Origin of the sequence: Microbacterium lacus (assembly GCF_002812805.1) — a bacterium.
GTDB lineage: Bacteria > Actinomycetota > Actinomycetes > Actinomycetales > Microbacteriaceae > Microbacterium > Microbacterium lacus_A.
Genome location: NZ_NMUM01000005.1, coordinates 396076 through 452181, shown reverse-complemented (window position 1 = coordinate 452181; position 56106 = coordinate 396076). Strand labels below are relative to the sequence as shown.

General features: G+C 67.1%; 52 protein-coding genes, 3 tRNA genes, 1 other RNA gene and 1 pseudogene. 20 read left to right on the top strand and 37 right to left on the bottom strand.

Annotation, left to right across the window (positions count from 1 at the left end; translation table 11 throughout):
* The first annotated feature begins 80 nt into the window (after positions 1-80).
* Positions 81-788 (top strand): DUF4191 domain-containing protein, encoded by a 708-nt coding sequence (locus CGU34_RS02785; RefSeq protein WP_100813167.1) that lies wholly within the window; start codon positions 81-83, stop codon positions 786-788.
* A 13-nt stretch (positions 789-801) separates the two neighbouring features.
* On the opposite strand, the gene CGU34_RS02780 is transcribed toward CGU34_RS02785, so the two are convergent.
* Positions 802-1197, bottom strand: a complete 396-nt coding sequence (locus CGU34_RS02780; RefSeq protein ID WP_232711495.1) for an RDD family protein — start codon at positions 1195-1197, stop codon at positions 802-804.
* A gap of 134 nt (positions 1198-1331) precedes the next feature.
* Between CGU34_RS02780 and glnA (CGU34_RS02775) the strand changes: the two genes are divergently transcribed.
* Complete coding sequence (glnA, locus tag CGU34_RS02775) at positions 1332-2756, top strand: type I glutamate--ammonia ligase (protein WP_100813165.1); 1425 nt, start codon at positions 1332-1334, stop codon at positions 2754-2756.
* Positions 2757-2899: 143 nt separating this feature from the next.
* Here the strand turns inward: glnA (CGU34_RS02775) and CGU34_RS02770 are convergent, their stop codons facing one another.
* Genes CGU34_RS02770 through CGU34_RS02760 form a run of 3 tightly spaced genes read right to left on the bottom strand, consistent with a single transcriptional unit; the run spans position 2900 to position 7511 of the window.
* A complete protein-coding gene (locus tag CGU34_RS02770) occupies positions 2900-5899 on the bottom strand; it encodes a bifunctional [glutamine synthetase] adenylyltransferase/[glutamine synthetase]-adenylyl-L-tyrosine phosphorylase (protein WP_036295790.1) in 3000 nt (999 codons plus the stop codon).
* A gap of 17 nt (positions 5900-5916) precedes the next feature.
* Positions 5917-7254 carry a type I glutamate--ammonia ligase gene (glnA, locus tag CGU34_RS02765; protein ID WP_036295791.1) on the bottom strand — a complete coding sequence of 446 codons (1338 nt, stop codon included), beginning with the start codon at positions 7252-7254 and terminating at the stop codon, positions 5917-5919.
* A 32-nt stretch (positions 7255-7286) separates the two neighbouring features.
* Positions 7287-7511 (bottom strand): hypothetical protein, encoded by a 225-nt coding sequence (locus CGU34_RS02760; RefSeq protein ID WP_036295792.1) that lies wholly within the window; start codon positions 7509-7511, stop codon positions 7287-7289.
* Between the two features lie 113 nt (positions 7512-7624).
* Between CGU34_RS02760 and ppgK the strand changes: the two genes are divergently transcribed.
* Both ppgK and CGU34_RS02750 read left to right on the top strand, forming a co-directional pair.
* Positions 7625-8383 (top strand): polyphosphate--glucose phosphotransferase, encoded by a 759-nt coding sequence (ppgK, locus tag CGU34_RS02755; RefSeq protein ID WP_036295793.1) that lies wholly within the window; start codon positions 7625-7627, stop codon positions 8381-8383.
* A gap of 82 nt (positions 8384-8465) precedes the next feature.
* The gene (locus CGU34_RS02750) at positions 8466-8906 is read left to right on the top strand and encodes a DUF805 domain-containing protein (protein ID WP_036295794.1); all 441 of its coding nucleotides are present in this window, start codon (positions 8466-8468) and stop codon (positions 8904-8906) included.
* 235 nt (positions 8907-9141) lie between these two features.
* On the opposite strand, the gene rnpB is transcribed toward CGU34_RS02750, so the two are convergent.
* The 5 genes from rnpB to CGU34_RS02725 all read right to left on the bottom strand — a co-directional run bounded on the left by rnpB (position 9142) and on the right by CGU34_RS02725 (position 12636).
* Positions 9142-9507, bottom strand: an RNA gene (gene rnpB / locus CGU34_RS02745) — RNase P RNA component class A.
* A gap of 14 nt (positions 9508-9521) precedes the next feature.
* A complete protein-coding gene (locus CGU34_RS02740; protein ID WP_081766150.1) occupies positions 9522-10037 on the bottom strand; it encodes a reverse transcriptase-like protein in 516 nt (171 codons plus the stop codon).
* Between the two features lie 10 nt (positions 10038-10047).
* Entirely contained in the window at positions 10048-10779 is a 732-nt protein-coding gene (locus tag CGU34_RS02735) for a zinc ribbon domain-containing protein (protein ID WP_036295795.1), read from the bottom strand.
* A gap of 46 nt (positions 10780-10825) precedes the next feature.
* Positions 10826-11704 carry an ABC transporter permease gene (locus CGU34_RS02730; RefSeq protein WP_036295797.1) on the bottom strand — a complete coding sequence of 293 codons (879 nt, stop codon included), beginning with the start codon at positions 11702-11704 and terminating at the stop codon, positions 10826-10828.
* Positions 11704-12636 carry an ABC transporter ATP-binding protein gene (locus tag CGU34_RS02725; protein WP_036295799.1) on the bottom strand — a complete coding sequence of 311 codons (933 nt, stop codon included), beginning with the start codon at positions 12634-12636 and terminating at the stop codon, positions 11704-11706. Before CGU34_RS02725 ends, CGU34_RS02730 begins: the two co-directional genes overlap by 1 nt.
* 223 nt (positions 12637-12859) lie before the next feature.
* Here CGU34_RS02725 and CGU34_RS02720 point away from each other — a divergent pair, with 223 nt between their 5' ends.
* Positions 12860-13801 (top strand): hypothetical protein, encoded by a 942-nt coding sequence (locus tag CGU34_RS02720; RefSeq protein WP_100813164.1) that lies wholly within the window; start codon positions 12860-12862, stop codon positions 13799-13801.
* Positions 13802-13856: 55 nt separating this feature from the next.
* Here CGU34_RS02720 and CGU34_RS02715 read toward each other — a convergent pair.
* The 4 genes and pseudogenes from CGU34_RS02715 to CGU34_RS02700 all read right to left on the bottom strand — a co-directional run bounded on the left by CGU34_RS02715 (position 13857) and on the right by CGU34_RS02700 (position 17271).
* A pseudogene (locus CGU34_RS02715) lies at positions 13857-14782 on the bottom strand (aldo/keto reductase).
* Positions 14783-14867: 85 nt separating this feature from the next.
* The gene (locus CGU34_RS02710; RefSeq protein ID WP_100813163.1) at positions 14868-15626 is read right to left on the bottom strand and encodes an SDR family oxidoreductase; all 759 of its coding nucleotides are present in this window, start codon (positions 15624-15626) and stop codon (positions 14868-14870) included.
* A 23-nt stretch (positions 15627-15649) separates the two neighbouring features.
* Positions 15650-16321: a flavodoxin gene (locus tag CGU34_RS02705; RefSeq protein WP_036297179.1), complete on the bottom strand. Its 672-nt coding sequence runs from the start codon at positions 16319-16321 to the stop codon at positions 15650-15652.
* Between the two features lie 68 nt (positions 16322-16389).
* A complete protein-coding gene (locus CGU34_RS02700) occupies positions 16390-17271 on the bottom strand; it encodes an aldo/keto reductase (protein ID WP_036297158.1) in 882 nt (293 codons plus the stop codon).
* Between the two features lie 135 nt (positions 17272-17406).
* Here CGU34_RS02700 and CGU34_RS02695 point away from each other — a divergent pair, with 135 nt between their 5' ends.
* Entirely contained in the window at positions 17407-18279 is an 873-nt protein-coding gene (locus CGU34_RS02695) for a helix-turn-helix transcriptional regulator (protein ID WP_036297160.1), read from the top strand.
* A 143-nt stretch (positions 18280-18422) separates the two neighbouring features.
* On the opposite strand, the gene CGU34_RS02690 is transcribed toward CGU34_RS02695, so the two are convergent.
* A tRNA-Val gene (locus CGU34_RS02690) sits at positions 18423-18495 on the bottom strand.
* Positions 18496-18542: 47 nt separating this feature from the next.
* A complete protein-coding gene (locus CGU34_RS02685) occupies positions 18543-19001 on the bottom strand; it encodes a peroxiredoxin (protein ID WP_036297161.1) in 459 nt (152 codons plus the stop codon).
* Positions 19002-19175: 174 nt separating this feature from the next.
* On the opposite strand from CGU34_RS02685, the gene aceE reads away from it, so the two are divergent.
* The 6 genes from aceE (at position 19176) to CGU34_RS02655 (ending at position 26778) form a co-directional block, all read left to right on the top strand.
* Positions 19176-21902, top strand: coding sequence for a pyruvate dehydrogenase (acetyl-transferring), homodimeric type (gene aceE, locus CGU34_RS02680; protein WP_036297163.1), 2727 nt, complete (start codon positions 19176-19178; stop codon positions 21900-21902).
* A 5-nt stretch (positions 21903-21907) separates the two neighbouring features.
* Positions 21908-23176, top strand: coding sequence for a PucR family transcriptional regulator (locus CGU34_RS02675; RefSeq protein WP_373457222.1), 1269 nt, complete (start codon positions 21908-21910; stop codon positions 23174-23176).
* A gap of 44 nt (positions 23177-23220) precedes the next feature.
* Complete coding sequence (locus CGU34_RS02670) at positions 23221-24141, top strand: ACP S-malonyltransferase (protein ID WP_036297165.1); 921 nt, start codon at positions 23221-23223, stop codon at positions 24139-24141.
* Positions 24138-25145, top strand: a complete 1008-nt coding sequence (locus CGU34_RS02665) for a beta-ketoacyl-ACP synthase III (RefSeq protein WP_036297166.1) — start codon at positions 24138-24140, stop codon at positions 25143-25145. The genes CGU34_RS02670 and CGU34_RS02665 overlap by 4 nt, the downstream gene beginning before the upstream one ends.
* Positions 25146-25229: 84 nt before the next feature.
* On the top strand, positions 25230-25478 hold the full coding sequence (locus CGU34_RS02660; RefSeq protein ID WP_036297167.1) for an acyl carrier protein: 249 nt from the start codon (positions 25230-25232) through the stop codon (positions 25476-25478).
* Positions 25479-25539: 61 nt separating this feature from the next.
* Complete coding sequence (locus CGU34_RS02655) at positions 25540-26778, top strand: beta-ketoacyl-[acyl-carrier-protein] synthase family protein (RefSeq protein WP_036297169.1); 1239 nt, start codon at positions 25540-25542, stop codon at positions 26776-26778.
* Positions 26779-26964: 186 nt separating this feature from the next.
* On the opposite strand, the gene CGU34_RS02650 is transcribed toward CGU34_RS02655, so the two are convergent.
* Positions 26965-27468, bottom strand: a complete 504-nt coding sequence (locus CGU34_RS02650) for a DUF3145 domain-containing protein (RefSeq protein WP_100813162.1) — start codon at positions 27466-27468, stop codon at positions 26965-26967.
* 278 nt (positions 27469-27746) lie between these two features.
* Between CGU34_RS02650 and CGU34_RS02645 the strand changes: the two genes are divergently transcribed.
* Positions 27747-28427, top strand: coding sequence for a glycosyltransferase family 2 protein (locus CGU34_RS02645; protein ID WP_100813161.1), 681 nt, complete (start codon positions 27747-27749; stop codon positions 28425-28427).
* Here the strand turns inward: CGU34_RS02645 and CGU34_RS02640 are convergent.
* Positions 28352-29713: a nucleotide disphospho-sugar-binding domain-containing protein gene (locus tag CGU34_RS02640; protein ID WP_100813160.1), complete on the bottom strand. Its 1362-nt coding sequence runs from the start codon at positions 29711-29713 to the stop codon at positions 28352-28354. The genes CGU34_RS02645 and CGU34_RS02640 overlap by 76 nt on opposite strands.
* Complete coding sequence (locus CGU34_RS02635; protein ID WP_198517652.1) at positions 29710-31971, bottom strand: glycosyltransferase; 2262 nt, start codon at positions 31969-31971, stop codon at positions 29710-29712. Before CGU34_RS02635 ends, CGU34_RS02640 begins: the two co-directional genes overlap by 4 nt.
* A 26-nt stretch (positions 31972-31997) precedes the next feature.
* Here CGU34_RS02635 and CGU34_RS02630 point away from each other — a divergent pair, with 26 nt between their 5' ends.
* Positions 31998-33197, top strand: coding sequence for a polysaccharide pyruvyl transferase family protein (locus tag CGU34_RS02630; protein WP_100813159.1), 1200 nt, complete (start codon positions 31998-32000; stop codon positions 33195-33197).
* A 31-nt stretch (positions 33198-33228) separates the two neighbouring features.
* Here CGU34_RS02630 and CGU34_RS02625 read toward each other — a convergent pair whose 3' ends face one another.
* From CGU34_RS02625 to CGU34_RS02615, 3 genes are all read right to left on the bottom strand, one after another.
* Entirely contained in the window at positions 33229-33738 is a 510-nt protein-coding gene (locus tag CGU34_RS02625) for a GAF domain-containing protein (protein ID WP_100813158.1), read from the bottom strand.
* Between the two features lie 39 nt (positions 33739-33777).
* Positions 33778-33851, bottom strand: a tRNA-Ile gene (locus tag CGU34_RS02620).
* Between the two features lie 22 nt (positions 33852-33873).
* A complete protein-coding gene (locus CGU34_RS02615) occupies positions 33874-34902 on the bottom strand; it encodes a DMT family transporter (RefSeq protein WP_100813157.1) in 1029 nt (342 codons plus the stop codon).
* Between the two features lie 63 nt (positions 34903-34965).
* On the opposite strand from CGU34_RS02615, the gene def reads away from it, so the two are divergent.
* Positions 34966-35532 carry a peptide deformylase gene (def, locus tag CGU34_RS02610; RefSeq protein WP_100813156.1) on the top strand — a complete coding sequence of 189 codons (567 nt, stop codon included), beginning with the start codon at positions 34966-34968 and terminating at the stop codon, positions 35530-35532.
* 59 nt (positions 35533-35591) lie between these two features.
* Positions 35592-35915 (top strand): tryptophan synthase subunit alpha, encoded by a 324-nt coding sequence (locus CGU34_RS02605; protein WP_100813155.1) that lies wholly within the window; start codon positions 35592-35594, stop codon positions 35913-35915.
* Here CGU34_RS02605 and CGU34_RS02600 read toward each other — a convergent pair.
* The 7 genes from CGU34_RS02600 to dusB form a co-directional block, all read right to left on the bottom strand.
* The gene (locus CGU34_RS02600) at positions 35912-37537 is read right to left on the bottom strand and encodes a sensor histidine kinase (RefSeq protein ID WP_198517651.1); all 1626 of its coding nucleotides are present in this window, start codon (positions 37535-37537) and stop codon (positions 35912-35914) included. The two genes, CGU34_RS02605 and CGU34_RS02600, sit on opposite strands and share 4 nt — an antisense overlap.
* 71 nt (positions 37538-37608) lie before the next feature.
* Positions 37609-38352, bottom strand: a complete 744-nt coding sequence (locus tag CGU34_RS02595; protein ID WP_100813153.1) for a sulfite exporter TauE/SafE family protein — start codon at positions 38350-38352, stop codon at positions 37609-37611.
* A gap of 2 nt (positions 38353-38354) precedes the next feature.
* A tRNA-Asn gene (locus CGU34_RS02590) sits at positions 38355-38427 on the bottom strand.
* 72 nt (positions 38428-38499) lie between these two features.
* The gene (locus CGU34_RS02585; RefSeq protein ID WP_232711494.1) at positions 38500-39300 is read right to left on the bottom strand and encodes an ATP-binding cassette domain-containing protein; all 801 of its coding nucleotides are present in this window, start codon (positions 39298-39300) and stop codon (positions 38500-38502) included.
* A gap of 29 nt (positions 39301-39329) precedes the next feature.
* Positions 39330-41195: a DNA primase gene (gene dnaG, locus CGU34_RS02580; protein WP_100813152.1), complete on the bottom strand. Its 1866-nt coding sequence runs from the start codon at positions 41193-41195 to the stop codon at positions 39330-39332.
* Positions 41195-42502: a deoxyguanosinetriphosphate triphosphohydrolase gene (locus tag CGU34_RS02575; protein WP_232711508.1), complete on the bottom strand. Its 1308-nt coding sequence runs from the start codon at positions 42500-42502 to the stop codon at positions 41195-41197. Before CGU34_RS02575 ends, dnaG begins: the two co-directional genes overlap by 1 nt.
* A gap of 82 nt (positions 42503-42584) precedes the next feature.
* Positions 42585-43739 (bottom strand): tRNA dihydrouridine synthase DusB, encoded by a 1155-nt coding sequence (gene dusB, locus CGU34_RS02570; RefSeq protein ID WP_100813151.1) that lies wholly within the window; start codon positions 43737-43739, stop codon positions 42585-42587.
* Between the two features lie 62 nt (positions 43740-43801).
* On the opposite strand from dusB, the gene CGU34_RS02565 reads away from it, so the two are divergent.
* Complete coding sequence (locus CGU34_RS02565; RefSeq protein WP_100813218.1) at positions 43802-44305, top strand: glutathione peroxidase; 504 nt, start codon at positions 43802-43804, stop codon at positions 44303-44305.
* Positions 44306-44317: 12 nt separating this feature from the next.
* Here the strand turns inward: CGU34_RS02565 and CGU34_RS02560 are convergent, their stop codons facing one another.
* Genes CGU34_RS02560 through recO form a run of 3 tightly spaced genes read right to left on the bottom strand, consistent with a single transcriptional unit; the run spans position 44318 to position 46605 of the window.
* Positions 44318-45010 carry a DsbA family oxidoreductase gene (locus CGU34_RS02560; RefSeq protein WP_100813150.1) on the bottom strand — a complete coding sequence of 231 codons (693 nt, stop codon included), beginning with the start codon at positions 45008-45010 and terminating at the stop codon, positions 44318-44320.
* A 54-nt stretch (positions 45011-45064) separates the two neighbouring features.
* On the bottom strand, positions 45065-45880 hold the full coding sequence (locus tag CGU34_RS02555; protein ID WP_036299015.1) for an isoprenyl transferase: 816 nt from the start codon (positions 45878-45880) through the stop codon (positions 45065-45067).
* On the bottom strand, positions 45877-46605 hold the full coding sequence (recO, locus tag CGU34_RS02550; protein ID WP_036299013.1) for a DNA repair protein RecO: 729 nt from the start codon (positions 46603-46605) through the stop codon (positions 45877-45879). The genes CGU34_RS02555 and recO overlap by 4 nt, the downstream gene beginning before the upstream one ends.
* A 106-nt stretch (positions 46606-46711) precedes the next feature.
* Here recO and CGU34_RS02545 point away from each other — a divergent pair, with 106 nt between their 5' ends.
* Complete coding sequence (locus tag CGU34_RS02545) at positions 46712-47380, top strand: trimeric intracellular cation channel family protein (protein WP_036299036.1); 669 nt, start codon at positions 46712-46714, stop codon at positions 47378-47380.
* A gap of 312 nt (positions 47381-47692) precedes the next feature.
* On the opposite strand, the gene leuA is transcribed toward CGU34_RS02545, so the two are convergent.
* Positions 47693-49450, bottom strand: coding sequence for a 2-isopropylmalate synthase (leuA, locus tag CGU34_RS02540; RefSeq protein ID WP_100813149.1), 1758 nt, complete (start codon positions 49448-49450; stop codon positions 47693-47695).
* A gap of 178 nt (positions 49451-49628) precedes the next feature.
* Here leuA and CGU34_RS02535 point away from each other — a divergent pair, with 178 nt between their 5' ends.
* Positions 49629-50243, top strand: coding sequence for a hypothetical protein (locus tag CGU34_RS02535; protein WP_100813217.1), 615 nt, complete (start codon positions 49629-49631; stop codon positions 50241-50243).
* Between the two features lie 142 nt (positions 50244-50385).
* Entirely contained in the window at positions 50386-51801 is a 1416-nt protein-coding gene (locus CGU34_RS02530; RefSeq protein ID WP_157811194.1) for an HNH endonuclease signature motif containing protein, read from the top strand.
* A gap of 55 nt (positions 51802-51856) precedes the next feature.
* Here the strand turns inward: CGU34_RS02530 and era are convergent, their stop codons facing one another.
* The 5 genes from era to CGU34_RS02505 are packed head-to-tail and all read right to left on the bottom strand — an operon-like array spanning position 51857 to position 56014.
* A complete protein-coding gene (gene era / locus CGU34_RS02525) occupies positions 51857-52807 on the bottom strand; it encodes a GTPase Era (protein ID WP_100813147.1) in 951 nt (316 codons plus the stop codon).
* Entirely contained in the window at positions 52800-54158 is a 1359-nt protein-coding gene (locus tag CGU34_RS02520; protein WP_100813146.1) for a hemolysin family protein, read from the bottom strand. The genes era and CGU34_RS02520 overlap by 8 nt, the downstream gene beginning before the upstream one ends.
* Positions 54155-54628 (bottom strand): rRNA maturation RNase YbeY, encoded by a 474-nt coding sequence (gene ybeY, locus CGU34_RS02515; RefSeq protein WP_036299005.1) that lies wholly within the window; start codon positions 54626-54628, stop codon positions 54155-54157. Before ybeY ends, CGU34_RS02520 begins: the two co-directional genes overlap by 4 nt.
* Entirely contained in the window at positions 54625-55728 is a 1104-nt protein-coding gene (locus CGU34_RS02510; RefSeq protein ID WP_440344725.1) for a PhoH family protein, read from the bottom strand. Before CGU34_RS02510 ends, ybeY begins: the two co-directional genes overlap by 4 nt.
* Positions 55721-56014 carry an HIT domain-containing protein gene (locus tag CGU34_RS02505; RefSeq protein ID WP_232711506.1) on the bottom strand — a complete coding sequence of 98 codons (294 nt, stop codon included), beginning with the start codon at positions 56012-56014 and terminating at the stop codon, positions 55721-55723. The genes CGU34_RS02510 and CGU34_RS02505 overlap by 8 nt, the downstream gene beginning before the upstream one ends.
* Positions 56015-56106 lie beyond the last annotated feature (92 nt).

Sequence of the window (56106 nt, the reverse complement as noted above, 5' to 3'; positions counted from 1 at the left end):
ACACTGTGGAGGACGGACGGCGGGGAAGATAGCCAATCACCGCGCGGAACACCGGGCTCTCGGGAAGTAGGCTGGAACGTATGGCAGCACGCAGCGCGGCACCCGAGAAGCGTCCCGGGTTCTTCTCCCAGATCAAGAGTCTCTACACCTTCACACGTCGGTCGTTCGGCTTCCTCCCGTGGTTGCTCACGGGGATCTTCATCGTCACGACAGGGCTCGGCATCGTGGTCGCGTTCCTGATCCAGCCGCAGTGGTGGAACATCCTGCTCTGGGGCATCACCGGCTTCCTCGCGGGTATCCTCGTATCGCTCATGACGATGACGCGCCTGTCGACCCGCGCGATGTACGACCAGATCGACGGGATGCCCGGCGCCGTGGGCCACGTCATCACCACGTTCCTCGGACGCAGCTGGACGGCTTCCGAGACTCCCGTGGGCGTCAACCCGAAGACTCAGGATGCGGTCTATCGCGCGATCGGTCGCGGCGGTGTCGTCGTGATCGGCGAGGGTTCACAGGGTCGCCTACAGCGCCTCGTGAATGAGGAGCGCTCGAAGGTCAACCGCGTCGCGAACGGTGTTCCCGTGCACGTCATCTACATCGGTCATGGCAAGGGTGAGGTTCCGATCAAGGACCTGGCCAAGACGGTCAAGTCGTTCCCCCGCAAGCTCGACAAGGCGACGATGGTCGCCGTCATGAAGCGCGTGGACTCGGTCTCGCAGTCGCTCGCATCGCTCCCGATCCCGAAGGGCATCGACCCGACGAAGGTGCGCGCGCCGCGTCCCCGCTGATCCCGTCGCTCGCCTAGCGGCGTACGAGGATCGTTCCGACCGCCTTGTCGTGCAGGCCACGCTGATCCGCGTCCCAGATCACGGCGGGGATGACGACGATCAGCAGCACGGTCCGGATGATCGGGCGCCAGAGCCCCACCCATCCGCCGCCGACCATTTCGAGCCGCAGGCCGAAGATTCGGTGACCGGGACTCGCCTGCAGCGTGGGCAGGAAGACGATCTGGATCGCTCCGAAGATCGCCAAGATCGCCAGCGCGTCGAACGCGAAGAAACCTGAAATCAGATACGCGGCGCCGTAGTCGATCACGAGGGCCCCGATACGGCGTCCGACGCGGGCGACGGAACCCGCGCCATCCCGCGGCAAACCGAGGCGTTGACCGGGACAGGCGTCGGGTGCATTCGATGTCACCGGACCAGCGTATCCAGCCGCGCGTAACATGCCGGAAACAATAGCGTCACTGTCGGGCAATGCCCCGACGATACCTTTCAGGGAGGCCCGCATCGCGGGCGGCAGTTCCCGAATGCCCTACCTCTGGAGCCAGAATGTTCAAAGACTCATCCGAGGTGTTGAAGTTCATCAAGGACGAGGACGTCAAGTTCCTCGACATCCGGTTCACGGATCTTCCTGGTGTTCAGCAGCACTTCAACATCCCCGCTTCCACGGTCGACGAGGAATTCTTCACCGTCGGCCAGCTGTTCGACGGCTCCTCCATCCGAGGCTTCGCGAACATCCACGAGTCGGACATGCAGCTGATTCCGGATGTGTCGACGGCGTACCTCGACCAGTTCCGCGAGGCGAAGACGCTCATCATGATCTTCGACATCTACAACCCGCGCACCGGCGAGATCTACCACAAGGACCCGCGTCAGGTCGCCAAGAAGGCTGAGAAGTACCTCGCCTCGACCGGCATCGCCGACACCGCGTTCTTCGCCCCCGAGGCCGAGTTCTACATCTTCGACGACGTGCGCTACGAAGTGAAGCAGAACTCCAGCTTCTACAGCGTCGACTCCGAGGAAGGCGCCTGGAACACCGGTCGCGCCGAAGAGGGCGGCAACCTCGCCAACAAGACCCCGTACAAGGGTGGCTACTTCCCGGTCAGCCCCGTCGACAAGACGGCCGACCTGCGCGATGACATCACGCTGAAGCTGATCGAGGCCGGTTTCATCCTCGAGCGCTCGCACCACGAGGTCGGTACGGGCGGTCAGCAGGAGATCAACTACCGCTTCGACACCATGGTGCACTCGGCGGACGACATCCTGAAGTTCAAGTACATCGTCAAGAACACCTCGGAGCAGTGGGGCAAGGTCGCGACCTTCATGCCCAAGCCGCTCTTCGGTGACAACGGCTCCGGCATGCACACGCACCAGTCGCTGTGGCTCGACGGCAAGCCCCTGTTCTACGACGAGAACGGCTACGGCGGCCTGTCCGACATCGCCCGTTGGTACATCGGTGGTCTGCTGGCGCACGCGCCCGCCGTACTCGCCTTCACCAACCCGACGATCAACTCGTACAAGCGTCTGGTCAAGGGCTACGAGGCCCCGGTCAACCTGGTCTACTCGGCCGGTAACCGCTCCGCCGCCATCCGTATCCCCATCACGGGATCGAACCCCAAGGCCAAGCGCATCGAGTTCCGCGCGCCGGATGCCTCGGGCAACCCGTATCTCGCCTTCGCGGCGCAGATGATGGCCGGCCTCGACGGCATCAAGAACCGCATCGAGCCGCACGAGCCCGTCGACAAGGACCTGTACGAGCTTCCCCCCGAGGAGGCGAAGAACATCCCGCAGGTTCCGAACTCGCTGCTCGACTCCCTCGAGGCGCTGCGCGCCGACCAGGACTTCCTGCTCGCGGGTGGCGTGTTCACGCCCGAGCTGATCGAGACCTGGATCGAGTACAAGATCGAGAACGAGATCAAGCCGATCGCGGCACGCCCGCACCCGTTCGAGTACGAGCTGTACTTCGGCGTGTGATCGGTACCTGACGCGAAGAGGGCCCCGGGATCATCCCGGGGCCCTCTTTGCATGGTCAAGGCGATGTTCCGCTGTCGCAGACCTATGCTCGCGCGGCCCGCACATGTCGATCTGCGACAGCGGAGTACACCCAGCGCAGCTGGTCAGCCGTAGAAGAGCTTCTCGAATACCCGGCGGGCACGACGCGCCGTCCCGAAGTAGTCCTCTTCGACCTGCGTCGCCGCGCGCGGGCCGTAGTCGAGGATGCGTCCGATGCCATCGAGCTGGCGCCGATCCGTCGGCAGCACGTCGCTCGTCTGCCCCGACAGCAGCGTGTTCGCCGAGCGCAGGCGCGTCGACAGGTGCCACGACTCCGCCAGACGGGCGGCGGATGTCTGCGGGATCAATCCCGCCGCTACCGCCGCGTCCAGCGCACCCAGCGTCGATGTTGTGCGCAGCTCGGGGTGCTCGTGCGCGTAACAGAGTTGGGTGAGCTGGACGAGCCACTCGACGTCGCTGAGCGTGCCGGGGCCGAGCTTGAGGTGCCGCGTACGGTCGACGCCCTTCGGCAGCCGCTCTGTCTCGACGCGTGCCTTGATGCGCTTGATCTCGCGCACCCCTTGAGGGTCCGGATGCTCGGGGTAGCGCAGGCGGTCGGCCAGCTCCATGAAGGCGCGGATGAGCTTGACCGAACCGGCAACGCCTCGCGCGCGCAGGAGCGCCTGAGCCTCCCACGACAGCGACCAGCGCGAGTAGTACTCGGCGTAGGAGGTCAGTGAGCGCACGAGCGGGCCGGTGCGTCCCTCGGGGCGCAGATCCGCATCCAGATCCAACGGCGCCCGGAAGTCCTCCGACACCCGACGCAGCTCCGCGACGATCTTGAGCGACAGCTGGTGCGCGCGCTCGGGATCGACCTTCTCGGGACGATAGACGTAGAGCACGTCCGCATCCGATCCGAACCCGAGCTCCGCTCCCCCGAACCGGCCCATCGCGATGATGGCGAAGTCCAGCGAGGCATCCTCCGGCGGCACGACCTCTCGACGCACGGCACGGAGGGTCGCCTGCAGGGTCACGTCGGTGATGGTCGTGAGGCTCGCCGCGAGCTGCTCGATCGTGAGCACACCCAGCACGGCCGCCATCGCGGTGCGAAGGAGCTCCCGGCGGCGCAGTGCACGCACGGCCCGCATGGCGTCGTCGATGGTCTTGTGGCGCGTCTGGATCGCCCGCGCCTCTTCCTGGAGCGCCAGGCCGGAGCGCGGACGCAGGGGCTCGTCGTCATCCAGCCAGGCGACGGACTCGGGGATCCACTCCATCAGCTCGCCGATGTAGCGCGATCCCGACAGGACGCGCGTCAGTCGTTCCGCGGCCCCGGACGAATCGCGGAGCATACGGAGGAACCAGGGGGTATTACCGAGGCGCTCGCTGACGCGCCGGAACGCGAGCAGCCCATAGTCCGGGTCGACGCCATCCGCGAACCACCGGATCATGACGGGCATCAGGTGCCGCTGGATGGTCGCCTTCCGGCTGATGCCGCTCGTCAGGCTGCCGATCGTCCGCAGCGCTCCCGCCGGGTCGCGAAAGCCGATCGCCGCGAGTCTGTCGTGCGCCTGCGCCGTCGAGAGCACGCGCCCGTCTTCGGGCAGGGCTGCAACGGCCGACAACAGCGGCCGATAGAAGAGACGGACATGGATGTCTCGGACCTCGCGCTTGATCTGCTCCCAGACGGCCGCGACGCCCTCCCCGGTATCGGCGAGCCCGGAGGCACGTGCGAGCGTGCGCAGCCCCTCGGGCGTCCGCGGCATGAGGTGCGTGCGCGCGAGGCGCCACAGCTGCAGCCGGTGCTCGAGCAATCGCAGCACCCGATAGTCCTGCGCGAAAGCGGATGCCTCGACGCGTCCGATGTATCCGCCCGTGACCAGTGCATCGAGAGCGGCGAGCGTGCCTCGCTGGCGGATCGAGTCATCCGTCAGCCCGTGCACGAGCTGCAACAGTTGCACGGTGAATTCGACGTCACGGATGCCGCCGGGTCCGAGCTTCAGCTGATAAGGCACGTCTTCCGCGGGGATGTGCTCGGTCACCCGCTCGCGCATGCGCTGCACGGAGTCGACGAAGTTCTCGCGCGCGGCGCTCGTCCACACCTTCGGTTGCACGGCCTCGACGTAATCGCGGCCGAGCTCCGCATCGCCCGCCAGCGGCCGAGCCTTCAGAAGGGCCTGGAACTCCCAACTCTTGGCCCAGCGCTGGTAGTACGAAACGTGCGAATCGAGGCTCCGCACGAGCGCCCCCTGCTTGCCCTCGGGCCGAAGGTTCGGGTCCACCTCCCAGAGCGGCGGCTCGATCTCGGCCTCTTCGATGCCGCGCATGGTCTGCACGGCAAGGCGCGTGGCGATATCGAGCACACGGCTCTCGCTCGTGCGCTCGACGAGCTCCGCGCTGCCCCCGCCGACGAAGATCACGTCCACGTCCGAGACGTAGTTCAGTTCACGCGCGCCGGCCTTGCCCATCCCGATGATGGCCAGGCGTGTCTGAGCGACATCCTCACGGGGAAACAACCCGCCGGGTCCACTGCCGGTCGCCGAGATGCGCGTTCGCGCAACGGCGAGCGATGCCTCGAGGGCCGCGGCCGCGACATCCGCCAACGCCGCGGACACCTCACGGATCGCACCCGGCGGGTCGGGCGAGAGCAGATCGTAGACGGCGATCCGGGCGACGAGTCGCCGGTAGCGGACGCGCAGGGCAACCCAACCATCCGCGTTCTTCTCGGCGAAACCGTCTACCGCACCGACGGACTCCAGCATCTCGTCGCGCAGCTCGTCCGCGGTAGCCAACAGACCGCGTGGCTCGAGGAGGTCCTCGAGCTCATCCGGATGCCGCAGGTAGAACGACGCGTATCCCTCGCTCGCGCCGAGAAGAGCCCACACGGCGCGATGTGCCGATGCGCTCGCCATGACCTCGCGGACCGGGATGGCATTGCGTCGCGCGATCGCGACGAGCCCGCGTACCGCGGCGTCCGGATCACCCGCAGAAGATGCCTCGGTGATCCACGAATCTCGCGGCAGCCCCGTCAGCTCTTCGAGCTCCTCGAGACCGCGCTCGGCGGCATCGAGTTCGGTGAAGCCGAGGCGTGCGAGACCCGTGCGGGACTGAAATCGTTCCAAAGCCATGGGAGCGGACGCCCCCGTCAGAGCATCTCGAGATTGCTCTTCAGCTCGAAGGGCGTGACCTGCGAACGGTATTCCTGCCATTCACGACGCTTGTTCTTCAGCACGTACGTGAAGACCTGCTCGCCGAGGGTCTCGGCAACCAGCTCGCTCTCTTCCATCGCCTGCACGGCGTGGTCGAGGCTCGCGGGCAGGGGCTCATACCCGAGCGCGCGACGCTCGGCGTCGCTGAGTGACCAGACGTTGTCTTCGGCCTCGGGCGGGAGTTCGTACTCCTCTTCGATACCCTTCAGACCGGCCGCGAGCATGAGGGCGTAGGCGAGGTAGGGGTTGGCCGCAGAATCCAGAGCGCGGTATTCGACGCGCGAGGACTGGCTCTTGTTCGGCTTGTAGAGCGGAACGCGCACCAGCGCGGAACGGTTGTTGTGACCCCAGGTGATGAAGCTGGGTGCCTCGTCGCCGCCCCAGAGACGCTTGTACGAGTTGACGAACTGGTTCGTCACCGCGGCGATCTCGTTGGCGTGACGCAGCAGACCGGCGATGAACTGACGGCCGACCTTCGACAGCTGGTACTCGGCGCCCTCTTCGTAGAACGCGTTCTGGTCACCCTCGAAGAGCGACATGTGCGTGTGCATGCCGCTGCCCGGCTTGCCGCTGAGGGGCTTCGGCATGAACGTCGCGTACACGCCCTGCTCGATCGCGACCTCTTTGATGACCGTGCGGAACGTCATGATGTTGTCGGCCGTCGCCAGGGCGTCGGCGTAGCGCAGGTCGATCTCGTTCTGACCCGGTCCACCCTCGTGGTGACTGAACTCGACCGAGATACCCAGGTCTTCCAGCATCCGGACCGAACGACGACGGAAGTCGTGCGCGGTGCCTCCCGGGACGTTGTCGAAGTACCCGGCGGAGTCGACGGGCTCGGGGCCCTCGGCGCCGTACGACGACGACTTGAGCAGATAGAACTCGATCTCGGGGTGGGTGTAGAACGTGAACCCTCGGTCGGCGGCGCGTGCCAGGGTGCGCTTGAGCACGTGGCGCGGGTCGGCCACGGCGGGCTGACCGTCGGGCGTCGTGATGTCGCAGAACATGCGGGCCGTGGGGTCGATCTCGCCCCGCCAGGGCAGGATCTGGAACGTCGCCGGGTCCGGGTGCGCGAGAAGATCGGACTCGAAGCTTCGAGTCAGACCCTCGATGGCTGATCCGTCGAACCCGAGGCCCTCGGCGAATGCCCCCTCGACCTCGGCCGGGGCGATCGCGACGGACTTGAGCGTCCCGATCACATCGGTGAACCAGAGGCGGACGAATTTGACGCCCCGCTCTTCGATCGTCCGCAAGACGAAATCACGCTGCTTGTCCATGGTTCCCTCCGCAGCTCCGCTGCTTTCCCAGCCTACTGGGGGTCTTCGCCGGCGCCGGACGCGGATGCGCCCCACGAGGCATCACGGGCGTCATCATCGGCCCACGCACGCGCGCGGTCCTTAATGACCTGCGGCGCGTTGGCCGCTTCTTCCGCGGTGTCGAACGGGCCGGCGCGGTCGATCGCGGGCGATTCGAACCCCTTCTCGACCTGACCGGTCGTCAGGTTGTACCAGTACTTCTGTTCGCTCTCGGACACCGGTTCTCCCTCGATCTGCGTTCCGTGTCGATCCTACTGACCGCGGGGCTTCGAGCGTGGCGCATCGCGCACCCGGGCGGGTTGGGCGAGTTGTGCTCGCTAAGCTGATTCGCATGGCAAAAAGCGTTGACCGTGCTGTCGGTGTCGACATCGGGGGGACCGGCATCAAGGCCGGCATCGTCGATCTGAAGCGCGGAGAGTTGCTGAGCGACCGCATCCGCGTTAACACCCCGAAGGGTGCGGCGCCGGATGACGTGCTCGCCGCCGTGAACGAGGTGCTCGACAAGTTGGGCGGCGTCGACAAGAAAATCCCCCTCGGAGTCGCCTTCCCCGCGATCGTGAAGAAGGGTCGCACCCTCTCGGCAGCCAACGTCTCAGAGAAGTGGGTCGACTTCGAGGCCGAGAAGTTCTTCGAGAAGGGCCTCGGACGCGACATCCAATTCGTCAATGACGCGGATGCCGCGGGTGTCGCCGAGGTCCGCTACGGCGCCGCGAAGGGTCACGACGGGCTGACGATCCTCACCACGCTCGGCACCGGAATCGGCTCGGCCTTCATCTACAACGGGACACTCATCCCCAACACCGAACTCGGACACCTCTGGTACGAGGGTGAGTCGATCGAGAAGTACGCGGCGTACTCGGCGATGGAGCGCGAAGACCTCAACTGGGAAGACTGGACCAAGCGTCTGCAGCTCTTCTACGACCATGTCGAGTTCCTGTTTTCGCCCGATCTGTTCGTCGTCGGCGGCGGCGTGTCGAAGCATCCGGAGCGCTTCTTGCCGATGCTGAAGCTGCGCGCGCCGATCCTTCCGGCCGTGCACCGCAACAGCTCGGGCATCATCGGCGCGGCGGCCCTCGCGGGCGACGTTTAGGTCGCTCGCCCCGGTCCCTGAGCCTGTCGAGGGACCAGCCGCGCCTCGTTGCTCGTCAGACCTCACGAGGTAGCGTCGAAGGATGTCTGCGCCACTTGATCGTCCGCTCTACGGCGCCTCGTGGGGCTCGGCCATCGCCCGATTCTTCGGTAATTACTCCATTTTTCGCGGCCGTGCGAGTCGGAGCGAATACTGGTGGTGGGTTCTCACGAATGCGCTGATCATCATCGTCCTCAACACCATCGCCGCCGTGTCGGGCGCCGAGGGCTGGCAGAACGGGGCGGTCGCCCTGCCGCTGGCGGGTGGACCCGGTGGTGTCGTCACAACAGTGCCCGGTGCGATCGCCCTGATCTACGGCCTCGGGACGCTGCTGCCCAACCTGGCGCTTACATGGCGACGGCTGCACGACACCGACAGAAGCGGTGCCTGGTTCTTTCTGACGTTCTTGCCCGTGATCGGTTGGATCGTTCTGTTCTTCTTCCTGATCGGTAGTCCGCGCGAAGAGGGCCGTCGCTTCGACTGACCCACGGATGCCGAGAGCGCCGTTTGCTGCCGAGGCCGCCGGTTCTTCGCCGTGGATAAGCGGCGCTCTCGGTGCTAAGTGGCGGTCTCGGTGCCATCCACATCCGTCTAGCCCACGAATGTACGGGTTGTGTGCGAGTGCACGGGCTACGCGCGCGATCGAAGTCGTGCACTCGCGACGAAGTCGTGCACTCGCGACGAAGTCGTGCACTCGCGACGTGGCAGCAGAGAGAGGGCGAGTGGGCCGGCCTGTACGCCGGGTTCTGTCCGGGGGCGTGAGCCCCGTGGACGGTCATCTCTCTCGACGACACGTTGCCATGCCGTTCTAGCGGTCTACCCGAGGACTCGGCGGGCCGCGTCAACATCCCCTGTCTGACCTTGCTCCGGGCGAGGTTTACCGAGCAGACCGCGTCACCGCGGTCCCTGGTGGTCTCTTACACCACCGTTTCACCCTTACCGCGGTTGCCCGCGGCGGTCTGTTTTCTGTGGCACTGTCTCGCGGATCACTCCGGGTGGGTGTTACCCACCGCCCTGCCCTGTGGAGCCCGGACGTTCCTCGGCACGAAAGAAAACCCTCGTGACGCGACCGTCCAGCCGACCCACTCGCGCCGCAAGTCTAGCCGCGGATGCCTCGCCGCCCCGCGCCGGTCAAACCACCGAGCTCAGCCGCCAGGTCGCGGCGAAAGCTCTCGCGACGGTCCATCGACGAGTTGGCCGCGGCATCCGCTCTCGCGTTCTGCGCCCGCGGGATCCATTCGAAGCTCACCTGCCGCCCGGCGATGAGCTCACGAGCCTCGCGGGCCAGGGCCTGCATGTCGGGGTGCTTGATCTTCCAGCGTCCGGTCATCTGCTCGACCACGAGCTTGGAGTCGAGACGCACGCGAACGGATGCCGGCTCTCGCTCGAATGCGGCACGCAAACCCTCGATCATGCCCCGGTACTCGGCCACGTTGTTGCTCGCCATGCCCACATAGACACCGACTTCGACGAGCACTTCGCCGGTCGTCGCGTCGAGGACGACAGCTCCGCCCGCGGCGATGCCCGGGTTGCCGCGCGATCCGCCGTCAGCCTCGACGATCAGGTCGGGCGCGGCCGGCGGCGCGATCGGGTCGTCCCAGAGCGCCCCGCTCATCGGGACCGGCTCACAGGCCCGATTCGTTCGTCCGCACCAAGATGCAGCCGCACTCGGGGCAGTTCACGATCTCGTCGTCGGCCTTCCCCCGGATCACCTGTAGATCGGTACCCGAAAGCACCATGTGGCATCCGCCGCAGGTGCGCGCGCGCAGTAGCGCCGCGCCGTCACTGCGGGCGGTCAGCCGCTCGAACAGTGCCAGGAGTTCCGGCGGCACCGTCCCGACGACGGCCGCACGGTCGCGGGTCAGATGCTCGATGCGGGCGGTCGCCTCGGCGACGACGGCCTTGGCCTCGTTCGAGAGCCGCGTGCCCTCTTCGTTCGTTTCGGTGACGAGGCGCTCCTGCTCGGCAACGGATGCCTCGACCTGTTCGAGCTTCTCCATCAGCTCCAGCTCGGCATCCTCGAGGTCACCCTGCCGACGCGCCAGCGAGGCGAGCTCGTGCTCGAGGCCCGCGGCATCCTTCGGGTTCGAGACCTTCTGCAGCAGCTCTTCGTCGCGCTTACGTCGCGCCTCGACAACCTTGACGTCGGACTCGACCCGCGAGATCTCGAGCTGCAGGTCGTCGCGTGCACCTTGGCGACGCGACAACTCGTGCGAGAGGGCTTGCCGCGCGGCGAGGAGTTCTTTCACACGCGGGGCTTGGGGGGGATTCTGGCGCAGGGCATTTGACGCGCGGAGCTGCGCGTCGAGCTCGGCGATCTCCAGCAATCGGCGCTGGTCTGTCGGGCTCGCATTCACCCGTCCAGCCTATCCCGGCGGGCGCTTCGCCTTCGCGGGCTGAGACTCAGACGATGCGGGCCCGAATCCGCGCCGAGGCGAGGGCGAAGAACACCACGATCATCGCGCCCAGAATCGCGGCGACGAACACGGCCGTGACGGTCCAGTCCCCGACGGTCAGGTCGATGCCGTAGAAGAGCGCAATCGAATCGGATGCCTCGGGCACCCCGCCCGACAGCGTGTCGAGGGGGCCCTGGGTGAACTCACGGCGCAACACCATCGACGACTGCGCGAACGGCAGCGCGTTGATGACTTCGCGCACGGCCTCCGGCAAGGATCCGACGGGGATGTAGGCGCCCGCCACGAATCCGAGGATCGTGCCGACAATCGTGGACATCGCCGAGAACGCATTGTTCGACGACAGGAACGACACCACGAAGGCCGAGAGCGCGGTGAAGGCGGCACCGGACAGGGCGACCCATCCGACGATCCGCAGCACCGAGAGCGGTGGCAGCACGACTCCGTCGACGAGCCAGAGGTAGATCAGGCTGATGACGAGCACGATGAGCGTCATCAGCAGGGCGACGATCAATGCAGCGAACAGATACCCGGCGACGATCTGGCCGCGCCGGATCGGCGAGACCAGAAAGTCGCGGAATCGGCTGGATGCAGCATCCTCGACCAAAACTCCGAGCGCACCCAGACCCGTCGTGATCGACGTCATACCGACGATGCCGGCGAACATCCACGAGTCGACAAAGGCCTTGATCTCGGCGGTTGTCGCGTCGGGGAACGACTCTTGCAGGCCGGTCGTCTGCAGGTTGCCGAGGAATAGCGTGTAGAGCGCGAAGAGGATGATCGCCGACAGCAGCGAGAAGAAGACGTTGAGGCGGTCGCGGAAGAACAGGCGCAGGTTCCGGCCGATGATCGTGCTGACGACGCCCATCAGTTCTCGATCCCTTCGCGTCCGGTCAACGCGAGGAAGACGTCATCCATGCTGCCGTGGCGGAACTCGAAGTCGACCACGTCGTCACCATGGGCGGCGAGGAGACTTCGGGCGAGGCCCGCATCGGGCACAGCGATCGAGAGGACGTCTCCTTCTCCCGTCGCGACCGCTCCCGAGGTCAGGGCGAGTGCGAGCAGGCCCGCGCGGTCGCGGGTCGTGATGGTCAGGATGCTGCGGCTGTGCCGGGCACGCAGCTCGGCGGGCGTCCCCTCGGCGATGATCCGGCCCGCGTCGATGATGCAGACGCGATCGGCCTCCTCGGTCTCTTCCATATAGTGCGTGGTCAGGAAGACGGTCAGTCCCGATCGCTCCCCCAGTTCGTGGATCGTCGACCAGACGACCGCGCGGCTGGCAGGGTCGAGGCCCGCGGTCGGTTCGTCGAGGAACAGGATCGCGGGTTCGTGCAGCAGAGCCCGGGCGATGTCGACGCGGCGGCGCTGCCCGCCCGAGAGCTTGCCGTAGCGGCGGTCGAGGAACTCGTCCAGCTCGATGAGTGCCGACAGCTCGGCGATGCGGTCGTTGATCGCCGAGGCATCCGTCATCGAGAAGCGCGCACGGATGCGCAGGTTCTCGCGTGCCGTGAGCGCATCGTCGAGCACGGAGTCCTGGAAGACGACGCCGATGCTCCGGCGGATCGCTTCGCCGTCGGTAGGGATGTCTCGCCCGGCCACGATCAGGCGGCCCGCGTCGAAAGGCAGGACGGTGGTGAGGCACCCGATCGTCGTCGACTTGCCGGCGCCGTTGGTTCCGAGGAACGCGAAGACTCCCCCGGCCTCGACCTGGAACGACACGTCGTCGACCGCGACGACCTTCTTGTACCGCTTGGTGAGGCCCTCGACCTCGATCGCGGGGATAGCGGCGGATGCGTTCATGAAACACGCAAACGGAGGGTGTGAGTAGAGGAAGCGCCGCGCATACGCACATCCTTCCTGATCTGCGAACTCATCTCTCAATTCCCGCACTAGCGAGACCTACTTTTCAGAACAGGAAGCACCGTCGCCGATTGACCGTCGCACCCAGTCATGGTTTTCGACAGGAGGTCTCACGCCGAAGAAAGCTCAAGGCCAATCGGCCGAGTCACGATACGCTCGCGCCGTGAATGATGACGAGGCACCGAACCGTATCCCGGTCGATCGAGAGCAGTCGCGCTCGTGGGTGGAGGTGGCGCAGTCTGCTCGGCTCATGCGCGATCTGCTGACGGAGACGCCACCGGCGATCGATGGGTCCCCGTTCAGCATCATTGACGGGGATCTGCCGGAGTCTTGCGAGAAGTGGTGTCGCGCTTACCTATCCTCAGCGCTCGAACACCTTGGCATGTGGGCGGACTACGTCGCGCCACTGACTTTCCACACTGATGCGGTCGTGCATCACGACGCGCGCCCGTCACAGACGCTTGCACGCGCGGCGCTCGAGTCCGCCTCTCAAGCGGTATGGGTCATGTCCTCGCGCGATCCACGCGAGGTGCTGCGGCGGCATCTGTCGCTCGTTCTCGCAGACTGGGCGGAGCAGCGCAAAGCCGAGGTAGACCCGAAGCGCAAGGAAGAACTCAGGCAGCAGCGGCTCCAGCTACTCGACATTCTCGAGACTCACAAGATCAACGTCGATGACCCGTCCTACCTGACGCTCGTAACGGCTGCGGCGCAGGAGGTGCGGACGAAGTTCTCTGCTGGCGACCTCGGTGACTCAGCGCAGGTCGAGCGCCTATGGCGCGCATCTGCCGGCTCCGCCCACGGAAAGATGTGGCCATCGCTGGAACTGCGGGTGTCCGTCGAACTCGACGGCCAGCCGTTCACGTTCCCAGACGTCGACGCGATGTCAGCAATCCTCATGCTTGCGAACAGGGTTACTCAGTATGGGGTATTCCGGTTCATCGACTACGCAGGCCACGAGCCACAACTTGCGGAACGCCTTCGGGCGACCTCCTTACGCTGGTACGCGCGCATCCCGAAGGTCCCGGGAGCACCCGAGCGGCTCGAGGATGTTCCTGGCTACCCGCCCCCGCGACCGACTCCCGGCGCTCCCGACAGGGGCCGGTAACGGCCCCACCACGCGTAGGCACTGGTGCCGGTGGTTTCGGTAGGTCGGGGTCTTCTCAGCGATCGATCCACTTCTGCATACTTTCCGGGTGCCGCGCGAGCGAGGTGTCGACGAGGCTGGAGGCGGTCGTCAGCTGCGCGAGTTCGTCATCATTGAGGGCGACGGAGGATGCGCCGACGTTCTCCTCCAGGCGGTGAATCTTGGTCGTGCCGGGAATGGGCACGATCGAGGCGTTCTGGGCGAGGAGCCATGCGAGGGCGATCTGGGCAGACGTCGCGTTCTTTCGTGTTGCGATCCCGGCGAGTAGGTCAACCAACCGCCGCCCCGCGTCGCGGCCTTCGGCGCTGTAACGCGGCAGAGTGGCGCGGACGTCTCCCTCGCCGAACGCTGTCGAGTTGTCGAGGGTGCCGGTGAGGAGCCCTTGCCCAGCGGGCTGAACGGGACCAGTCCGATGCCGAGTTCGACCAGGGTGGGGAGAATCATCTCTTCGGGTTCCCTCCACCACAGTGAGTATTCGCTCTGCAGAGCCGTGACGGGCTGGACGGCGTGCGCGCGGCGGATCGTGTCGGTACCGGCCTCGGACAATCCGAAGTGCGCGACTTTGCCAGCGGCGATCAGTTCTTTCACCGTTCCGGCGACGTCTTCGATCGGCACGGCGGGATCGACACGGTGCTGGTACAGCAGGTCGATGTTCTCGACACCGAGACGCTGGAGCGATGCGTCCAGGGTCTTCCGAATGTAGTCCGGGGTGCTGTTCAGTCCGGTTTCGCTGGTGCCGTCGAAGTCGAAGCCGAACTTGGTGGCGATCACGACATCGTCGCGGACGGGGGCAAGCGCCTTGCCGACGAGTTCTTCGTTGGTGAAGGGGCCGTAGACCTGGGCGGTGTCGAATAAGGTCACTCCGAGGTCGACGGCTCGCCGGATCACGTCGATGCCGTGTGCGTCGTCGAGGTTGTGGCCGTAGCCGTGGCTGAGGCCCATGCATCCGAAGCCGATGGCGGATACCTCCAGGCCAGTGCGGCCAAGAGTGCGCGTATTCATGTGTGTCTTCAGCTTCAATCGGTAATCAGGCGTCGCCGCGGACGGCGTTGAGGTCGTCAACGACGCGCTGCGGTTCTTCGGACGCCGGCAGGTTGTCGGTGTCCTTTGCGCCATCGAGGGACCCGGTTGCGTCGGGTACCAGGGCGCCGAATACTGGCCCGAGGTCGGCCTGTTCGGGGCCGCGTTCGGCGACGAGTTCCAGGGTTCGGCGGTCGGCTCGGGGGTTGGTGAGGCTGTCGAGCAGTACGCGGGCGATCTGCCTGCGGGCGATCACGCCGTCTGCGGGGGTACCGATGAGGTGGGTGTCCCCTTGGCGCATGGTGATCTTCAGCTGATCGGGTGCGTTGTAGTCGAACCAGCCGGGACGAACGATCGTGTACGTGTTGCCGCTGGCGCGGACGAGGCGTTCGCCGCGTCGCTTCCATTCGGACGTCTCCCGGCGAGCGGTGACTCCGATGGTCGTCATCAGCGCGATCCGGACCGGGCGGCCATTCAGAGCGGTGAGCACATTGCGCACTGCGCCGTAGTTGACAGCCTCGGGCTCATTGCTGCTGCCGTGAGTGAAGACAACGGCGTCTATGTCGGCGACGGCTTCAGTGAGCGTGCCGGCATCGGTGAGGTCTCCGATGACTGCCGCGGCTCCGGAAGCGAGGTCGCGGGCCCTGCTGCTGTCGCGGACGAGCGCTCTAGTGTGATGCCCGGCCTGGACGGCTTGTTCGACGACGTGCTGCCCGATGCTCCCTGTTGCTCCGACGATGAGGACGGTGAGGGCGTGATCGGTCATGGTGGTTCTCTCCCGTGGGTCGTTCAGAGTCCGATGCGTCGAAGCCAGGCTTCGACGTCGGGTTGGGCTTGTGCGGCGGTCTCGCCCTGCACGGCGAGGCCTTCGGCGATCGTGGAATCGGGGCAGAGATCTGCGTAGTCGCTGTCGACGCGTCCCATACCGCTCACGGCGTACGTGACGAACGGGTGGATGATCTTCCCGGCGAAGTCGACGCCTTCGACGAAGGTGCGCATGATCATCGGGGTCTGCACGTTCCACACGGGACTGCCGAGCAGAATGACGTCGTAGCCGGTGACGTCGGGAAGGGGGTTCGCGATCGTGGGGCGGGCGTCGTCGTTCTCTTCCCGCACGTTCCGTTGCACGGTCTCTTCGTAGTCGTCCGGGTACGGATCGGAGGCTTCGATCCGATAAACGTCGACAGTGGTCACAGCGGCGATCATCTCCGCGACAATCTGAGTGTTCCCGACTTCAAGATCGATGCGGTCGCCGTAGTAATAGTTCTCGCCAGGGCGGGAGAAGTAGGCCAGCAGTACCCGGCCCCCGGCACCGGGCGACGATGCAGCATCGGTCGGTTCTGCAGTCGGGGTCGGCGTGGTCACGGTGGTCTCCCGATTCGGAGTGCAGGCGGCAAGAACGGAGGCGAGCACTGTGCCGCCGAGCACAGCACTGGCGGCGAGGAAGTCGCGGCGATTCATTCGTTCCTTCTCGACCAGGTCGGGCGAAGCGGGCGCGAACGTTCGGGTCGTCCGCGCCCGCAGCTGGATCACGCCTCGGGGATCGGCTTTCCGAAGTTTTCGAGGGTGATGAAGTCGGGCTCGGGTCCACCGCGGACGCCGGTGTCGAGCGAGTCGATCTGAGCGATCTCGTCGGCGGTGAGTTCGAAGTCGAAGACGTCGAAGTTCTCCGCGATGCGGTGCGCCTTGGTCGATTTCGGGATGACCTGCACGCCCTTCTGGATATGCCAGCGGAGCATCACCTGCGCGGCGGACTTGCCGTACTTCTCACCGATCGTCAAGATGACGGGCTCGTCGAAGCTGCGCTTCGCGGATTCCCGGTAGGAGGTGATTCCGCCGATGGGCGACCACGCCTGGGTAGTGATGCCGTGCTCCTGGTGGAACGCGACAAGCTCCTTCTGTTGGAAGTACGGGTGCAGCTCGATCTGGTTAACCGCCGGCACGATGTCGGTCTGCTCGAGCAGCGGGGTCAGGTGCTCGGGCATGAAGTTGCTGACACCGATCGCGCGGACCTTCCCATCGGAGAGGAGCTGCTCGAGCGCCTTGTACGCGGCGATGGTCTTGTCGAACTCGGACGGTAGCGCCTGGTGCAGGATGAACAGGTCGATCTGGTCGACGCCCAGCTTCGCGGCGCTCTTCTCGAACGCGTGGAGGGTCTCGTCGTAGCCGTAGTCGCTGATCCACACTTTGGACTCGATGAAGATGTCTTCGCGGGGAACGCCGGATTCGCGGATGCCCTGGCCGACCTCTTTCTCGTTTCCGTAGGCGGCAGCGGTGTCGATGTGGCGGTATCCGGTGCGGAGCGCGGTCGCGACAGCGGCGACGGTCTCCTCGGGCGGGGTCTGGAAGACACCGAGGCCGATGGCGGGGATCTCGACCCCGTTGTTCAGAGTGATCGTTGAAGTGGTCATGCCTCCACGCTAAGCACCGCCAACAACGAGGTGAGAGTCCCTAGCATTCACCCCCACAATGTGATTGATACTGCCGCGCTGGGGGTGAATGACAGGGACTCCCGCGGCGCGGAAGCGCGGGCTACCGTCGGACATATGAACACCAGGCACGAGGTTCAGGAATTCCTGACCGCACTCCGCGGACGCATCACCCCCGAGAAAGCCGGTCTGACCGTCTTCGCAGGAGAGCGACGCGTACCTGGTCTGCGTCGCGAAGAAGTCGCGCAGCTTGCCGGCGTCTCGACGGCGTACTACACGCGGATGGAGCGTGGCGACCTCGGCGGCGTCTCGGAGAGCGTGCTCTACGCGCTCGTGAACGCCTTCCAGCTCAACGACGCCGAACAACAGCACCTTTTCGACCTCGCCCGGGCAGCGACCGGACCCGTCCGAGCACCACGCGCTAGACGAGAGACCCCAGTGCCTCCGAGGATCGTCCAACTCATCGACACCATGCGTGACGTGCCGACAGTCGCACTCTCCACCCTCGGCACACCGTTGGCGGCCAACGCGCTCGCTCGCGCTCTTCTGCCATTCATGTTTCCCGAGGGTCAGCCACCAGTGAACTCTGCCCGGTATCTGTTCCTCGACCCGGCATCCAGAGACTTCTACGCCGACTGGGAGACGATCGCCCGAGAGATGGTCTCCTCACTGCGCCTGCGCGCGGGGCACGACCCTTCTGACAAGGCACTCTCCGGCCTCGTCGGCGAACTCGCCACGCGCAGCACAGAATTTCGCACCTGGTGGGGCAGCCACACCGTCCGCACCCACACCACCGGTTCTAAACGGATCAATCACCCCGTCGTCGGCGAGATGACCCTCGGGTTCGAATCACTCACACTTCCCTCGGCGCCCGATATCCGCCTCACCACCTACCTCACCGAACCCGGCTCATCGTCCGCGGACGCGCTCAACATGCTGCGCAGCTGGATAGCCGAAGCGCCCGTCACCCAGAAGGAGACACAGCTCTGACACGCCTGTCCCGGGCCCGCGGCATCGCTGTCCTGACCCGGTGCGTCATCGGGGGCGGGTAAAGCCGTGCCAGGGGACCGCGGGGGGACCGCGCTAAGAAACCTGAGAGTGAATGAAACCCCGGGATCCCTGTGTTTTCTAGGTGGGCCCTGCCGGGATCGAACCGACGACATCCACGGTGTAAACGTGGCGCTCTACCAGCTGAGCTAAAGGCCCTCATGGGCCAGTCTAGAAGATCGAGCCCCCACAACCCCGAACCAGGATCACAACGCGGCCAACGCCTCGCGATAGGCCGACAGCGGCCGCGGGCTCGTCGGGTCGTTCACGACCGACCACCGCACGACACCCTCCGTGTCGATCAAGAAGCTCGCCCGCGTCGCGATGCCGCGATCCGCCAGGAACACCTCATACGCCCGCGCGACCTCGCCGTGCGGCCAGAAGTCCGACACCAGGTCGAAGCCGTAACCCTGCTGCTCGGCCCAGGCACGCAACGCGTGGTGGCTGTCGACCGAGATCCCGATGACGCGCACCGAGGCATCCTCAAAAACCGCGATGTTGTCGCGAATCTCGCACAGCTCGCCCTGGCACCGCCCCGAGAAAGCCAGAGGGAAGAACACGAGCACGACCGGCGACTCGCGCCAGGCCTCGCTGAGCGTGAGCGGCTCGCCCGCCCGGGTCAGAAGCGTGAAGTCCGGAGCCTGGTCGCCGATCTCGAGAGTCATGCCGTCATCCTCCCATCGCCGCAGACCGCGCAGCACGACGTCCCGCGGGACGGGCGCGGGATGCCGGGAACTGACTAGGCTGAGAGAGGTGTGCGTTCCCGCCCGGCCCACAAGCCGAGACGCCGCTGCCAAGACTCCCCCGGCACGATCTGCCGGCACGAAGAGAGGTCACGTGTGACTGTTCACGACCAGGATCCCTACTCGCAGAACGCCGCCGACAGCGACCCGGAAGAGACTTCCGAGTGGCAGGAATCCCTGCAGCAGCTCGTCGACGCGAAGGGCCACGGCCGCGGACGCGAGGTGATGCTCAGCCTTCTGAAGAAGTCGCATGATCTGCACCTCGGCGTCCCGATGGTGCCGACGACGGACTACATCAACACCATCGCGCCCGAGAACGAGCCCGAGTTTCCCGGTGACGAAGAGATCGAGCGCCGCTACCGCGCCTGGATCCGCTGGAACGCCGCCGTTACCGTGCACCGCGCTCAGCGCCCCGGCATCGGCGTTGGCGGGCACATCTCCACTTACGCCTCGTCGGCCGCGCTCTACGAAGTCGGGTTCAACCACTTCTTCCGCGGCCACGACCACCCCTCAGGCGGAGACCAGATCTTCATCCAGGGTCATGCCTCGCCCGGCACCTACGCGCGCGCCTTCCTCGAGGGCCGCCTGACCGAGGCCCAGCTCGACGGCTTCCGCCAGGAGAAGTCCGCGGCGCCCAACGGCATCCCGTCGTACCCGCACCCGCGCCTGATGCCGGAGTTCTGGCAGTTCCCGACCGTGTCGATGGGTCTCGGACCGATCAACGCGATCTACCAGGCGATGACGAACAAGTACCTGACCAACCGCGGCATCAAGGATGTCTCGGACGGGCATGTCTGGGCGTTCCTTGGCGACGGCGAAATGGACGAGGTCGAAAGCCGCGGACAGCTGCAGGTCGCGGCGAACGAGGGCCTCGACAACCTGACCTTCGTCATCAACGCCAACCTCCAGCGCCTCGACGGCCCGGTGCGCGGTAACGGCAAGATCATCCAGGAGCTCGAGAGCTTCTTCCGCGGCGCCGGCTGGAACGTCATCAAGGTCGTTTGGGGTCGCGAGTGGGACGACCTGCTCTCACGCGACACGGATGGCGCGCTGCTCAACCTGATGAACGTCACCCCCGACGGTGACTACCAGACCTACAAGACCGAGAACGGTGCGTACGTTCGCGAGAACTTCTTCGGTCGCGACGAGCGCGCGCTCGCGTTGGTCAAGGACTACTCCGACGAGAAGATCTGGGGCCTCAAGCGCGGCGGACACGACTACCGCAAGGTCTACGCCGCGTACAAGGCGGCCGTGGAGCACAAGGGTCAGCCCACCGTCATCATCGCCAAGACGATCAAGGGCTACGGCCTCGGCAAGCACTTCGAGGGGCGGAACGCTACGCACCAGATGAAGAAGATGACGCTCGAGGACCTCAAGCACTTCCGCGACGAGATGCACATTCCGATCTCGGACGGCCAGCTCGAAGAGAACCCCTACCTGCCCCCGTACTACAACCCGGGCGCCCAGGACGAGACGATCCAGTACCTGCTCGAGCGTCGCCGCGACCTCGGCGGATTCCTGCCCGAGCGACGCACGACCCACGTCGGCCTCACGCTGCCGGACGACTCGGCGTACACGATGCCCAAGAAGGGTTCGGGCACGCAAGAAGTCGCCACGACCATGGCCTTCGTCCGTCTGCTGAAGGACCTGTTGCGCTCGAAGGACTTCGGCCACCGCATCGTGCCGATCATCCCCGACGAGGCGCGCACGTTCGGCATGGACGCGTTCTTCCCGACCGCGAAGATCTACAACCCGAACGGCCAGCACTACACGTCGGTCGACCGCGAGCTGCTCCTGGCCTACAAGGAGAGCCCGCAGGGACAGATCCTGCACGTCGGCATCAACGAGGCCGGCGCGCTCGCGGCGTTCACGGGTGTCGGCACGTCGTACTCGACCCACGGCGAGCCGCTTATCCCGGTCTACGTCTTCTACTCGATGTTCGGCTTCCAGCGCACGGGCGACGCCCAGTGGGCGGCGGGCGACCAGATGGCCCGCGGATTCGTCGTCGGCGCCACCGCCGGACGCACCACGCTGACCGGTGAGGGCCTGCAGCACGCCGACGGACACTCGCACCTGCTCGCCTCGACGAACCCCGCGACGGTTTCGTACGACCCTGCCTACGGCTACGAGATCGCGCACATCGTGCGCGCGGGCATCGAGCGCATGTACGGCGGTCAGCACCCCGACCCGAACGTCATGTACTACCTGACGGTCTACAACGAGCCCATCGTGCAGCCCGCTGAGCCCGAGGGTGTCGACGTGGATGGGATCGTCCGAGGCATCCACCGCATCTCGACCGGTGAGGGCGACGGCGCACGCGCGCAGCTGCTCGCGTCGGGCGTCGGTGTGCCGTGGGCCAAGGAAGCTCAGCAGTTGCTGCGCGACGACTGGGGTGTGGCGGCGGATGTCTGGTCCGTCACGTCGTGGACCGAGCTGCGCCGCGACGGCCTGGCCGCCGACGAGCACAACTTCCTGCACCCGGAAGAAGAACCGAAGACGGCCTACATCACCGAGAAGCTCGCCGGGGCACCCGGCCCCGTCATCGCCGTGAGCGACTTCATGCACGCCGTTCAGGACCAGATCCGGCCCTGGGTGCAGCATGACTTCTACACGCTCGGCGCCGACGGCTTCGGCTTCTCGGACACGCGTGCCGCTGCTCGACGCTTCTTCAAGATCGACGGTCCCTCGATCGTCGTGCGAGCGCTGCAGGCACTCGCGCAGCAGGGCGCCGTCGACCGGTCGCTCGTCGCCCAGGCGATCGAGAAGTACCGCCTGTTCGACGTGACCGCCGGAACGAGCGGGAACGCCGGCGGCGAGAGCTGACCGGCGTGCCGGGGACCACGGGCGCCGACGAGGAAGCGGCGATCGCCAAGACGGTGGCCGACGAGAAGGCGGCGACCCTCACCTGGCTGCGGCGCATCTCCGGCGACCTCGCCACGGCGACGCTGAACCGGCTGGAGGACACGCTGCCCTGGTATCGCGAGATGCCGCCGGGGCGGCGGTCCGCGGTCGGCCTCGTGGCTCAGGCGGGCATCACCTCTTTCATCCAGTGGTACGAAGACCCTGAGTCGACCCCGTGGATCGCGGCGGACATCTTCGCCGCGGCCCCGCGCGAGTTGCTGCGGAGCGTCAGCCTGCAGCAGACCCTGCAGCTCATCCGCGTGACGGTCGAGGTCACGGAAGAACGCGTCACCGGCCGGGGCGGAAGCATCCGCGAGGCGATCCTGAAGTATTCGCGCGATGTCGCCTTCGCGGCAGCGGATGTCTACGCCCGGGCGGCCGAAGCGCGCGGGTTGTGGGACGCGCGGCTGGAGGCGCTCGTCGTCGACTCGATCCTGACCGGCGAGGCCGATGCCGAGCTGCCCAGCCGCATCGCAGCCCTCGGCTGGCACGGTCACGGCGAAGTCTGCGTGCTCGTCGGCACGACACCCTCGCAGTTCGACGTCGACCACCTGCGCCGTATCGCCCGCAAGCTGGGCGTCGACGTGCTGATCGGCGTGCAGGGTTCGCGGCTCGTTTTGGTCATGGGCCGCTCGGACTCGGTCGCCCGCGGTGAAGAGCCGGCGCCCGACCTGCCGTTTCCCGAGATCGCGACGCGTCTCGAGCCCGGGTTCGGTCCGGGACACCTCGTCCTGGGCCCGGCCGTGCCGGCGCTCGTCGATGCCAGCGCGAGCGCCCGCGCGGCTCTCGCGGGCTTCGCCGTGGCTCGTGCGTGGCGGAACGCTCCTCGACCCGTCGAGGCCGATGATCTGCTGCCCGAGCGCGCCCTTGCCGGCGATGCGCTCGCGAAGCAAACGCTGGTCGAGCGGATCTATCGGCCCCTGCAGGCGCACTCCCCCGATCTCGTCACGACCCTCTGGAGCTACCTCGACAACGGACGCTCACTCGAGGCGACGGCGCGTGAGCTCTTCGTGCACCCCAACACCGTCCGCTACCGCCTCAAGCGGGTCAGCGAGGTCATCGGCTGGGACGCCACGGGCGCCCGCGAAGCGCTGATCCTGCAGTCGGCCCTGATTCTGGGTCAGATCGCGGCGACCGACACGCGCAGACGCCCTCAGGTGTCAGCCACGCACAAACGTTCCGCGGTTTCTTCGTAGGACCACGCCAAGACCGACCTGGGTCTAGTTGACAGACTGGGTGAGTGATCGTCGTAGCCTGCCCGGGTCAGGGCTCTCAAACTCCTGGATTCCTCTCCCCGTGGCTGGACCTCGATGGCGCGCGAGATTTGCTGGCCGCATTCTCGGACGCCGCTGAGGTCGACCTGATCCGCCACGGCACCGAATCCGATGCCGACACCATCCGCGACACCCGCATCGCGCAGCCGTTGATCGTCGCCGCCAGCTTGCTGGCATGGTCTGCGCTCGAGCAGCGCACACCGTCCGCACCGGCCGGAACCGCGGGCCACTCGGTCGGTGAGATCGCCGCGCTCGTGATCGCCGGTGTCATCTCGGCTCACGACGGCATGAACCTCGTCGGTATTCGCGGACGCGCGATGGCGGATGCTGCGGCCCTCGAGCCGACCGGCATGAGCGCCGTCGTCGGCGGTGACGAGGCGGCCGTGCTCACCCGTCTGGAAGAACTCGCGCTGACTCCCGCCAACTTCAACGGCGGTGGCCAGATCGTCGCCGCCGGGGCGCCCGCTGCACTGGAGGCATTGGCCGTCGACGCTCCCCGTGGCGCACGCGTCATCCCTCTCCAAGTCGCCGGGGCATTCCACACGTCGTATATGGCACCGGCGGTCGAACGGCTGCGTGCCGCCGCCGACACGGTCGAGGCGAGCAATCCGAAACTCGCCCTCTGGACCAACCACGACGGCTCGGTCGTCATCTCCGGTACCACGGCCATCAACCTGCTCGTCGGCCAGGTGGCCTCGCCCGTCCGGTGGGACCTCTGCATGGCCGGATTCGCCGACGCGGGAATCACGGGCCTCATCGAACTGGCCCCCGCCGGTACACTGACCGGGCTCGCCAAGCGCGGGCTCCGCGGCATCCCGTCGGTGGCGGTCAAGACCCCCGACGACCTCGATGCGGCCGTGGAACTGCTCTCGAAGGACAACGCATGATCTCGCCCGCACCGCTGACTCAGACCACGGGTGTAGCCCACACGCGCATCTACGCGTACGGTGCCGCCCGCGGCGAACTGCTCGTCGACAACGACGCCCTCGTCGGGCCGATCGACTCGAGCGACGAGTGGATCCGCCAGCGCACCGGCATCATCACGCGCACGCGCGCCGAAGCCGGCACGAGCGCCCTCGACCTCGCGACGGACGCGGCCGCCGAGGCGATCGCCTCCTCCGGCGTCGCTCCCGAAGACATCGACCTCGTGATCGTCGCCACGATCAGCAACCCCCGGCAGACGCCATCGATCTCGGCCGTCGTCGCCGACCGCGTCGGCGCGAACCCTGCGGCCGCCTACGACCTCAACGCGGCCTGCGCAGGTTTTTCGTACGGCGTCGCACAGGCGGATGCGTCGATCCGGGCGGGCATCGCCCGCTACGCCGTCGTCATCGGGGCCGAAAAGCTCAGCGATGTCGTCGACCCCACCGATCGCAGCATCTCGTTCCTGCTCGGTGACGGAGCCGGCGCGGTCGTCGTCGGCCCGAGTGACACCCCCGGCATCGGACCCACCATCTGGGGATCGGATGGCTCCAAGGCCGACGCCGTCGGCATGGACCACACCCTGATCGAGTTCCGCGACGGACTCGCGGCCTGGCCCACGCTTCGCCAGGAGGGCCCGACGGTCTTCCGCTGGGCCGTGTGGGAGATGGTGAAGGTCGCGCGTCAGGCACTCGAAGCAGCCGGGGTCGAAGCATCCGATCTGTCCGCGTTCGTACCGCACCAGGCGAACATGCGCATCATCGACGAGTTCGCCAAGCAACTGAAGCTGCCCGAGACCGTTGTGATCGGCCGCGATATCGAGACCACGGGCAACACCTCGGCGGCATCCATCCCCCTCGCTACGCACCGCCTGCTGCAGGAGCACCCCGAGATCAGCGGCGGACTCGCCCTGCAGATCGGCTTCGGCGCGGGCCTCGTGTTCGGCGCGCAGGTCGTGGTGCTGCCGTGACCGGGCGGATCGCCGCCCTAGACTGATTCGCGGTCGCCGACACGACTCCAGACCCCCATCTAGATCCAGAACCAAGGAGACACCATGGCCTTTTCCACCGATGAGGTGCTTGCCGGGCTCGCTGAGCTCATCACCGACGAGACCGGCATCTCGGCCGACGACGTCGCCCTCGAGAAGTCCTTCACCGACGACCTCGACATCGACTCGATCTCGATGATGACGATCGTCGTCAACGCAGAAGAGAAGTTCGGCGTCACCATCCCCGACGACGAGGTCAAGAACCTCAAGACCGTCGGCGACGCCGTGACGTTCATCACGTCGAACCAGTCCTGATCCACCCTCTCGGGGGCCTGTGGGCCCCCGAGAGCGACAGCAACGCCTGAGGATTCGTGTCATGACCACCAAGCGCATCGTCGTCACCGGGATCGGTGCCTCTTCACCGCTCGGCGGCACCGCCCCCGACAGCTGGAACGCACTTCTCGCCGGAGTGTCCGGCGCTCGCACACTCGAGCACGAGTGGGTTGCGAAGTACGAGCTACCCGTCACGTTCGCCGCCGAGGCCATCGTGCGCCCCGAAGAGGTTCTACCGCGACCGACCGCGAAGCGGCTCGACCCGGCCTCGCAGTTCGCCCTCGTCGCCGCCATGGAGGCCTGGGACGACGCCGGAGCACCCGAGGTCGACCCCGAACGCCTGGGTGTCGACTTCGCCACCGGTATCGGCGGCGTGTGGACACTCCTCGACGCATGGGACACCCTGCGCGAGAAGGGACCCCGTCGCGTCATGCCGATGACGGTGCCGATGCTCATGCCCAACGCCGCGGCCGGCAACCTGTCGCTCCACTTCGGTGCTCGCGCTTTCGCCCGCACCGTCGCCAGCGCATGTGCCTCGAGCACCGAGTCGATCGTCAACGCCGTCGAACACCTGCAGGACGGCCTCGCAGACGTCGTCATCGCGGGTGGCACCGAGTCGGCCATCCACCCCATCACCGTCGCGTCTTTCGCGTCGATGCAGGCGCTCTCACGCCGCAACGACGACCCGGCGACCGCCTCACGTCCGGGCAGCATCGACCGCGACGGCTTCGTCATGGGCGAGGGCGCCGGTGCGCTGATCCTCGAGACCGAAGAGCACGCCAAGGCGCGCGGCGCGAAGATCTACGCGTACGTCGTCGGCGGCGGAGTCACGGCGGACTCGTACCACATCACGGCCAACGACCCCGAGGGCCGCGGTGCCGCTCGAGCGGTCACGATGGCGCTCGAGATGGCCGGCGCATCCCCGGATGACGTCACCCACATCAACGCGCACGCCACCTCCACCCCCGTCGGTGACCCGAACGAGTATCAGGCCCTCAAGGCCGTGTTCGGGCCGCGCGTGGACGAGATCCCCGTCTCGGCAACCAAGGCATCCACGGGCCACCTACTGGGTGGCACGGGAGCGCTCGAGGCCATCTTCACGGTGCTCGCGATCGGTCAGCGCCAGGCGCCGCCGACGATCAACCTCACGACACAGGACCCCGAAGTGCCGTTCCGGATCTCGGGCGCACCTCAGGACCTCGGCGCGGGCGACCAGCTGGCGATCAGCAACTCGTTCGGCTTCGGCGGGCACAACGCCGTGGTGGCGTTCTCGACGAACTGACCGGGCTGCTTCCGCACCCGGAGCTTCGGGCTCGCACCCTGAGCCTGTCGAAGGGCGCACAACAGGTCACTTCGACAAGCTCAGTGACCCAGGGGGATTCCACATCCTGACCCAGCCAACAGGCCGCGCGAGCGCGGACGATGGGTTCGGTCCGAGTGTGGGGATGTCTGGATTGTAGAGGCGCCGCTAGCCGACCTTGTGGAGCCACACCACGGGAGCCTGGTCGCTCGCGTGACGGAAGATCTCGAGTTCGTCGTCCCAGGCCTGTCCAAGCGCGACGCCCAGTTCCCGCTGAAGTTCACGGGCGTCACCCGCAGCGATCTCCATGGCGTATCGAATGCGATCTTCACCGATCACGACGTTGCCGGCCGCGTCGGTCTGTGCGTAATGGATACCGAGGTCGGGGGTGTGCAACCAGCGACCTCCGTCCGAGCGCGGAGTGGGGTCTTCGGTCACCTCGAAGCGGAGGTGCTCCCACCCGTGCATCGCGGACGAGAGCGCCGCGCCGGTTCCGACGGGCCCTTCCCAGTAGAACTCGGCGCGACGGGCGCCAGGAAGTACCGGCTGCTCGTCCCACTCGAAATTCACGGCACGGCCGAGCGCACGCCCGACAGCCCATTCCAGGTGCGGGCACAGCGCCCGCGGCGCGGAGTGGACATAGATCACTCCGCGCGCCGATGATGTCGCCATTTCCACTTCCGTTTCTTCAGGTACGTCTTCCCCTACGACCTGTGACACGTGTGTCGGCGACTGCTGTTCGGTTGTGGGCCCATTATTGCCCATCGCATAACGGAATCACAACACTGTGATTCCCCGGCGCGCCGCGGGAGCGTCTTCGCCCGCGCGTGCCTGTGCCCGGATAGCGAACACCCCGGAGGTGCCGTGGGGCCGAACGAGATGCGTGTGGCGAATCTCGGCCTTTGCAGGTGCATCGTTCCTCCCGCGTGTACGCGTTTAGGCTGAACATCGTGTCTGCCGTTTCCGTCATCATCCCGTGGCGCGCTGCGCCCTCGCGCGTAACCGCTTTCGAGGCCGTCACCAGTTGGTATGCCCGCGAGTTCCCGGAGTTCACGGTTCGCACGATCGACACCGAAGACGACGTCTTCGTCCTCGCGGCGTGCCGAAATCGGGGCATCGCCGGCGAGAACCCCGATGACGTGGTCATCATCAACGACGCAGACACCGTGCCGGAGGCCGATGCTCTGCGGGCTGCGGTCGACGCCGCAGGGACGAGCGGCCTCGTACACCTGCCTTACACCGCATATCACTGGCTCGGCGCGACCGGCACAGCACAGTATCTCGCGGGTCTGGATCCAGAACAGTGCGAGTTCGAGCTCGTCCGCGGCGCGTGCTCGGGCGTGTACGTCACGACCCCGCGGACGTGGGAACGACACGGGGGTCAGGACGAGCGCTTCCGCGGGTGGGGCTACGAGGATGCCGCGTGGAACCTCGCCCACCAGACCCTCCTCGGCAGCCCACCCCAACGCCACGAGGGTCGCGTCTATGCGCTCCACCACGTTGCCGAGACTCGAGCCGGCGCACACTTCGACGCGAACGCCGCGTTGATGGAACGCTACCGGGGTGCGGCCGGTGACCCCGGAGCGATGCGCTCGCTCGTGGGCGAGCGCGTTCCCACGAGCGCCTCGTAGGCAACCTCCGGGCCCGGCCGAGCGGTCTGGCCATCGGCTATCCGGCGCAACAGGCCCCGGTCGACGTCAGATTCTTCCGCCCCGTCCCCGCCCAGCAGTGCGCGCAGCGCATCGGCCAGTTCCTCGACGCTCGCGGCGTTCGGGTCGAGCGCCACACCGACCCGTGCACGCTCGATGGTCGCGGCGCCGGCGAACTGATCTGTCGAGAAGGGCAGGACGAGGATCGGCACCCCACTGCCGAGCGCCTCGGTGACCGAGTTGTTGCCCCCGTGGTTCACCGCCACTGCCGCGCCTTTCAGCAGCCGCACCTGCGGCAGATGAGGGCGCACGAGCCATCCGTCCGGCACGTCGCCCACAGCCTCGGGCGCGGTCGCGCCCGTCGCGATCGCGGCGCGCACGCCGAGCCTGCGGAGCGCCTCCGCAACGCGTGCCAGCACGTCGTCCCGCACGGAGAGAAAACTCCCGAAGCTCACGTAGACATAGGGTTCGTCGCGATCGATCCAGTCCAGGATGTCGAGGGCAACGTCTTCTTCACGGCGCGTCGACCCGAGAAAAGCGTGCAGCGGCAGCATCCGTCCCTCGATCGCGGCCAGTTCGGCCGGATAGTTGTACAGGACGGTGCCGCCGTGGGTCGCGAAGGCGTCGTCGACGTCGACAGCCGCACCGGCCAGCTCGCGGGCCGCACGATTCCACTCCCCCGTGAAGCCTGCGGCCACCCGGTCGCAGAGTTCGCGCAACTCCGCCAGATCGGTTGCGGAGGGAGCGAAAGCGCGGGGCCAGAACGGCGGGTATCCGTAGACCTCACCAGCGACGGGAAGGGCGCTCGGATGCCCCAGCACGACATCGCCGTAGGGCACACCCGCGGTCTGCAACGCCATACGGGCGCTAAAGGCCAGATGATCGACGATGATCGCGTCGGGACGGACCTGGTCGACGATCTCGAGTACGCGCCGACCGCGCCCGACGGGGTCCCACATCAAGTCCGTGAGCCGCTCCTGCGCCTGATAGCGCAGGGTCTGCGTCATGCCTCGACGCGTTGCGTCGAAGAACCCCCGCAGCGAAGCGCCCTCGTCGCGCGGCTGCTCCTCAGCACGGATCACCCCGGGGTTCGAGCCCCGGCCCAGGGTCAGATCGATCCGCTGCAACCCGAAGTCCGCGACGATCCCCGTCGTCGACGGGCCCGTCGCGACAACGACCCGCTCCCCCGCGTCGCGCCACCGCGTCGCCAGCGTGGCGAGCGGAAGGAGGTGCGAGGCGTAGTCCGGGCTGATGACGAGCAGCGTCACCCGAGGACCCCCGCGGCACGGATCAGCTCGGCCTCTTCGCGCGCGACGCCGCCGTAGACCGGCCCGAGCGCCGAAGCCATGGCCTGGATGGTGAAGCGGTCGCGCACCATGTCGTGCGACCGCGCTGAGCGGGACTCGTCTCGCTCAGCGGCGAGGTCGAGGGCTTCCGCGATCGCCTCGGCGAGGCTGTCGACGTCCCACGTCTGCGTCAGCACGCCGGTGTCACCCCGAGTCACGTAGGTCGCGGGGCCGCCACCGTCAGGAGCGACGACGGTCAAGCCGGTCGCCATCGCCTCGAGCAGGGCGATGCCGAACTCTTCCTTCACGCTCGCGCACACGTAGACGCCGCCGTCGGAGGCGAGGCCAGGCATTCCGAAGCGCACGGCGGCAAGCCAGCGGGCAGCGACGTCGTTGGAGCGGTGCCCGGCAAGAACGAGACCGCGCGCGGCGCGCTCATGATCCGGAACGATCTGAGCGATCCGCTCGATCTGCTCGCGCTCGTCGAGAGAGGGGCGTTCGAGGTCACCGCCGATGATGAGCAGGTTCGCACGGGCGGCCAGCGGACCCTGGTCCCACGCCTCGACGAGGGTCGCCATGCCCTTCACCCGGTGCAGGCGTCCCACGCTGACCAATAACGGGAGCCCGCGACGATCGGCCGGAAGCTCTTCGAGCAGAGTGCGCAGCGACTCGAGCTCGGGCGGGCAGTCCGAAGCTTCGCACGATCGCACCTCAGCAACGGCAGGTTCGACGACGTCCAGGTCCACACCCTCAGCGACGATCGTGTGGCGCTCGGGATGTGATGCGATATCGATGCCCACGAGCTGGCGCATGTCTTCTTCGAGCTGCGGCCGCGGGAACAGCACGGTGTGTGCCGCGTTCGACGCCAGGCTCTGGACCAGGCGCGCCCGGAACCAGAAGTGCTCGCGCATGTCGATCTCGCCGAAGTCCGAGCGGTGCAGCGCGCCCGAGAGGTCCATCGACTGGATGACCGCGTGCGGGTCGGGGGCGACCGTGAACACGACGGGGATGCCGAGCTCGCGCGCGACATCCGCGGCCGCGAGACTGCCCACATCCGCCATCCGCAGGTGCAGCACGTCGATGCGGCCCGCGGCGCGCAGGATGCGTCGGATGCCACGGCGCGCGGGCACGCGCAGCGACCACGCCGCGGCCGAGGGCACGGGCTGTTCGGCCAGGGGAACCCGTCCGTAGACGTGGCCGTCGCGGTCCATGCCGATGACCCCGAGATCGATCACGGCACGCTCCCGGGGGCCACGCGACAGGGTGACGACACGTTGGACGCCCGTCGAGGGATCCGCGACGAGGGCATCACCCAGGCGCACGAGCAGCGTCGCGATGCCACCGTTGTCGCCGACACCCGCCGAGGTGAGCGACGGGTCGATGTCGGCGTGCAGGAAAAGCTGTGCCACGGTCAGCGGACCGGGTGCCGGTGCGGACCCGTTTCGGACAGGTCCGACCGCCGTGCGCGCGGCGGCCAGGTCGACGAGGGCGAGGCGCGCGGCATCGGCCAGCTCGTCCTCTCCATCGGCCAGACCATCGAGCAGCGACGCGGCCTCAGGCGAGTGGGCGCGTTGGCCGAGCGCCGCCACAGCCGCGATCCGCACCGTGCGCGCCTCGTGCGCGTCGCTGGCGCATCGGAGAAGCGTCCGTGCGGCGATGGGTGCCCGCACAAGGCCGAGAGTCTCGACGAGGCGCGTGCGGGACGGCGCATCCTGAATCCCCAGCAGAGCCGACTCGATCGCCACCGCGAGCGATTCGCCGATCGTGATCGACCAGTTCTCGAGCGTCCGCTGCGCGAGCATGCCCGAAAAGCCCCCCGCCGCGACGATCCCGAGCAAACGCCCGATCGCGTCGAAGCGCGGCAGACCCGCACCGAGCGCCCACGCGGCGTGTTCGCGGACGAAACCGCGCTCGTCCGACAGCAGACCGCTGAGGGCCCGTGCCGCCTGCTCGTCGTACATCTCAGCCAGGGCGTGCACGGCCGTGATCGCCGCGACATCGTCATCGCTCGCGAGGGCCTTCGCCAGCAGACGAAGCGTGCGTACCCCCGGGTCGCGGCCGGCCTCGAACGCGACATCGTCTGCAAGCCGGATGGCGTCCACGATTCCCGGCGCGGCATACACCGCGTCCATGGCCGTCTGGATGCCCATCGTCGTCTCCTTCGCGCGCGCGAACGTCCGTCCGAACCCCGCCGCATGCCGATCGTAGCCCCCGTCGGTGACATCGCGTTCGGTTGGCATTGCGTGACCCGGGAGGCTAGGCTCCGGTGCTCGTCCGGCTTCTCTCCATCGGCGATATCGGCGTGTCAGACGGCATGATGCACATCGGGGACGAGGCGATGTTCGAGGCTCTCCGCGACGAGATGCGTGCTCGCGGTGTCGAGCTCGTCGCGGTGTCCGCCGAGCCCGGCGAATCGGCCGAGCGCTACGGGGTCGAGGCGGTCCCCCGCATCGGATTCACGGGACTCTCACGCGACGATGCGGACGACCGGATGCGCGAGGTCGTGGCTGCGGCGAGGCATCCGTCGTCCCTCGGGACGGACGACCCCGCCCGGGCCGTCATCGAGGCGATGGCGCACACCGACGGGGTTGTCGTCGCGGGTGGCGGCAACCTCGCCTCGCGCTGGCCGGTGCACATCTACGACCGGGTGACCCTCGCCGCGATCGCCGGCGAACTCGGGCGGCCCGTGGTCGTCACCGGCCAGACATTCGGTCCGGACCTCGTCGCGCACGACCGGACGCTGCTAGCTCGCGCCCTGCAGAACGCTCGCCTCGTCGGGGTGCGGGAGACGACCTCACTCGCTCTGGCGCGGGAACTCGGCGTCGAGGCGCGCCTCGGTGTCGACGATGCGTCGTTCCTGGGCGACCGCGATCCGCGAGCGAACGCAGACGCGGATGCCTCGGCCCCGCGATCCGGAGTGCTCGTCAGTCTCTCGCTCAGCCTCGGCGGCGCCCCGCGTGACGAGACCGTCGCCCACATCGCCCGGCTGGTCGATCGGGCGGCCGAGCTGACCGGCGAGCAGGTCGCGTTCCACGCGCATTTCGGCCCGCTGGACGCCGCGTCTCCCGCTCGCGGGGACGCCGCCCTGCACGATGAGGTGCGGACCCGGATGACCGCTCCGTCGCGGGTGATCCCCACCGGCGACCCGCGCGCCGCGGCCCGGCTCGCACGATCCTCGGCGCTGCTGATCACCGGCCGGTACCACCCCGCCGTTTTCGCCGCTCCGGCGGGCGTGCCGATCGTCGGACTCGTCGCCGACGACTACACCCGCATCAAGCAGCTCGGCGTCCTGGGGCACTGGGGTCAGGACGGCGTCGCTCCACTCTCTGACGCTGATGGCGCCGGCGCCGCGGTGCTCGACCGGGTCTGGTCGGCGCGCCGACAGATCGTCGCTGGCGCGGCCGAACGCGAACCCCGCAACCGCGCCGAGGCGGCGCTGTGGTGGGACTCCGTCGCGCGAGTCTGACGTCCCGCAGCAGTCTTCCCCGCGTTCCGGCTCACTGCTCCGACCGGGAGCCCTCTTCCCAGAGTCGGGTGCTCGCCTCTAACACGGCGGCGGACCGGATGCGCTGCCAGTTCTTTCCCCCGCGGGCGAAGGTGGCGCGCACACCGGCGGGAACGCGGTGTTCAGCGACGGGAGCGGTTAGCCACCGGCACGGGCGCACTTGGATGAGGTCGACCTCGGCAGCCGCCGAGCGCGCGTCGTAGTACCACGCGCCATGCAGGCGCCCGAGCCACAGAAGACCGTCCAGATCGATCGTCCACACGAACGCGCCGTCCGGGGCGTTCGCGAACCGCGCGAGACGTGCGGCGAGTCGATCGTCACCGGTCGCCGAGATCCGCCGTACGGCGTCCGCGAGCGTGGCAGGCGGAGGATCGAGGCGGACCCCACCGAGGCCGCACACCCCGTGCGTGAGCGCCCGCTCCACCGCGGCACCCTCGACGGCGTCCGAGCGCCGCGAGCGCATCGGTGCACGGAAGACCGCTGCCTCTTCGTCCGCGCTCATGCTCCTCCGCGTCGGCACGCGTCACTCGGATGTTCGGAGTAGGGCGGGTGGGACTTGAACCCACGATCGTCGGGTTATGAGCCCGCTGCCTTGACCAGCTTGGCCACCGCCCCGTAAGGAAAAGCCTAGCGTCCGTCAGACGAGAGGATCGGGACCCGCGCCATCGTCCATCGCGGGTCGCGTCGAACCTCCGCTGGATGCCGATCCCCCGCGGAGGATCGGGAACTCCTGACTGTGCGACAGAACCTGCGGATGGAAGCGCGCCAGGGTGATGACACCCCACACCGCGATGGCCCCCGCGATGGCGAAACCGATCAGCGCCCACAGCGGCGCCGCGCCGCCCTCGCCGAGAACGAGCAGGCCGATCAGCACCGCGACCATGGGGTCGATGACCGTGAGGCCCGCGATCACCAGGTCGGGCGGGCCCGACGAGTAGGCGGTCTGAACGAAGTAGGCGCCGAGACCGGCCGCCGCAAGCAGCGCGATCAGGCAGAGGAGCGTCAGCCACTCGAATTCGCCGGCCTGAATCCGCTTGATGACGACCTTTGCGAGCGTTGCGACGAAGCCGTAGACGACACCGGCGCTCAGGATGTAGAACAACGCCCGCATCCGCTTCCGCAGCATGATCCAGAGCGCGATCATGACCACCAGCACGGCGCCGAGCGTCACGAGTACCGTGACGAGTTCGTTCTCGCTGAGCGGCCGCTCGGTCGCGAAGATCGCGGCGATGATCACGAAGATGAAGATGCCGCCGACGCACGCGACGATCGCCATCAGCGATCGCCTCGTCGGCGCGAGGCCGCTCACGCGCGAGTTCAGCAGGGTCGTGACGACGAGCGCGATCGCGCCCAGCGGCTGCACCACGATGAGTGGAGCGACGGTCAGTGCACCCAGTTGGCAGAGAATCGCCATCCCGAGCATCAGCGTGCCGACGACCCAGGAGGGGCGCGAGATCAACCGTGACATCTGCCGCATCGTGAGGCCGCTCGCGCCGTCCTGCCCGCTCAGGCGTTCCACCTTCTCCACACCGCGGTGCTGATACAGGGCGCCGAACGACATGAAAACCGCGCCGGCGAGGGCCAGCGGGATACCCAGGAGCAGGCCTGGATTCTGGAAAGCGCCGACGAGCTGCTCGCCGACTTCTTCAACTGATCCCAGCCACATCACGCATCGACACTAACCGAGGCGGATGCCGATGGCTCGAGGCGCTCCGGTTAGGCTCGAGACGTGGCCGTGCTCCCGATCGTGATCCTGGGTGATCCCGTCCTTCATTCCCCCGCAGCTCGCGTCGGCGTCGTGACCGACGAGATCCGGACTCTGGTGGCCGACATGTACGAGACGATGGACGCCGCACCGGGCGTCGGACTCGCCGCCCCGCAGGTGGGGGTGCCGCTTCGGATCTTCGTGTATTCGTACGAGGACGATGACGGTGCGCCCTGGCGCGGTGTCGTGGTCGACCCGGAGCTCTGGATCACTCCGCCGGAGCCCGGTCATCCCGACCCGGACGACGAGAGCGAAGGATGCCTGTCGTTCCCCGGTGAACGGTTTCCGCTGCGCCGCGCCGACCGCGCCATCGTCACGGGAACGGATCTCGACGGCGCGCCCGTCCGGCTCGAGGTTGATGGCTGGCGTGCGCGCATCCTGCAGCACGAATTCGACCATCTCGACGGGATTCTCTACGTCGACCGCATCGACGACGCCGACGCCAAGACGGCCGCGAAGATCGTACGCAAGAGCGGCTGGGGCGTGCCCGGCCGGTCCTGGATGCCGGGCGTCGACGACCTCGACGCGTAGGCCGAGCCGCGTAGACCGCGCCTCGCGCCCACCGCCGAATCCGCGCGTAGGCTCGAAGGGTGGAAGAGGTACGGATCGAACGGCGCGCGAGCCTGGAAGTGCTCCGTGCCGAGGCATCCGAAGAACTCGGCGTCGTCGTCGAGGAGCGTCTTCGCCACGGCGAGGATCCCTGGGCCTTCATGGAAGAGCTGCCCACCGTCGACGAGCTCGTCGTACACATGCTCCGTGCCGACGCGATCATCGCGGACGGGGGACGGATGCCGACGCACGTCCGCCACTATCGGGTGCTGCGGCAGATCGCACTCGTGCACCCCGCGCTGACCAACACGGTGTGGCGGATGCTCGGCGAAGACCCGCTGGCCCACCGGGGCTCGGGCGACTAAACGACCGGCCGGGGAAGCCGACAGATCACGGTCGTACCCACGCCGACTTCGCTGCGCAGCTCGACGTCCCCGCCGTGGGCCCGGAAGATGTTGCGGACGATGTGCAGACCGAGCCCGAAACCCTGGATCGCCTGGGCCCGGGCCGCGGGTGCCCGGTAGAACGAGTCGAAGGCGCGGGTGAGTTCGGCACGCGACATCCCGGGTCCGGTGTCGGTGATCTGCAACTCAATCGATTCGCCCGCACCCGAAAGGCGCGCGACCACGGGCATGTCATCCTCGCCGAACTTGATCGCGTTGGTCAGCAACTCCCCGATCGCCTGCGAGAGACGACGCGGGTCGACGTCTGCTTCCAGACCCGGGCCGTCTGTTCCGAAGCGCATGACGCGCCCGCGCAGGGCCGGACCGAGGCTGTCGATGCTGTCCTCCACGAGCTGTCCGACGCCCATCCGCACAGGTTGCAGCTCGACGCCGTCGTCGCTTGCCGCAATCAACTCTGCAATGCGCGTCGTCAGTCGTTCCATGCCGCGGCGCACCGTGTCGAGCCGAGCCGCCAGTCGTGGCGGCAGATCGGGGTCCTCTTCGAGCAGATCCAGATATCCGACGGCAGCGGTGAGCGGGGTGCGCAGTTCATGCGACGCGGTGCGCAGGAACTGCTCACGGATTTCGATTGCCTCGGCCAGGTCCGTCACGTCGTGCATCACGATCACGGTTCCGAGCAGCTCGCCCGTGTCTCGCCGCACGGGGCTCGTCGAGGTGATGATCGCGGATTGCCGATGGGCCCCACCGACCCACGCGAAATGCTCTTCCACCGTCTCGCCCGCAAGGCCGCGCGGTATCGGCTGTTCATCGGGAGCAATAGGCGTCACGCGATCGGAACCGTACATGCGTTCACCGCTGTACGGCGGCCTTCCCGGCTTGAATCCGATCGCGGCCGCCACCTTCAGCGCACGATCGTTGGCGATGGACTCGCCATCCTCGGCGACGAACGCGATTCCCGCCTGAACGGTGTCGAGGATGCTTCGCGAGATGACCGAGTTGTCCTGCGCTTCTTCGAGTGCCGCTTGTTGAACCTCAAAAGCATGGATGAGACGTGCGCGGCGCGTTCGCAATTCTTCGGCCGCCAAGTTCGCGAGGACGGCGATTCCGATGACGAGCACAGGCAAAGTCAGAAGGTTCAGCCACTCGAGCCCGGACTGCGGCACCGTCCACGCGACCAAGTAGGGAAACGCGGCGATAAAGATCGTGCCCGCCACCGCGGCGACGACAACCCACTGGGTGAAACCGTACGCCAACCAGAGCACGGGGAAGATCGCCAAGATCTCGACCGAGGGTACGTAGGGCAACAACGACTCGCGGACGAAAGCCACTCCGATGACGTCCGCAATAGCGAGGACGACGAGCCCGGGAGAGGTGATCTTGTGCCACGGGACGAGAAGGCCCACCACACACGAAGCCACGATCACGAGGCCGCCGATGAGGAGGAAAACGTCGCCGCGCACCTCGGGCACCACCAACAGCGAGCTCACGATCACAAACGTCGTGCCGACAAGCAGCGGCAATTGGGCGCGAACGAAGACGACAAACCGTCTTTGGCGGATCGTGCCCCGCTCGAACACAACCATGGTGCGCATGACAATAGACCGATTCGGCACCCGAAGACAGCATTCTGCACCCGCCACGCCGACAGAACGCGTCAGATGAGCAGGTACAGTGCGCCGACGATCGTGAGCGCGATGACGATGCGTTCGAACCACGTTTGGTTGATGCGCCCCGCGATCACGCGGCCGCCGAATGCACCGACCAGCACCGCCGGAACGAGGATCAGATCCATCAACAACGTCCCCGGCGTGATCAATCCCAGCCCGAACATGATGGGCAGCTTGGTCAGATTCACGAGTGCGAAGAACCACGCCGCGGTGCCGAGGAACGCCATCACGCGAAACCCCGACGCGAGAAAGTACATCGACATGACCGGCCCACCGGCGTTCGCGACCATGGTCGTGAACCCACCCAGCGAACCATAAGCCGTCGCCGCGGGCCAGCGCGCTCGATCCACGGCGGGCTCGCCGCGCCGCGCGTAGCGACGCCACAGCGTGACGGCAATGAGGATCAGCAATATGACCCCGATCGTGCGACGCACCCATGAATCGTCGGCGACGACGAGAAAGATCGCGCCGAGTACGAGACCGGCCGCGACGGCCGGGACCAGCCGGCCGAGAGCTCGCCAATCGGCGTGGCGGCGGTACGCCCAGAGCGCGAAGACGTCACCCACGATCAGGAGCACGAGCAGGGTCGCGGTCGACTGCTTCGCCGGCAGGATCGCCGCGAAAATCGCCACGGAGAGGGTACTCGCGCCGGGCAGAGCGGCCTTCGACAATCCGACGATGAGTGCCGCGATCACAAGCAGAACCCAGCCACCCGTAGCCAGTTCTGTCACTGCTCCCCCACTTGGACTCGAACCAAGAACCTATCGGTTAACAGCCGATTGCTCTGCCAATTGAGCTATGGAGGAATGCGCCCGACTCGCGCCAGGCAACCCGACTATCCTAGCAAACCCGAACCGCCCGCAACGACAACCCACGCATCAGGGAGCGACCAGCCACGGGTCGACATCCGCACCGGGCGCCCACGCCAGACGATCGTGTGGTCCCTGCGCCACGGTGTGCCCGTGTTGCAGCACGACGACGTCGGCATCGAGTGCACTCGCAAGCTCTGCATCGTTCGACACGGCCAACGTCGCCATCGAAGAAGCGGTCGCGCGCTGTCGGAGCGCGGCGAGGGCAACCGCCCGCGATGCGACGTCCAGGTTCGCGAGCGGTTCATCTGCGATCAACACACGGGGCTGCAGCACGAGGGCGCGGGCGAGGGCGACGCGCTGCCGCATCCCCGCGCTCAGTTCGTACGGGAATTGCGTGGCGACCTTGAGCGGCAGATGCATCTCATCGAGCATCGATGCGACGACCAGCGCCAGCGCCCGCTCACCGACCTTGCGGTCGCGGCTCGTGATCGGTTCGTTGATGATCTCGCCCGCCGTCGAGCGCGGCGGCAGATCGGCGCCCGCTCGTTGCGGCAGATACCCGGTGTAGTACATCAGCGAACGCTTCGCGCGACCCGGGTGACGAATCGAAACCCCGTCGACGAATGCCTGGCCGCCCACGACCGCGAGATCGTCGGTCCCGCGGGCGGCGAGAGCCACCGCAAGACTCGACTTGCCCGACCCCGTCGAACCCATCACGACCAGCGACCGACCCGGCAAGAGCTCGAAAGAGACACCGTCGACCGCGCGACCTCCGCCCGGACGAGAACCGGACATGTGAGCCAGCGACAGATCCTCCGCAAGGATTGCGAAAGGGATGTCTCGACGCCGGGCCATGCTCTTCATCATGCCCCGGATCACACGCGCCGGGCGGGAATTCAGTCTTCGGTAAGCAACGCGTGTCGCTGCGCATCGAGATCGCGAAGGCGCATCCGCAGGGTGCGCCCCTCATCCGAGGCAGCCGGAACCCGCTGGACCGCGCTCAGCAACTCCGTCTTCTCGCGATCGATCGCGCGCGCCAGCATTCGGCGAGCGAGCGAGACCGCGGATGCCCGGGCGCTCTGCTCGTCCCGCGCGGGGAACGGTGCGGCGAGAAGTTCCGCCGCGAGCCCGCGGTAGGGCTCGCGCACGTTCTCGATCGCCGTCAGCGCCCAACCGGGACGTGCGGGGTCTCCTGTTGCGATCGACTCGCGGACGGCCTCGAGCCCCGGGTGTCGCATCGGTTGGGCGAACGCGCGCGCCCGCAACTCCTCGGGGACCGTGTGTCCATACTGCAGGAATGCCATGACCGCGTCGCGTTCGAGCAGCACGTCGGGGGTGTGCGGCAGGTTGGCGAGCGTGACGGCCGCAACCGGCGCGGGCCCACCGTCCGCTGCGGTCCCCTGCTTGGCAGCCTGGTCGGCACGGCCTCCCTCACGCGCCGCACCCCGGGCCGCGCGCTCGACCGCGGGACGGACCTCGCCGATGTCCATGCCGAGGCGACGGGCGAGTACCCGGGTGTAGCCGGGGCGGAGCGACGGGTCGCGGATGTCTGCGACGATCGGTGCCGCCGCCCGCAGCGCCCCGATCCGTCCCTCGACGCTCGCGAGATCGTAGTCCGCGATCCGTCGATCGATCACGAATTCGTACATGGGCTGCTTGTGCTCGAGCAGGGCGCGGACCGCGGCGTCACCGCGGTGCAGCCGCAGATCGCACGGGTCGAGACCTTCGGGCGCTACGGCCACATAGGTCTGGGCCGAGAACCGCTTCTCTTCGGCGAAGGCACGCAGTGCCGCCTTCTGCCCCGCGGCATCCGGGTCGAACGTGAAGATGACCTCGCCGGACGCTTTGTCGTCGCCCATCACGCGCCGCAGAACCGTGATGTGGTCGGTTCCGAACGCGGTGCCACAGGTCGCGATCGCCGTCGTGATGCCCGCCAGGTGGCAGGCCATGACATCGGTGTACCCCTCGACGACCACGACCTGGTCTGCGCGCGAGATATCGCGCTTGGCGAGGTCGAGCCCGTAGAGCACCTGCGACTTGTGATAGATCGGGGTCTCGGGGGTGTTCAGGTACTTGGGGCCCTGATCGTCCTCGTACAGGTGGCGGGCGCCGAATCCGACCGTCTGACCCGTCACGTCACGGATGGGCCACACCAACCGACCTCGGAACCGGTCGTAGACGCCCCGCTGGCCCTGCGACATCAGGCCCGCGGTCGTGAGCTCTTCGCGCGAGAAACCCTCGGCGGTGAGCGCCTTCAGCGCGTTGTCCCACCCCTTCGGCGCGTAGCCGACTCCGAAGTGCGCGGCGGCTCCGGCATCGAACCCGCGCTCGCCGAGGAATCGCCGGGCCGCCTCGGCCTCGGGAGTCGACAACTGGCTCTGGAACCAGGCCGCCGCAGTCTGGTTGGCGGCATACAGACGTGCCCGCCCACTCGTCTCGGGTGCGGGACCGCCGCCTTCTTCGTAGTGCAGCGTGAACCCGATGCGAGCGGCCAGGCGTTCGACGGCGTCGGTGAACGTCACGTGGTCCATCTTCCGCAGGAACGTGTAGACGTCCCCCGACTCCCCGCATCCGAAGCAGTGGTAGAAACCCACTTGCGGGCGGACGTGGAAGCTCGGACTGCGCTCGTCGTGGAACGGGCAGAGCCCCTTCATCGAACCGACACCCGCCGATTTCAGGGCGACGCGCTCCCCCACGATGTCGACGATGTTCGTGCGGGCCTTGACCTCTTCGACGTCGGCCTGAGCGATCCGCCCCGCCATCAGCTGTCCTTCGACCAGGGACGCGAGCCCGGGGTCCAGATGCCGAGGGCGCCCGCATCCACCTCGCCGAGGAGTCGCTCGTGCCATGACAGGGCGTCCTGGTCGGTGAGGCTGGCGACCTGGTCCACGATGACGCGGCGACGGGCGGCATCGGAGTCCGCGGCCAGGAAGTCACCGCGCAGCGCGGGGGTCAGCTGGGCCGGGCCCGCCTCCCAGAGAGCGGTTGCGAGGCGTTTGAGCATCCGCCTCTGCTCCTTGTAGAGCGTCTTGCGTCCATCGATCGATACGACGAAGGCGCCGACCATGCCCTTGAGTGCGGCGACCTCCGCCTCGACGACACGCGGCACGACCACGTGGGCGCTGTACCGCGTCAGGGTGCGGGCGGGATAAGCCTCGCGCGTCGCAGTCGTGGCGGCGCGCGCGAAGCGTCCGATCAGGTCGCTCGTGAGATTTTTCAATCGACCGAGGGCGGCGCGCGATCCGTCGAACGAGGTGATCCACTCCGGCATCCGCGTCAGGCGATACAGCGCGTCGTCGAGCTCGTCCCGGGCGAAGTCGAAACCGACCCACGCCTGGAGCGCCGTGACGAGCGCCTGGTGTTCGGCCGGATCCGAGAGACGGCGCGGATCGAGGTATCCGTTCGTCACAGCGTCTTCGAAGTCGTGCACCGAGTAGGCGATGTCATCGGCCAGGTCCATGACCTCGGCCTCGATGCACCGCACACGGCCGGGGGCGCCCTCGCGCATCCAACGGAAGACGGACTCGTCGTCGGCGTAGACGCCGTACTTCAGGCGTCCGCCCGCGTCGGGCAGCGGATGCTCCGACGTCCACGGATACTTGCAGGTCGCGTCGAGGCTGGCCCGCGTGAGGTTCAGGCCGACGCTGTGCCCGTCGGCGTCGATCACCTTCGGTTCGAGGCGCGAGATGATCCGCAGGGTCTGCGCATTGCCCTCGAACCCGCCGATGTCATCGGCCCAGTCGTTGAGCGCACGCTCGCCGTTGTGCCCGAACGGCGGGTGCCCGAGGTCGTGGCTGAGGCAGGCCGCATCGACGACATCGGGGGCGAGTTCCAGCCAGGTCGCGAGCTCACGGCCCACCTGCGCCACCTCGAGCGAGTGCGTGAGGCGGTTGCGGGCGAAGTCGGCCGGGCTCGCCGGGCTCAGCACCTGGGTCTTGGCGGCGAGGCGGCGGAGGGCCGCGGAATGCAGGACGCGCGCCCGGTCACGGGCGAAATCGTCGCGCTTCGAGCGATGTTCCTCGACGTGGAAACGCTCGGTCGCGTGCTCGCCGTAGCCGTCCGTGCGGATCGCTGCGGGTTCTTTCCTGGCGTGAGCCGCCACGCCCTTGTCCGCCACGCCCTTGTCCGCCACGCCTTTATCCACCACGCCTTTATCCACCACTGTGGTGCAACTCTGCGGCCGCGATTTCGCGGCTCTCGGCCACGTCGAGGTCGCGGCTCTCGAGCCAGCGATCGGGTAGGGCGGGGCGCTTCGGGGTGCCGGCGCGACCTCGCTGACCCTCGGCGGCAGCGCCCGGGTACGGTGCGTCGAGCGGCAACTCGGCGAGGAGTTCGTCGATCTCGTCCAGCGTCGAGGCGGTCGCGAGGCTCGCCCGCGTCTCACCGCCTACGGGGTAACCCTTGAAATACCAGGCGACGTGCTTGCGGATGTCGCGGCATCCACGACCCTCGTCTTCGAAGAACTCGACCAGGAGTTCGGCGTGGCGGCGGAAGGCACGGGCGACGAACCCCAGGTCGGCATCGACTGCGGGAGTCTCCGCACCGAACGCCGAGGCCAGCTCACCGAAGAGCCACGGGCGCCCGAGGCATCCGCGTCCCACGACAACCCCGTCGCATCCGGTCTCTGACATCATGCGCACGGCATCGTCGGCCGACCAAATGTCGCCGTTGCCGAGCACCGGCACGCTCGTCACGATCTCTTTGAGCTTCGTGATCGCCGACCAGTCGGCTTGGCCCGAATAGAACTGTGCGGCCGTGCGTGCGTGGAGGGCGACGGATGCGACACCCGCGCCCTCGGCGATGCGTCCGGCCTCGAGGTAGGTCAGGTGGTCGTCGTCGATGCCCTTGCGCATCTTGATCGTCAGCGGAACGTCACCGGCCGCCTTCACAGCGCCCTCGACGATGTCGCGGAACAGGCCGAGCTTCCACGGCAGCGCCGCTCCCCCGCCCTTCTTCGTGACCTTGGGCACGGGGCATCCGAAGTTCAGGTCGACGTGGTCGGCGTGGTCTTCGGACACGATGATGCGAACGGCCTCGGCGACCGTCACCGGGTCGACGCCGTAGAGCTGAATCGAACGGGGCGTCTCGGACTCGTGGTGCTGAATCAGTCGCATGGTCGTCGCGTTGCGCTCGACCAGTGCCCGAGACGTGATCATCTCGCTGACATAGAGGCCGGCGCCGTACTCGCGGCACAGGCGCCGGAACGCCGTGTTCGTGATGCCCGCCATCGGCGCAAGCACGACGGGAACATCGAGAGCGAGCGGCCCGATGCGCAACGTCGGCGCGGAAGCAAGAAGGCCGGACATCTTTCCATTCTCCCAGACATAACCCGCCCCTCGCCGCGACGCGTGGTCGTATCGTGGACAACATGACCAGCGAGACCGTTGTGGACATCCGAGACATCCCCTTCCACACCGCGGACGGAGGCACCGCTTCGCTCTCCGAGTACGGCGACAAGGTCATCTTGATCGTGAACGTCGCGTCGAAGTGCGGCCTCGCCCCGCAGTACGAGCAGCTCGAAGAGCTTCAGCGCACCTATGGTGACCGCGGCTTCACCGTTCTCGGCTTCCCGTGCAACCAGTTCATGGGCCAGGAGCCGGGATCGATCGACGAGATCCTCGACTACTGCGCCGTCAACTGGGGCATCACGTTCCCGATCTTCGACAAGGTCAAGGTCAACGGCGGCGGCGCCGCGCCGATCTACAAGGCGTTGAAGAAGGCCAAAGACTTCGAGGGCGCGCACGGCCCGATCATCTGGAACTTCGAGAAGTTCGTGCTCACGCCCGGCGGAACCGTGCACCGCTTCCGCCCGACCGTGAAGCCCGACGACCCGGCCATCGTCTCGGTCATCGAGAGCAACCTGCCCAGCTGACCCTCGACGACGTCAGGCCCCGACAGCCTCGGCTTCGCTCGCGGCCTCACGGCGCTCGGACCAAACCTGGCGGGCGATCTGCGCGAACGCCTCGGGCGGCTGGGCGCCGCTCACGCCGTACTTGCCGTCGATCACGAAGAACGGCACCCCGTTGATTCCATACGTCTGGGCCTGGGCCTGATCCGCGCGAACATCCGCGAGGTAGCGCCCTGACTCGAGGGCCTCGCGCGTCTCGTCCGCGTCGAGCCCGACCTCGACCGCGAGGGCGACCAGGTCATCGATACGACCCACGTGCTTGCCCTCGATGAAGTAAGCCGCCATCAGACGCTCGGCCATGTCGAGCTGACGTCCCTGGTGCTTGGCGAAGTGAAGCAGCTCGTGGGCCTTGACGGTGTTCGTGTGCTTCAGCAGGTCGTAGCGGTAGGCGAGACCGGATCCCGCGGCGACATCCGTCACGCGGTCGATCATCTCGCGTGCCTGCTCGAGCGGCACGCCCTTGTGGTTCGCCAGGTACGAGACCTCGTCACCCTCGAAGTCGACCGGAGTATCCGGAGACAATTCGTACGAGTGATACGTCACCTCGACGCGGGGGCCGTCGGGATCCGCGGATGCTTCGGCCAATCCGTTCTCCAGATTCCGCTTGCCGATGTAGCACCAGGGGCAAGCGATATCGCTCCACACGTCGATCTTGATGGCATCCGTCATACCGTGCTCAACGCCCGATGCATCCGCGCGTATTCCCGCACACGCATGTTCGATCTACGGGACGTCCGCGGCGCCGGGTGTGTCAATCGCGCCACCGAAGCGGCGGTCGCGGTCGAGGTACAGCTCGATGCCCTGCCACAGGTCGGCGCGCGAGAAGTCGGGCCACAGTGTGTCCAGGAAGACGAACTCGGCGTAGGCCGACTCCCACAGCAAAAAGTTCGAGGTGCGCTGTTCGCCACTCGACCTGATGAACAGGTCGACGTCGGGCATGTCCGGCACGTACAGGTGGCGCCGGATCAGCTTCTCGGTGACGGCGGAGGGACGGATGCGTCCCCGTGCGACATCCTCGGCGATCTGCCGCATCGCATCGACGAGTTCGACTCGACCGCCGTAGTTCACGCACATCGTCAGCGTCAGCACGTCGTTGCTCGCCGTGAGCTGCTCGGCGTGCTGCAACTCTTTGATGACCGAACCCCACAGCCGGGGCTTGCGGCCGGACCATCGAATGCGTACACCCCACTCGTTCAGTTGATCGCGTCGGCGATGCAGCACGTCACGGTTGAAGCCCATCAGAAAGCGAACCTCGTCCGGAGACCGCCGCCAGTTTTCGGTCGAGAACGCGTAGACCGACAGGTGCTTCACGCCCGCCTGGATCGCCCCTGCGACGACGTCGAGGAGCGACGCCTCACCCGCCTTGTGTCCCTCGACGCGTGACAGTCCACGGCGGTTCGCCCAGCGACCGTTTCCGTCCATGACGATCGCCACGTGCTCGGGGACCGAGCCCGACGGGAACGCCGGCGGGTATACGCCCGTCCAATCGAGGGGGCGATACGGCACGGCATCCTTGTGCGTGTAGGGCTTGGGGCTCATCGAGGTCCTTCGAGGTGCGCGAGCGAGCGGATGCCTCGCTCAAGGTGCCACTGCGTGTACGCCGCGACGACGCCGGATGCGGCGGCCAGGGCGCGCGGGGCAGCCGCGGCCACGACATCCCACTCCCCCGCCATCAGCGCACCGAGCTGCTGGACGGCCTCGGGGCCGATGCGCGCGCTGCCCGGAGGGGCGCAGTCGTTGCAGACGATGCCGCCGAGCTGGGCGACGAAGTAGTCGTTCGGGCCGATGGCGCCGCAACGGGCGCAATCGCCGAGGCTCGGTGCCCAGCCCGAGAGAGCCATGACCCGCAGCAGGTACGAGTCGAGCACGCTGCGCGAATCGTGCTCACCGCGCGCCAGGGCGCGCAGACCACCCACGAGCAACAGGTACTGCTGGGGTGTCGCCTCGGACTCGTTGAGTCGATCGGCGGTCTCGACCATCGCGTTCGCGGCCGTGAAGCGCTCGTAGTGCACGACGATGTCGGCGCCGTACGAGCCGAGGCTCTCGGCCTGTTGCACGATGTCGAGGTTCCGCCCGGCGTAGAGCTGCACATCCGCGACCATGAACGGCTCGAGGCGAGCCCCAAAGCGGGAGGCCGTGCGTCGCACACCCTTCGCGACCGCGCGGACCTTGCCGTGACGACGGCTAAGCATCGTGATGATCCGGTCCGCTTCGCCCAGCTTGTGGGTGCGGAGGATCACGACCTCGTCGCGGTAAGTGGGCACCGGTCCATTATCCGGCGGTGCGGCAACACCGGGTCGCGCGGCTCGCCCACGGGTGCCGGTCTGACGGTGCCGCGGCGGCGAGAATGGACAGGTGGAACCCCTCTTCATGATCCCCCTCTGGGCCGACCTCACAGCCGTGGCGCTGGGAGGCATCCAGGGTGCACTGTTCGCTTCCGGATTCCAGGGGCAGCGGCGTCTGGATCTGCTCGGGGTTGCGATCATCGGCATCGTGATCGGCATGGGCGGCGGACTCATCCGTGACCTGCTGCTCGGGCTTCCGCCGTCGACACTGCAGAGCAACTGGTACCTGCTGACGGCCGTCGCGGCGTCGCTGGTCGGAATGCTGCTCGCCGGGCTGTTCCGGCGTGTGAACGGCGTGATCGTCGGGCTCGACGCGATCGTCATCGGGCTGTTCGGTGCGTTCGGAACCAGCAAGGCGCTGGCCGTGGGGCTGCCGGTCGTGCCGGCCGTATTCGTCGGTGTCGTCGCGGCCGTCGGCGGGTCGATCTTGCGCGATGTGATCATGGGGCTTCCGGTCGCCGTCATGCACGTAGGTTCGCTCTACGCCGTCGCGGCAGGAGCCGGATGCCTCGTGCTGGCGGTCTCGTCGACACTCGGTCTTGCGATCGTCCCGGCCGCGATCGCCGGCATAGTCGTGACCGCTGTCATCCGGGTGCTGGCGGTTGTGTTCGACCTCTCGCTACCGGAACAGCGTATGCTGTACCGGCGCCGCGTTGCGGCCGAGACGGGCGTGCTGCCGATCGTCAAGCCGTAGACAGGTCCCGCGAGGGTGCCCGTTCTGAGGCGCGAGGGTGCCCATTCCACCGCGCGAGAGTGCCCGTTTGGGCCGCGAGAGTGCCCGTTCTGCGGCCCGAAGGTGCCCGTTTCAGACGCGAGAATGCCCGTTCGACACGCGCAAGGACGCCTCCCGCTGCAGAATGTGAAACCTCGGTATCCAAAAACGGGCACCCTCGAGAGTTAGAACAGGCACCCTCGAGAGTTAGAACAGGCATCCTCGGGCATGGAACGGGCACCCTCGGCGATGGAACAGACACCCTCGCGCGGGCGCGCGGGCGTGACCGACGGGTCAGACGGCCGCGACCAGCGAACGCTCGCGGGTGCGGATCGCGCGGTTCACGCCCGAGACGATCGCCTTGAGGCTCGCCGTCGAGATATCGCCGTCGATGCCGACGCCCCACAGGCGCTCGCCCTCGACCTGCAGCTCGACGTAGGCCGCGGCCTGCGCGTCGCCACCGGCGCTGAGCGCGTGCTCGACGTAGTCGTAGACCGTGACGTCGAAACCCTGCGCGCGAACGACCTCGAGGAACGCCGCGACGGGACCATTGCCGTGACCGGATGCCTCGAAGCGCTCATCGCCGTCACGCAGTGTGACCTCGAGCGAGACATCCCCGCTCATGTCGCTCTGCGTGCGGGTCGCGAGCAGCTCGAACCGACCCCAGCGGGCGTCGGCCTCGGCCGCGGGCAGGTACTCGTCGCGGAAGATCGACCAGATCTGGTCGCTCGAGACCTCGCCACCCTCGGCATCCGTCTTCGCCTGCACGACACCCGAGAACTCGATCTGGAGCTTGCGCGGAAGATCGATCGCGTGGTCGCTTTTCAGCAGGTACGCGACGCCACCCTTGCCGGACTGCGAGTTGACACGGATGACGGCCTCGTACGAGCGGCCCAAGTCCTTCGGGTCGATCGGCAGGTACGGCACGGCCCATTCGAGCTCGTCGACCGAGACGCCTTCTGCGGTGGCCCGGGCATCCATCGCCTCGAAGCCCTTCTTGATGGCGTCCTGATGCGATCCGCTGAACGCCGTGAACACCAGGTCGCCGGCCCAGGGGCTGCGCTCGGGCACGGGCAGCTGGTTGCAGTACTCGGCCGTGCGCTTGACCTGGTCGATGTCGCTGAAGTCGATCTGCGGGTCGATGCCTTGGGTCAGCATGTTGATGCCGAGGGCAACCAGGTCAACGTTGCCGGTCCGCTCACCGTTGCCGAACAGGCATCCTTCGATGCGGTCCGCTCCGGCCAGGTAACCCAGCTCGGCGGCGGCGATCGCGGTGCCGCGGTCGTTGTGCGGGTGGAGCGAAATGATGACGTTCTCGCGGTGGTTGAGGTTGCGGCCCATCCACTCGATCGAGTCGGCGTAGACGTTCGGGGTGGCCATCTCGACCGTCGCGGGCAGGTTCAAGATGACCTTGCGCTCGGGGGTAGGGACGAAGATCTCCATGACCTTGTTGCACACCTCGGCGGCGAACTCGAGCTCGGTGCCCGTGTAGCTCTCGGGCGAGTACTCGTAGTACACCGTCGTTTCGGGAACCGTCTCTTCGTACTGCTTGCACCAGCGCGCGCCCTGCTGAGCGATGTCGATGACGCCCTGCTTGTCGGTGCGGAACACGACATCGCGTTGCAGGATGCTGGTCGAGTTGTAGAGGTGCACGATGGCCTGCTTGGCGCCCTTGATCGACTCGAAAGTGCGCTTGATCAGCTCTTCGCGCGCCTGCGTCAGAACCTGGATCGTGACGTCGTCGGGGATGAGTCCGTCTTCGATCAGTAGGCGGACGAAGTCGAAGTCGGTCTGGCTCGCGGAGGGGAACCCCACCTCGATCTCCTTGTAGCCCATGCTGACGAGGAGTTCGAACATGATGCGCTTGCGCTCGGGGCTCATCGGGTCGATGAGCGCCTGGTTGCCGTCGCGCAGATCGACCGCGCACCAACGCGGTGCCTCGGTGATCCGTTTGTCGGGCCACGTGCGATCGGGCAGGTGCACCGAAATCTGCTCGTAGTAGGGGCGGTACTTGTGTACCGGCATCCCGGAAGGCTTCTGGGTGTTCTCCATGATGTCGTCGCTTCTCTGATCGAACTTGTGGGGGCCAACGACAAGCTCCGCGACGAGAAAGGCCCTAGATCGAAGCCTCGTCGCGGCGGCTAAGGAGGAGAAGCCCGCGCAAACGCATGGGACCGATGGTAGCAGGATGTCTCGTGAGACGATCCCGTCAGCCGCGACACTCTCAGGTATGAGCCGTTTCATCACCGCCGGCGCCGTGGCCGCCGCATCCGTTCTCCTGCTTGCTGGTTGCGCGACCGGGTCCGCGGGCTCGTCCTCGGGCGGAGCGGTTGTGTGGGAAACACCGTCGCCGCCCGCCGGCGAGGTATTGGCGCAGGGCACCGTGATGGATGTCGGGGGCACGGTCGAACTGTGCCTCGGCCCGATCGCCGAGTCGTACCCGCCCCAGTGCGGGGGCATCCCGGTCGAGGGATGGTCGTGGGACGGGGTCGAGGGGTGGGAGACGTCAGGCGATGTGACGTGGGGCGCCTACGCCGTGCGGGCCACCTACGACGGATCGTCGTTCGCGGTCACCGGTGAACCGGTGATGCTGGCGCTGTACGACCCGATCGCGCCGGCGGATCCGACGGGCGGCGAGCCGGGAACCGCGAACGAAGCCGAGTTGACGGAGATGCAGGATGCCGTGCCTGAACTGATCGGTGACGGGGTTCTGGCGTCGTACCCAGAGAACGGATGGCTGTGGGTAGACGTGGTGTGGGATGACGGAACCCTGCAGGCCGCGGCTGACGAGACGTACGGCGAGGGTGCTGTGGTCGTTCGCTCGGCGATGCGTCCGTTCGACTGACCTGTTGTCGGGACCTGTCGGCGCACCGTGACAGGCCCATCGAAAGTCGCGCACAAAGAATTTCTCGAGACACCCCATTATTCACGCTTGATCGGGCCGAAACCGGCGCTCAATGTCGGTGGCCCTCGGCAGAATTGAGGGTATGGAAGCACTGCTCGATCACCTCGAAGGCGCCATCGAGCAGGCGCGTGCCGTTGTGATCGGCGAGCTGGGTAACGGCCAGATTCTGGCCGCAAGCGATGACCAGGTGGTGCGCGCACTGACACTCGCGGCCGAGTTGCAGCGACTCACCGACGCGGTGCTCGTGGAGTCAGTTGGCGAGGTCGTGCGCCGCTCTGCGGGCCCCGATCGCGACCTGAGGCTGACGGCGCGGCGCGGATGTCACGATGTGAGCGAGCTCGTGCAACGGGCGACGCGGATGGGTCCGGCATCCGCTGCTCGCCTGCAGCGCGGGGCAAAGGGTGTCGCACTGGGCGAGTCGTTGAGCGGCGGGGCGCTACCCGCGCTCCTGCCCGCGATGCGCTCGGTGTTGTTGGAGGGCGAGGTCGGGATCGACGGGCTGATCGCGGTGTCCGGGCCACTCGAGGCGATGAGCCAGCGCGTGCCGCTCGAGTCGCTGCGCGTGGCCGACGCGGTGCTCGCGGCCGAGGCGAGCGGTACCGGTCCGGATGGTGCGCCGCCCGTCTGCGCCGATCTGCTGCGTGTGCAGGCCCAGGCGTGGGCCGCAGCGCTCGACCAAGACGGCGCAGAGCCGAAGGAAGAGCAGGCGATGCGGATGCGCGGGGTCACCCTCGGCGTCGCGCGCGACGGTGTCGTTCCGCTGCGGGGCGTACTACTGCCCGAGGTTGCGGCACAGTTCCAGCGCATCTGTGATGCGATCGGGTCGCCGCGTGTGGGTGAGGGCGTGTCATTCCGCCCCGAGGGCGAGGGCGACGGCGAGCCTGGCGGCGTCGTGGATGATCCCCGCACCTCGGCCCAGAAGCGGCACGATGCGTTGGCGACCGCGCTGTCGGTCGCGGCATCCAGCGCACAGCTTCCGACCATCGGCGGGGCGGCTCCCACACTGGTGATCTCGGTCCGTGCCGAAGATCTCGTGTCCGACACGGGCTGGGCGCACGTCGACGGCATCGACGAACCGGTTTCGGTCCGCGCCGCCACCCACGCAGGATGCGCCGGAGTCATCCAGCGCGTGCTGCTCGGCGAGAACGGCCGCATCCACCGCATCGGCACCGAAGAGCGGGTGTTCAACCGGCACCAGCGTCGCGCGATCGCCCTGCGGGACGGCGGATGCATCATCCCGGGCTGCGGTGTCCGTGCCGCGTGGTGTGAGATTCACCACGTCACGGATCACGCCGAGGGCGGCCCGACTCATACCGACAACGGCGTGCTGTTGTGTTGGAACCATCACCGCTTCATCGACCACGGCGGATGGAAAATCCGGATGAATCGGGGTGTGCCGGAAGTGATGGCTCCCCCATGGATCGAGCGAAATCCGCGGTGGCGACCGGTCACGACCTCCCGCACGCGCTTACTCGACATCGTCGGGCGACGGACGTAGCCGACGTTCGACGAACGGCACGGACGGCGCGGGCGGCACTGGTGCACGGGCGCGGCTAGAATCCGAGGCGCCCCAGCTGCTTCGGGTCGCGCTGCCACTCCTTCGCCACCCGCACGTGCAGGTGCAGGTACACGCGCGACTTCATCAACGGTTCGATCTGCGCTCGGGCGCGAGCCCCGACATCCGCCAGCCGTGACCCGCGGTGACCGATGATGATGGCCTTCTGGCTGTCGCGCTCGACGACCAGGTCGGCATAGACGTCGATCAGGTCCGAATCCTCACGCGGCAGGATGTCGGCGATCGTGACCGCGATCGAGTGCGGCAACTCGTCGCGCACACCCTGCAGCGCTGCCTCGCGGATGATCTCGGCGATGCGATCCTCGGTCGACTCATCCGTCACCACATCTGCCCCATACAGCGCCGGACCCTCGGGCATGAGCGACAGCAGCTCGTCGGCAAGAATCTCGAGCCCATCGCCCGACTCAGCCGAAATCGGGATGACAGCCGCCCAGTCTTCACGCAGCGAATCGACCTCCATCAGCCTCTCCGCGATCTGCTCGCGAGACGAAGCATCCGTCTTCGTCACCAACGCGACCTTGCGCGCGCGACGATAACCGTCGAGGGACTCCGCGATGCGGCGGTCGCCGGGCCCGACCTTCTCGGTCGCCGGGACGCAGAACGCGATCACATCGACGTCGCCGAGCACCTGATCGACCAGGTGATTGAGGCGCTCACCGAGCAGCGTCCGCGGCTTGTGGATACCGGGGGTGTCGACGATCACGAGCTGACCGGCGGGACGATTCAGGATGCCCCGGATCGCCCGACGCGTCGTCTGCGGCTTCTCACTCGTGATCGCGATCTTCTCGCCCACGAGGGCATTCGTCAGCGTGGACTTGCCGACGTTGGGACGACCGACGAAGGTAACGAAACCGCTGCGGAGCGATCCCGACCCCGAAACCCCACCCGCACCCGATCCCGTGTCTTCGTGCGAAACCGCATCAGTCACGGGATTCTCCCTTTCGTTTGCGCCCCTCGGACGCACCGATCTTCTCGATCGGACCAGTGTTCGTCTCCGCCGCAAATGCTTCTTCGGCGGCAATGAGTTCGGCGGAGCGCTCCACGAAGACCGTCGCGATACCCCGACCCCGACCGCGCGAGGCGCCGCCGGTCATCACGATGCCATCGTGCGTCGCCTCGGCTCCGGGCAGTGGCACACGCCCGAGCGCCTTGCCGAGTAGGCCGCCGATCGAGTCGACGTCCTCGTCCTCGAGTTCGATCCCGAACAGGTCACCGATGTCATCGAGCGAACTGCGCGCACTCACCCGGTAGCGGCCCGGGCTCAGCTCGACGATCTCGTTCTGCGGCACGTCGTACTCGTCCGCGATCTCGCCGACGAGCTCTTCGATCAGGTCCTCGAGAGTCACGAGCCCCGCGATTCCGCCGTACTCGTCGACGACGATGCAGACATGCACGGCGTCGCGCTTCATCTGCTGCAGCAGGGTCTCGGCCATCATCGACTCGGGAACGAAGCTCGCCGGCCGGAGGATTTTACGGATGCCTTGAGTGCGCCATCCGTCGCCGGCACCGAAACCCGACTGAACCAGGTCTTTCAAATACAGGATGCCGACGATGTCGTCGTCGGTGCCCTCGGTGACCGGGATGCGCGAAACACCTGTGCTGAGGAACAGGCTCATCGCGTCGTCGGTCGTCGCCGTCGCGTCGAGCGTGACCATGTCGGTGCGCGGCACCATGACAGAGCGCACGAACGTGTCGGTGAAGTCGAAGACCGAGTGGATGAGTTCGCGGTCCTCGTCCTCGATCAGATCCGCCTCGGCGGCCTCGTCGACCATGCTGAGCAGCTGCTGCTCGGACGCGAACGAGGCGACCCGCCGACGACCCGGCGTCACGCGGTTGCCGAGCGCCACCAGGGCGCCGGCGATCGGACCGAGGATGATGCGGACGAACCGCACGATCGGGGCGAACGCGCGCAGCAGACCCTCGGCGTGCTGGCGCCCCACGGTGCGGGGGCTCGCGCCGACGAGCACGAACGAGGCGCCGGTCATCAGAATGACCGCGGCGAGCATGGCCCACCAGATCGAGTCCAACACGATCGTGAGTGCAACCGTGACGAACACGGCGGCCGCGGTTTCCGCAAGGATTCGGATGAAGACGACCGCGTTCAGGTGCGCGTCGTTGTCCGAGGCGATCGCACGAAGAGACCGCCGGGCACGTGCCGTGAGCGCCCACTCGGCGAGATCGGCGCGCGACGTCACGCTCAGTGCCGCGTCGAGGGCGGCCATGAGGCCCGCGAAGGCGACAAGAAAAAGGGCTGCGAGGAGAAGAAGGAGAGCGGTCATGCGGGTCTACGGCGCCGCTCGCGAACCGAGAAGCCGATGAGCAGATCCCGCTGCAGCGCGAACATCTCGCGCTCTTCTTCAGGCTCGGCGTGATCGAACCCGAGCAGGTGCAGCAGTCCGTGCGTCGTGAGGAGCAGCAGCTCGTCCTCGGTCGTATGACCGGCCTCGCGAGCCTGGGTCTCCGCAACCTGCGGGCACAACACGATGTCGCCCAGCAGACCCGGGGGCGTCGGGATGTCTTCCGTGCCGGGGCGCAGCTCGTCCATCGGGAAGCTCAGGACATCCGTCGGGCCCGGCTCATCCATCCACTGCACGTGCAGGGCCTCCATGGCGCCCTCGTCGACGAGGATGATCGCGACGTCGGCCTCGGGGCTGACGTGCAGCTCGGCGAGGTTGTACTCCATGAGCCGAAGCAGCTTCGTCTCGTCAACGCCCGTCACCCCGGATTCATTGGTGATCTCGATGGTCACGAGCGTCCTCCCTGGCTCTTGCGATCGCGGGGGCCGAGCGGACGCGTGGAGGAGCGGCGCTCGGCGCGGTTGGCGAACTGCGCGGCTTGCTCGCGCTCGAAGCGCTCGGCCGTCCGCTGTTCGTCGTACTCGGTGTAGGCGTCGACGATCTTGCCGACGAGCGTGTGCCGCACGACATCCGCGCTGGTCAATCGGGCGAAATGGATGTCGTCGATGTCATCGAGCACCCGCGTCACGAGCCGGAGCCCCGACGATCCGCCGGGCAGGTCGACCTGAGTGATATCGCCCGTGACGACCATCCGCGTGTTGAAACCGAGGCGGGTCAGGAACATCTTCATCTGCTCGGGCGTGGTGTTCTGCGCTTCGTCCAGCACCACGAACGAGTCGTTGAGCGTGCGTCCGCGCATGTACGCGAGCGGCGCCACCTCGATGGTGCCCGTCGCCATGAGCTTCGGGACGATGTCGGGGTCCATCATCTCGTTCAGCGCGTCATACAGCGGGCGCAGGTACGGGTCGATCTTGTCGTTGAGCGTGCCGGGCAAGAACCCGAGCCGCTCCCCCGCCTCGACCGCGGGACGGGTCAGGATGATGCGACTGACCTCTTTGCGCTGCAGCGCTTGCACGGCCTTCGCCATCGCGAGATACGTCTTGCCGGTACCGGCCGGGCCGATACCGAACGTGATCGTGTTCTCTTCGATCGCGTCGACGTACTCCTTCTGCCCGAGGGTCTTCGGGCGGATGATCTTGCCGCGCGACGACAGGATGGCCTCGCCCAGGATATCCGAGGGGCGACGCGCGGGGTCATCCCCCAGCATCCGCGCCGACGACGATACGTCGGCCGGCGCAACGCTGTACCCCTCGCGAGTCATGGTGAGAAGTTCGTCGACGAGGGTGCGAGCCGCGACCACGGCATCCCGTGGTCCCGACAGCGTGATCTCGTTGCCGCGAACGTGGACGTCGACATCCGGATGCTCCTTCTCGACCACGCGCAGGAGTCGATCCTGCGGGCCGAGCAGCTGCACCATCGCGACGCCGTCGGCCAGAACCCGATCGCTGACGGTCTCTTCGCCCGACGAAGTCTCTTCGGTCGGTTCAGTCACTGACGCTCTTCTCAGAAAGTCCGCCCGCGAGAACGTGGGCGTGTACATGGAAAACGGTTTGGCCCGCTTCGGCCCCGGTGTTGAACACCAACCGGAAGTCACCGTCGGAATGCTGCATCGCGAGGGTGTTCGCGAGTCCGATCATTTCGGCCATCAGATCCGGGTCGCCCGCGGCAAGCTCGACGACGTTGCGGTACTTCTCGGTCTTCGGGATCACCAGCAGGTGAAGCGGTGCGCGCGGCGCGATGTCTCTGATGGCGAACACGTTCTCGGTCTCGCCCACCATCTCGGAGGGGATGTCGCCGCGCAGGATGCGCGTGAAGATCGAGGGTTCAGTGCTCACCCCTCCAGTCTACCGAGCGGCGCTCACGCGCGGTC

What these genes read in the sequence shown, in the direction of transcription:
- CGU34_RS02685 (WP_036297161.1), bottom strand. Translation starts at nt 19,001, where the DNA reads ATGACTCTCGAGATCGGCGACCAGGCTCCGGACTTCACGCTTCTGACC.
- CGU34_RS02725 (WP_036295799.1), bottom strand. Translation starts at nt 12,636, where the DNA reads ATGAACGCATCCGCCGCTATCCCCGCGATCGAGGTCGAGGGCCTCACC.
- CGU34_RS02705 (WP_036297179.1), bottom strand. Translation starts at nt 16,321, where the DNA reads ATGAATCGCCGCGACTTCCTCGCCGCCAGTGCTGTGCTCGGCGGCACA.
- CGU34_RS02545 (WP_036299036.1), top strand. Translation starts at nt 46,712, where the DNA reads ATGATCCCCCTCTGGGCCGACCTCACAGCCGTGGCGCTGGGAGGCATC.
- CGU34_RS02535 (WP_100813217.1), top strand. Translation starts at nt 49,629, where the DNA reads ATGAGCCGTTTCATCACCGCCGGCGCCGTGGCCGCCGCATCCGTTCTC.
- CGU34_RS02740 (WP_081766150.1), bottom strand. Translation starts at nt 10,037, where the DNA reads ATGAGCGGGGCGCTCTGGGACGACCCGATCGCGCCGCCGGCCGCGCCC.
- dusB (WP_100813151.1), bottom strand. Translation starts at nt 43,739, where the DNA reads ATGTCCGGCCTTCTTGCTTCCGCGCCGACGTTGCGCATCGGGCCGCTC.
- glnA (WP_100813165.1), top strand. Translation starts at nt 1,332, where the DNA reads ATGTTCAAAGACTCATCCGAGGTGTTGAAGTTCATCAAGGACGAGGAC.
- CGU34_RS02635 (WP_198517652.1), bottom strand. Translation starts at nt 31,971, where the DNA reads ATGCCAACCGAACGCGATGTCACCGACGGGGGCTACGATCGGCATGCG.
- ppgK (WP_036295793.1), top strand. Translation starts at nt 7,625, where the DNA reads ATGGCAAAAAGCGTTGACCGTGCTGTCGGTGTCGACATCGGGGGGACC.
- CGU34_RS02700 (WP_036297158.1), bottom strand. Translation starts at nt 17,271, where the DNA reads ATGACCACTTCAACGATCACTCTGAACAACGGGGTCGAGATCCCCGCC.
- CGU34_RS02505 (WP_232711506.1), bottom strand. Translation starts at nt 56,014, where the DNA reads ATGGTGGGCGAGACCGAGAACGTGTTCGCCATCAGAGACATCGCGCCG.
- leuA (WP_100813149.1), bottom strand. Translation starts at nt 49,450, where the DNA reads ATGGAGAACACCCAGAAGCCTTCCGGGATGCCGGTACACAAGTACCGC.
- CGU34_RS02520 (WP_100813146.1), bottom strand. Translation starts at nt 54,158, where the DNA reads ATGACCGCTCTCCTTCTTCTCCTCGCAGCCCTTTTTCTTGTCGCCTTC.
- CGU34_RS02600 (WP_198517651.1), bottom strand. Translation starts at nt 37,537, where the DNA reads ATGGTTGTGTTCGAGCGGGGCACGATCCGCCAAAGACGGTTTGTCGTC.
- CGU34_RS02660 (WP_036297167.1), top strand. Translation starts at nt 25,230, where the DNA reads ATGGCCTTTTCCACCGATGAGGTGCTTGCCGGGCTCGCTGAGCTCATC.
- CGU34_RS02750 (WP_036295794.1), top strand. Translation starts at nt 8,466, where the DNA reads ATGTCTGCGCCACTTGATCGTCCGCTCTACGGCGCCTCGTGGGGCTCG.
- CGU34_RS02615 (WP_100813157.1), bottom strand. Translation starts at nt 34,902, where the DNA reads ATGTGGCTGGGATCAGTTGAAGAAGTCGGCGAGCAGCTCGTCGGCGCT.
- CGU34_RS02710 (WP_100813163.1), bottom strand. Translation starts at nt 15,626, where the DNA reads ATGACCGATCACGCCCTCACCGTCCTCATCGTCGGAGCAACAGGGAGC.
- glnA (WP_036295791.1), bottom strand. Translation starts at nt 7,254, where the DNA reads ATGGACAAGCAGCGTGATTTCGTCTTGCGGACGATCGAAGAGCGGGGC.
- CGU34_RS02785 (WP_100813167.1), top strand. Translation starts at nt 81, where the DNA reads ATGGCAGCACGCAGCGCGGCACCCGAGAAGCGTCCCGGGTTCTTCTCC.
- CGU34_RS02565 (WP_100813218.1), top strand. Translation starts at nt 43,802, where the DNA reads ATGACCAGCGAGACCGTTGTGGACATCCGAGACATCCCCTTCCACACC.
- CGU34_RS02560 (WP_100813150.1), bottom strand. Translation starts at nt 45,010, where the DNA reads ATGACGGATGCCATCAAGATCGACGTGTGGAGCGATATCGCTTGCCCC.
- CGU34_RS02555 (WP_036299015.1), bottom strand. Translation starts at nt 45,880, where the DNA reads ATGAGCCCCAAGCCCTACACGCACAAGGATGCCGTGCCGTATCGCCCC.
- dnaG (WP_100813152.1), bottom strand. Translation starts at nt 41,195, where the DNA reads ATGGCGGGGCGGATCGCTCAGGCCGACGTCGAAGAGGTCAAGGCCCGC.
- CGU34_RS02730 (WP_036295797.1), bottom strand. Translation starts at nt 11,704, where the DNA reads ATGGGCGTCGTCAGCACGATCATCGGCCGGAACCTGCGCCTGTTCTTC.
- CGU34_RS02625 (WP_100813158.1), bottom strand. Translation starts at nt 33,738, where the DNA reads ATGAGCGCGGACGAAGAGGCAGCGGTCTTCCGTGCACCGATGCGCTCG.
- CGU34_RS02665 (WP_036297166.1), top strand. Translation starts at nt 24,138, where the DNA reads ATGATCTCGCCCGCACCGCTGACTCAGACCACGGGTGTAGCCCACACG.
- CGU34_RS02585 (WP_232711494.1), bottom strand. Translation starts at nt 39,300, where the DNA reads ATGATGAAGAGCATGGCCCGGCGTCGAGACATCCCTTTCGCAATCCTT.
- CGU34_RS02650 (WP_100813162.1), bottom strand. Translation starts at nt 27,468, where the DNA reads ATGGCGACATCATCGGCGCGCGGAGTGATCTATGTCCACTCCGCGCCG.
- CGU34_RS02530 (WP_157811194.1), top strand. Translation starts at nt 50,386, where the DNA reads ATGGAAGCACTGCTCGATCACCTCGAAGGCGCCATCGAGCAGGCGCGT.
- CGU34_RS02655 (WP_036297169.1), top strand. Translation starts at nt 25,540, where the DNA reads ATGACCACCAAGCGCATCGTCGTCACCGGGATCGGTGCCTCTTCACCG.
- CGU34_RS02770 (WP_036295790.1), bottom strand. Translation starts at nt 5,899, where the DNA reads ATGGCTTTGGAACGATTTCAGTCCCGCACGGGTCTCGCACGCCTCGGC.
- CGU34_RS02695 (WP_036297160.1), top strand. Translation starts at nt 17,407, where the DNA reads ATGAACACCAGGCACGAGGTTCAGGAATTCCTGACCGCACTCCGCGGA.